54 protein-coding genes and 1 pseudogene (1 of these 55 running past the window's edge) are annotated in these 56,051 nt (G+C 60.6%); 33 read left to right on the top strand and 22 right to left on the bottom strand.

Annotated features, from left to right (window positions below):
• Positions 1-75: 75 nt before the first annotated feature.
• From ACEN8E_RS18065 to ACEN8E_RS18025, 9 genes are all read right to left on the bottom strand, one after another.
• Positions 76-426 (bottom strand): BON domain-containing protein, encoded by a 351-nt coding sequence (locus ACEN8E_RS18065; protein ID WP_495589279.1) that lies wholly within the window; start codon positions 424-426, stop codon positions 76-78.
• Positions 427-602: 176 nt separating this feature from the next.
• Positions 603-1,322, bottom strand: coding sequence for a hypothetical protein (locus ACEN8E_RS18060; RefSeq protein WP_495589278.1), 720 nt, complete (start codon positions 1,320-1,322; stop codon positions 603-605).
• A 181-nt stretch (positions 1,323-1,503) separates the two neighbouring features.
• Complete coding sequence (locus ACEN8E_RS18055; protein WP_495589277.1) at positions 1,504-1,950, bottom strand: OsmC family protein; 447 nt, start codon at positions 1,948-1,950, stop codon at positions 1,504-1,506.
• Positions 1,951-2,465: 515 nt separating this feature from the next.
• Positions 2,466-3,233: a phosphonate ABC transporter, permease protein PhnE gene (gene phnE, locus ACEN8E_RS18050; RefSeq protein WP_495589276.1), complete on the bottom strand. Its 768-nt coding sequence runs from the start codon at positions 3,231-3,233 to the stop codon at positions 2,466-2,468.
• Positions 3,230-4,057 carry a PhnE/PtxC family ABC transporter permease gene (locus ACEN8E_RS18045; RefSeq protein WP_495589275.1) on the bottom strand — a complete coding sequence of 276 codons (828 nt, stop codon included), beginning with the start codon at positions 4,055-4,057 and terminating at the stop codon, positions 3,230-3,232. Before ACEN8E_RS18045 ends, phnE begins: the two co-directional genes overlap by 4 nt.
• On the bottom strand, positions 4,051-4,848 hold the full coding sequence (locus ACEN8E_RS18040) for a phosphonate ABC transporter ATP-binding protein (protein ID WP_429372332.1): 798 nt from the start codon (positions 4,846-4,848) through the stop codon (positions 4,051-4,053). The genes ACEN8E_RS18045 and ACEN8E_RS18040 overlap by 7 nt, the downstream gene beginning before the upstream one ends.
• Positions 4,845-5,696, bottom strand: a complete 852-nt coding sequence (locus ACEN8E_RS18035) for a putative selenate ABC transporter substrate-binding protein (protein WP_495589274.1) — start codon at positions 5,694-5,696, stop codon at positions 4,845-4,847. Before ACEN8E_RS18035 ends, ACEN8E_RS18040 begins: the two co-directional genes overlap by 4 nt.
• 283 nt (positions 5,697-5,979) lie before the next feature.
• The gene (locus tag ACEN8E_RS18030; RefSeq protein WP_495589273.1) at positions 5,980-7,158 is read right to left on the bottom strand and encodes a trans-sulfuration enzyme family protein; all 1,179 of its coding nucleotides are present in this window, start codon (positions 7,156-7,158) and stop codon (positions 5,980-5,982) included.
• Positions 7,155-8,531: a pyridoxal-phosphate dependent enzyme gene (locus tag ACEN8E_RS18025; RefSeq protein ID WP_495589272.1), complete on the bottom strand. Its 1,377-nt coding sequence runs from the start codon at positions 8,529-8,531 to the stop codon at positions 7,155-7,157. Before ACEN8E_RS18025 ends, ACEN8E_RS18030 begins: the two co-directional genes overlap by 4 nt.
• Before the next feature lie 277 nt (positions 8,532-8,808).
• On the opposite strand from ACEN8E_RS18025, the gene ACEN8E_RS18020 reads away from it, so the two are divergent.
• The 17 genes from ACEN8E_RS18020 (at position 8,809) to ACEN8E_RS17940 (ending at position 26,494) form a co-directional block, all read left to right on the top strand.
• Positions 8,809-10,170: a flavin-containing monooxygenase gene (locus tag ACEN8E_RS18020; RefSeq protein ID WP_495589271.1), complete on the top strand. Its 1,362-nt coding sequence runs from the start codon at positions 8,809-8,811 to the stop codon at positions 10,168-10,170.
• Positions 10,170-10,580 carry a RidA family protein gene (locus ACEN8E_RS18015; protein ID WP_003201555.1) on the top strand — a complete coding sequence of 137 codons (411 nt, stop codon included), beginning with the start codon at positions 10,170-10,172 and terminating at the stop codon, positions 10,578-10,580. Before ACEN8E_RS18020 ends, ACEN8E_RS18015 begins: the two co-directional genes overlap by 1 nt.
• A 10-nt stretch (positions 10,581-10,590) precedes the next feature.
• A complete protein-coding gene (locus ACEN8E_RS18010) occupies positions 10,591-11,265 on the top strand; it encodes a DUF1028 domain-containing protein (RefSeq protein ID WP_495589270.1) in 675 nt (224 codons plus the stop codon).
• Complete coding sequence (argE, locus tag ACEN8E_RS18005; protein WP_495589269.1) at positions 11,258-12,427, top strand: acetylornithine deacetylase; 1,170 nt, start codon at positions 11,258-11,260, stop codon at positions 12,425-12,427. Before ACEN8E_RS18010 ends, argE begins: the two co-directional genes overlap by 8 nt.
• A gap of 35 nt (positions 12,428-12,462) precedes the next feature.
• On the top strand, positions 12,463-13,503 hold the full coding sequence (locus ACEN8E_RS18000; RefSeq protein WP_495589268.1) for an ABC transporter substrate-binding protein: 1,041 nt from the start codon (positions 12,463-12,465) through the stop codon (positions 13,501-13,503).
• Between the two features lie 344 nt (positions 13,504-13,847).
• On the top strand, positions 13,848-15,260 hold the full coding sequence (locus tag ACEN8E_RS17995) for a purine-cytosine permease family protein (RefSeq protein WP_495589267.1): 1,413 nt from the start codon (positions 13,848-13,850) through the stop codon (positions 15,258-15,260).
• 339 nt (positions 15,261-15,599) lie between these two features.
• Entirely contained in the window at positions 15,600-16,442 is an 843-nt protein-coding gene (locus tag ACEN8E_RS17990; RefSeq protein WP_495589266.1) for a transporter substrate-binding domain-containing protein, read from the top strand.
• A gap of 52 nt (positions 16,443-16,494) precedes the next feature.
• On the top strand, positions 16,495-17,316 hold the full coding sequence (locus ACEN8E_RS17985) for an amino acid ABC transporter ATP-binding protein (RefSeq protein ID WP_495589265.1): 822 nt from the start codon (positions 16,495-16,497) through the stop codon (positions 17,314-17,316).
• 11 nt (positions 17,317-17,327) lie between these two features.
• Positions 17,328-17,999, top strand: a complete 672-nt coding sequence (locus tag ACEN8E_RS17980; RefSeq protein WP_495589264.1) for an amino acid ABC transporter permease — start codon at positions 17,328-17,330, stop codon at positions 17,997-17,999.
• A 10-nt stretch (positions 18,000-18,009) separates the two neighbouring features.
• Positions 18,010-18,675, top strand: coding sequence for an amino acid ABC transporter permease (locus ACEN8E_RS17975; RefSeq protein ID WP_495589263.1), 666 nt, complete (start codon positions 18,010-18,012; stop codon positions 18,673-18,675).
• Positions 18,676-18,712: 37 nt separating this feature from the next.
• A complete protein-coding gene (locus ACEN8E_RS17970; RefSeq protein ID WP_495589262.1) occupies positions 18,713-19,594 on the top strand; it encodes a dihydrodipicolinate synthase family protein in 882 nt (293 codons plus the stop codon).
• A gap of 59 nt (positions 19,595-19,653) precedes the next feature.
• Positions 19,654-20,697 (top strand): 4-hydroxyproline epimerase, encoded by a 1,044-nt coding sequence (locus tag ACEN8E_RS17965; protein ID WP_495589261.1) that lies wholly within the window; start codon positions 19,654-19,656, stop codon positions 20,695-20,697.
• Complete coding sequence (locus ACEN8E_RS17960) at positions 20,694-21,992, top strand: NAD(P)/FAD-dependent oxidoreductase (protein WP_495589260.1); 1,299 nt, start codon at positions 20,694-20,696, stop codon at positions 21,990-21,992. Before ACEN8E_RS17965 ends, ACEN8E_RS17960 begins: the two co-directional genes overlap by 4 nt.
• Complete coding sequence (locus ACEN8E_RS17955) at positions 21,989-23,470, top strand: aldehyde dehydrogenase family protein (protein ID WP_495589259.1); 1,482 nt, start codon at positions 21,989-21,991, stop codon at positions 23,468-23,470. Before ACEN8E_RS17960 ends, ACEN8E_RS17955 begins: the two co-directional genes overlap by 4 nt.
• A gap of 10 nt (positions 23,471-23,480) precedes the next feature.
• A complete protein-coding gene (locus tag ACEN8E_RS17950; protein ID WP_495589258.1) occupies positions 23,481-24,503 on the top strand; it encodes a proline racemase family protein in 1,023 nt (340 codons plus the stop codon).
• Between the two features lie 71 nt (positions 24,504-24,574).
• On the top strand, positions 24,575-25,285 hold the full coding sequence (locus tag ACEN8E_RS17945) for a GntR family transcriptional regulator (RefSeq protein ID WP_495589257.1): 711 nt from the start codon (positions 24,575-24,577) through the stop codon (positions 25,283-25,285).
• A gap of 141 nt (positions 25,286-25,426) precedes the next feature.
• Positions 25,427-26,494, top strand: a complete 1,068-nt coding sequence (locus ACEN8E_RS17940) for a GGDEF domain-containing protein (RefSeq protein WP_495589256.1) — start codon at positions 25,427-25,429, stop codon at positions 26,492-26,494.
• 461 nt (positions 26,495-26,955) lie between these two features.
• Here ACEN8E_RS17940 and ACEN8E_RS17935 read toward each other — a convergent pair whose 3' ends face one another.
• Together ACEN8E_RS17935 and ACEN8E_RS17930 are read right to left on the bottom strand one after the other, a co-directional pair.
• A complete protein-coding gene (locus ACEN8E_RS17935; protein ID WP_495589255.1) occupies positions 26,956-27,915 on the bottom strand; it encodes an HlyD family secretion protein in 960 nt (319 codons plus the stop codon).
• Positions 27,916-27,918: 3 nt separating this feature from the next.
• On the bottom strand, positions 27,919-28,290 hold the full coding sequence (locus tag ACEN8E_RS17930) for a DUF3302 domain-containing protein (RefSeq protein WP_495589254.1): 372 nt from the start codon (positions 28,288-28,290) through the stop codon (positions 27,919-27,921).
• Between the two features lie 151 nt (positions 28,291-28,441).
• Between ACEN8E_RS17930 and ACEN8E_RS17925 the strand changes: the two genes are divergently transcribed.
• Both ACEN8E_RS17925 and ACEN8E_RS17920 read left to right on the top strand, forming a co-directional pair.
• Positions 28,442-29,104, top strand: coding sequence for a hypothetical protein (locus ACEN8E_RS17925; RefSeq protein WP_495589253.1), 663 nt, complete (start codon positions 28,442-28,444; stop codon positions 29,102-29,104).
• Positions 29,105-29,181: 77 nt separating this feature from the next.
• Entirely contained in the window at positions 29,182-30,264 is a 1,083-nt protein-coding gene (locus ACEN8E_RS17920; protein ID WP_495589252.1) for a sterol desaturase family protein, read from the top strand.
• Between the two features lie 152 nt (positions 30,265-30,416).
• Here ACEN8E_RS17920 and mug read toward each other — a convergent pair whose 3' ends face one another.
• Together mug and ACEN8E_RS17910 are read right to left on the bottom strand one after the other, a co-directional pair.
• Positions 30,417-30,938 carry a G/U mismatch-specific DNA glycosylase gene (gene mug, locus ACEN8E_RS17915; protein ID WP_495589251.1) on the bottom strand — a complete coding sequence of 174 codons (522 nt, stop codon included), beginning with the start codon at positions 30,936-30,938 and terminating at the stop codon, positions 30,417-30,419.
• Positions 30,931-31,557, bottom strand: a complete 627-nt coding sequence (locus tag ACEN8E_RS17910) for a TetR/AcrR family transcriptional regulator (RefSeq protein ID WP_495589250.1) — start codon at positions 31,555-31,557, stop codon at positions 30,931-30,933. Before ACEN8E_RS17910 ends, mug begins: the two co-directional genes overlap by 8 nt.
• Before the next feature lie 260 nt (positions 31,558-31,817).
• Here ACEN8E_RS17910 and ACEN8E_RS17905 point away from each other — a divergent pair, with 260 nt between their 5' ends.
• The 5 genes from ACEN8E_RS17905 to ACEN8E_RS17885 all read left to right on the top strand — a co-directional run bounded on the left by ACEN8E_RS17905 (position 31,818) and on the right by ACEN8E_RS17885 (position 37,920).
• A complete protein-coding gene (locus ACEN8E_RS17905) occupies positions 31,818-32,954 on the top strand; it encodes an HlyD family secretion protein (protein WP_495589249.1) in 1,137 nt (378 codons plus the stop codon).
• Positions 32,954-34,450, top strand: coding sequence for a DHA2 family efflux MFS transporter permease subunit (locus ACEN8E_RS17900; RefSeq protein ID WP_495589248.1), 1,497 nt, complete (start codon positions 32,954-32,956; stop codon positions 34,448-34,450). The genes ACEN8E_RS17905 and ACEN8E_RS17900 overlap by 1 nt, the downstream gene beginning before the upstream one ends.
• A gap of 19 nt (positions 34,451-34,469) precedes the next feature.
• Positions 34,470-35,948, top strand: a complete 1,479-nt coding sequence (locus tag ACEN8E_RS17895; RefSeq protein WP_495589247.1) for an efflux transporter outer membrane subunit — start codon at positions 34,470-34,472, stop codon at positions 35,946-35,948.
• A gap of 24 nt (positions 35,949-35,972) precedes the next feature.
• The gene (locus ACEN8E_RS17890) at positions 35,973-36,923 is read left to right on the top strand and encodes an aldo/keto reductase (RefSeq protein WP_495589246.1); all 951 of its coding nucleotides are present in this window, start codon (positions 35,973-35,975) and stop codon (positions 36,921-36,923) included.
• A 64-nt stretch (positions 36,924-36,987) separates the two neighbouring features.
• Entirely contained in the window at positions 36,988-37,920 is a 933-nt protein-coding gene (locus ACEN8E_RS17885) for a LysR family transcriptional regulator (protein ID WP_495589245.1), read from the top strand.
• Between the two features lie 56 nt (positions 37,921-37,976).
• Here the strand turns inward: ACEN8E_RS17885 and ACEN8E_RS17880 are convergent, their stop codons facing one another.
• Both ACEN8E_RS17880 and ACEN8E_RS17875 read right to left on the bottom strand, forming a co-directional pair.
• Positions 37,977-38,249: a DUF2790 domain-containing protein gene (locus tag ACEN8E_RS17880; protein WP_495589244.1), complete on the bottom strand. Its 273-nt coding sequence runs from the start codon at positions 38,247-38,249 to the stop codon at positions 37,977-37,979.
• Between the two features lie 234 nt (positions 38,250-38,483).
• The gene (locus tag ACEN8E_RS17875) at positions 38,484-39,488 is read right to left on the bottom strand and encodes an AraC family transcriptional regulator (protein ID WP_495589243.1); all 1,005 of its coding nucleotides are present in this window, start codon (positions 39,486-39,488) and stop codon (positions 38,484-38,486) included.
• Between the two features lie 155 nt (positions 39,489-39,643).
• On the opposite strand from ACEN8E_RS17875, the gene ACEN8E_RS17870 reads away from it, so the two are divergent.
• From ACEN8E_RS17870 to ACEN8E_RS17830, 9 genes are all read left to right on the top strand, one after another.
• Complete coding sequence (locus tag ACEN8E_RS17870) at positions 39,644-40,624, top strand: quinone oxidoreductase family protein (RefSeq protein ID WP_495589242.1); 981 nt, start codon at positions 39,644-39,646, stop codon at positions 40,622-40,624.
• A gap of 10 nt (positions 40,625-40,634) precedes the next feature.
• Positions 40,635-41,483: a TauD/TfdA dioxygenase family protein gene (locus ACEN8E_RS17865; protein ID WP_495589241.1), complete on the top strand. Its 849-nt coding sequence runs from the start codon at positions 40,635-40,637 to the stop codon at positions 41,481-41,483.
• Between the two features lie 57 nt (positions 41,484-41,540).
• Positions 41,541-42,596: a beta-keto acid cleavage family enzyme gene (locus ACEN8E_RS17860; protein WP_495589240.1), complete on the top strand. Its 1,056-nt coding sequence runs from the start codon at positions 41,541-41,543 to the stop codon at positions 42,594-42,596.
• Between the two features lie 162 nt (positions 42,597-42,758).
• A complete protein-coding gene (locus tag ACEN8E_RS17855; protein WP_495589239.1) occupies positions 42,759-44,060 on the top strand; it encodes an MFS transporter in 1,302 nt (433 codons plus the stop codon).
• A gap of 47 nt (positions 44,061-44,107) precedes the next feature.
• A complete protein-coding gene (locus tag ACEN8E_RS17850) occupies positions 44,108-44,839 on the top strand; it encodes an SDR family NAD(P)-dependent oxidoreductase (RefSeq protein ID WP_495589238.1) in 732 nt (243 codons plus the stop codon).
• 102 nt (positions 44,840-44,941) lie between these two features.
• A complete protein-coding gene (locus tag ACEN8E_RS17845; protein ID WP_495589237.1) occupies positions 44,942-45,544 on the top strand; it encodes an HD domain-containing protein in 603 nt (200 codons plus the stop codon).
• Positions 45,545-45,727: 183 nt separating this feature from the next.
• Complete coding sequence (locus ACEN8E_RS17840; RefSeq protein WP_495589236.1) at positions 45,728-46,606, top strand: SDR family NAD(P)-dependent oxidoreductase; 879 nt, start codon at positions 45,728-45,730, stop codon at positions 46,604-46,606.
• Between the two features lie 80 nt (positions 46,607-46,686).
• The gene (locus ACEN8E_RS17835; protein ID WP_495593349.1) at positions 46,687-47,538 is read left to right on the top strand and encodes a fumarylacetoacetate hydrolase family protein; all 852 of its coding nucleotides are present in this window, start codon (positions 46,687-46,689) and stop codon (positions 47,536-47,538) included.
• 324 nt (positions 47,539-47,862) lie between these two features.
• Complete coding sequence (locus ACEN8E_RS17830; RefSeq protein ID WP_495589235.1) at positions 47,863-49,221, top strand: DUF1329 domain-containing protein; 1,359 nt, start codon at positions 47,863-47,865, stop codon at positions 49,219-49,221.
• A gap of 17 nt (positions 49,222-49,238) precedes the next feature.
• Here the strand turns inward: ACEN8E_RS17830 and ACEN8E_RS17825 are convergent, their stop codons facing one another.
• From ACEN8E_RS17825 to ACEN8E_RS17795, 7 genes and pseudogenes are all read right to left on the bottom strand, one after another.
• Positions 49,239-49,892: a TetR/AcrR family transcriptional regulator gene (locus tag ACEN8E_RS17825; RefSeq protein ID WP_495589234.1), complete on the bottom strand. Its 654-nt coding sequence runs from the start codon at positions 49,890-49,892 to the stop codon at positions 49,239-49,241.
• 32 nt (positions 49,893-49,924) lie between these two features.
• Complete coding sequence (locus ACEN8E_RS17820; RefSeq protein WP_495593348.1) at positions 49,925-50,659, bottom strand: methyl-accepting chemotaxis protein; 735 nt, start codon at positions 50,657-50,659, stop codon at positions 49,925-49,927.
• 123 nt (positions 50,660-50,782) lie between these two features.
• Positions 50,783-51,463 (bottom strand): annotated as a pseudogene (locus tag ACEN8E_RS17815) (cache domain-containing protein); the annotation flags it as partial.
• Between the two features lie 154 nt (positions 51,464-51,617).
• On the bottom strand, positions 51,618-52,769 hold the full coding sequence (locus ACEN8E_RS17810; RefSeq protein WP_495589233.1) for an acyl-CoA dehydrogenase family protein: 1,152 nt from the start codon (positions 52,767-52,769) through the stop codon (positions 51,618-51,620).
• The gene (locus tag ACEN8E_RS17805; RefSeq protein WP_495589232.1) at positions 52,751-53,875 is read right to left on the bottom strand and encodes an enoyl-CoA hydratase/isomerase family protein; all 1,125 of its coding nucleotides are present in this window, start codon (positions 53,873-53,875) and stop codon (positions 52,751-52,753) included. The genes ACEN8E_RS17810 and ACEN8E_RS17805 overlap by 19 nt, the downstream gene beginning before the upstream one ends.
• Before the next feature lie 2 nt (positions 53,876-53,877).
• Positions 53,878-54,768, bottom strand: coding sequence for a 3-hydroxyisobutyrate dehydrogenase (gene mmsB / locus ACEN8E_RS17800; RefSeq protein WP_495589231.1), 891 nt, complete (start codon positions 54,766-54,768; stop codon positions 53,878-53,880).
• A 109-nt stretch (positions 54,769-54,877) separates the two neighbouring features.
• Positions 54,878-56,051, bottom strand: the 3' portion of a protein-coding gene (locus ACEN8E_RS17795) for a CoA-acylating methylmalonate-semialdehyde dehydrogenase (RefSeq protein ID WP_495589230.1). 335 nt of this gene lie beyond the right edge of the window; the window shows 1,174 of its 1,509 coding nt (coding positions 336-1,509); its start codon lies beyond the right edge, outside the window — the gene reads right to left on this strand; the stop codon is at positions 54,878-54,880.

Genomic DNA, 56,051 nt, shown 5'->3' with positions numbered 1-56,051 from the left:
GGCGCACACAGGTTTTCAGCTTCCCTCAGCCCTCGGTTCCCGACCGGGAGCGCGGCGCCTACACCGTTGCCATTATCATTTGTCGTCCATCTTTGTTGACGATTGTGGCCGGCGCTCAGTGTTCTCTTCGGCGTTGGGCGCCTCTGGAAAACTCCCTGGCGTGAACACGTGGGTCTGCAATTCGCTGGCATCGACTTCGGCGACACCCTGAACCGAACGGGCCAGATCAATGACCTGGTCACACTGTCTATGGGTGTTGACGCGGCCGCTCAACCCCACTTTGCCCGCATGGGTTTTGACATTGATATGCAGGCTCAGGGTCGGATCGGAAAAAGCCAGGGCCGACTTCACCTTGGCGGTAATCCATGCATCGTGAACGGCCATTTCCAGGCCATGAGAGTAATGCTGGAAGGAGTGGATTTTCATGGCTGAACCCTCTGTCACGTAATCAGACGTACTGTCATTCCATTTGCTGTACTGCCCTCTGCCTGTCAGGTGAACGCTATGGATACCTGTTTCGTTCTGGAGCGCTCGCCACGCAAACATTGGCAGTGATTAATTATAGTACGGCTGTTGCATCGACCGGATGGATAGCGGTTGGCTTAGCGCAACTCGAAATCGGACAGATCAATCCAGACCAAAGTGCGACTGCGATCCGGTTGCAAGTCAGCGCCACATGGGTGTACCCGCCTGCGACTCGGAAAGCGGATGCCCTGCACTTCAATAAAGTCATAAACATATTGAGCCGCCTCCAGGCCACCGGACACGTCCACCTGATAGTCGTGACGTCGCAGCAGGAAATCAGGCCCGAAGTAGAAATCCTGAACAGCACTGTGGGTAGCGATAGCCGGGGGGAACTTTGCGCGCAGAACCCGCCACATTTCACCGTTCTCGTACCAAGGTGCGACCTCTTGTACGGCAACCCCTGGCATGACAAGCAAGAATGGCGTCGACAGATAGGTCCACAGCGCATAGCCACTGAAATAGGCCCGGTGCAGTGGATCCCAGGGTGTGCGCGCGCCGTGCCCGTCAAACGCTGACCCTGGATTGTCGCGCTGCGCAATGGTCTCGCCCTGGCTGTTGCTGATCACGACCCGGTCCGGAACGAAAGTCATGACAAACCCCGGGGCTCCATAGGGCGTGAGGGTCACCCATTCTTCCTGTGTCTTCGTAGTGATACTGCGCGGGTTAGCATCCGTGACAATACCCTTGGTCGCCCAGAATTCACCGCCGGTAACGATTCTGGCACTTACCGTCCCGAAGGCATTCCAGCGCTCAAGTCCGCCATGGGCGGCAATCACTTGCTTCAGAAGATCATTCATAACACGCCTCCGTTAGTCGGCATGACATAGGCCGGCAGACCTGCGGCGAAAACGGCGACCCACCACCCAGCGGCTTTTGTCGCAGGCGAGAGCGTGGGCCGCTTCAGTAGTCGGACTGGCGATCGCCGTAACCGCTGGCCAGTGCGACGCAGGCTGGACTGGTCACCCAGCCGGCAGCTCATCAGGACGTAATAATGGTTTGCTCGAGATAAACGGTTTCGTGCACTGCCCTCGAATATGGGCACAGCAGATGCGCCGAGTGCACAATGGTTTCGGCGACATTCTGTACCAGGCCAGGCATGCGGACAGTGAACCGGGCATTGAAGAACCAGCCCGGCCCCGTCTGGCCCAGGTCGATCTGGATATCCACGGAATAGTCCGGTGGCAGCACGACATTTTTTTGCGCGGCCACGAGCCCCAGCGCAGTGATATAGCAGGCCGACCAGGCACCTGCAAACAACTGTTCGGCGGTCGGGTGCGGTTCGGCCGCGATTATTTCATGCCTGTCACCTCCAGGCGCAGACAGTCTGATGTCGACGACGCCGTAATCGCCACGCTGGGCGCTTGGGTCGCGGTTGACAGTGGTGTGGGTCGTACCCGAGTAAATGACTTTTTCGAGCTTGGTCATGACAGTTTCCTCAGTTTGAGTTCAGATCAGAACAACCTTCTGATTGGTGCGTTGATCATCGCGCCGGCGGCAATCGCAACGTGGCTTTTCACCTGTTGGCCAAGAACGCATTTGTAGTTAAAGAGTTCTATGTATCGTGCGTGTATCGCGTGAAGGCTGATTTTGTCGGAGCACGTATCTCTGCTGCGCACTGATACAGTGCAATACAAAGATCGATTGGGTCTGTCCCGAACGGGGCAAGACGCTGGTGTAGCGCAGGGGGCTATCCTGCTGTGAAGATCAGCGAGTTGCCTGATATTGGTCAGGCTTCGCTGGATTTCGTCCAGTGAGGGTTGGACTATCCCGGCTCAGATAGACATCCCTGATAAAATTCCGGACTCAACAGCGGCCCATTGCGACTGACCGCTTTTGGCTGTGGATTAACCGGTCATAGCCATAAGGCGCGGTAGTCAACCCCATACAAATGCCTGCCCGGCTCGAATGCAATCAGGTAAGCAAATCCATGCAATTGACCATCACGCCTTGACCCAGCGCTGGCGACTCCAGCTGCTCAAACCATCAACGGCAAACACCAGCAGCAACATCGCCAGGATCACCGTGCTGGCCTGGGCCTCCTGGAACAGGCTGAGGCTGACATAGAGCATCTGCCCCAAGCCGCCGGCACCGACAAAACCGAGCACGCTGGCCATGCGGATGTTGTTTTCCCAGCGGTACAGAATGTACGCCAGCAGCTGTGGAAACAGGTTGGGCAGGGTGCCGTAACAGAAGGCCCAGACGACGTTGCCGCCTTGCAGGCGGATGGCTTCGGCCGGTTGTGCCGGGGTGTTTTCCAGGGCTTCGGCGAACAGGCGGCCGAGTACGCCGGTGGTGTGCATGGCCAGCGCCAGGGTCCCGGCGTTCGGGCCGAGTCCGGCGGCCAGCACCATCAGCGCCGCCCACACCAGTTCCGGAATGGCGCGAAGGGCGTTGAGCACAAGGCGCGATGCGCTCTGCAACGGCCAACCGAAACGCCCGGCCGCCGGCAGTGCCAGGAGCATTCCGAACACGGCGGCGAGCAGGGTGCCGAGGGCCGACATGGCCATGGTTTCCACGGCGCCACGGCCGATGGCTTGCAGATGACCGGCGCTCAGGTCCGGGCTGAGAAAACGCAGCACGTAGGCGCCCATCTGCTTCAGGTTGCCGCTGCCGGTCAGCTCGCCGAGATCGATGCCCAGATAGCTGAACGAGGCGACGACCGCTGCGACGATGCCCAGGATCAGCAACAGGTTGACCAGGCGATTCATGCGAACCTCCAGCGCAGCAGGCGGCTGATCTGATCGGCGAAAAGCACCAACAGGAGAAAGGTCAGCAACATGCTCGCCACTTCACCGCCGGCGAACATGCGCAAGGACAAGTCGATCTGCTGGCCGAGCCCGCCAGCGCCGACAAAGCCCATGACCACGGAGGCGCGGATCGCGCATTCCCAGCGATACACGGTGTACGACAGCAACTCGGCCCCGACATTGGGCAGGATGCCGTAGCAGAAGGCCGCCAGCCGGCCACTGCCGGCTTGCAGCAATGAGTGGACGGGGCGCTGGTCGACCGACTCGAAGATCTCCGCGTAGACCTTGCCCAGCATGCCGCTGTAGGTAATGGCAATGGCCAGCACCCCGGCCGTCGGGCCAAGGCCGACGGCGCGCACGAACAGCAAGGCCCAGACGATTTCCGGCACGCTGCGCAGGAAAATCAGCAGCCCACGCACCGGCCAGCGCAACAGCCGGCCCAGGGCGCTCGGGCGACCGCTGCGCGAGGCGGCCGACAGCGACAGCGCCCGGCTGGCCAGCAGGCTGGCGGGCACGGCCAGCAATAAGGCCAAGGCCATGCCGGCGGTGGCGATGGCCAGTGTCTGCAGCGTGGCTTGCCACAGCAACTGGAGGAATTCTTCGCCATGGGCGGGTGGCCAGAAGGCCGAAACGAAACGGCCCATTTCACTCTGGCTGTCGGCTTGGAGCAGCACGCCCAGGTCCAGTTCGCTGAAATGGATGCCAGGCCACAGCAGGGCAAGCGCCAACAGACTGAGCAACAGCCGAGGCAGGGTGGCCGGGTCCCGCATATCACGCGTCAGCATCGGGGTATCTGCACACTCAAGGGCACCACCGGGACGGGCGGCGATTGCAGTTGCTCGTTGGCGTAGAGCTTGTCGAGCAGCGCGTGGTCGACGTCGCTGGCGGGCAGGTCGAACAGGACCTGGCCATCGCGCAGGCCGATGATGCGCGAGAAGTGCGTCAGGGCCAGCTCCACCGCATGCAGGCTGGCGACCAGCGTCACCTGGTGTTCCCGGGCATGGCGGCAGAGGATCGACAGGGTGTGCCCGGCCAGTACCGGGTCCATCGCTGACACCGGCTCGTCGGCCAGCAGCACCTCGGGCGCCTGGTACAGCACGCGGGCAATGCCCACGCGCTGCAGTTGGCCGCCGGACAATTGCTGGCACTGGGCGAACAGCTTGTCACTGAGGTCCAGCTTGAGCAGTGCCGCCCGCGCTCCCGGAACGTCCACCGGATGCAACAGGCTCAACAGGCTTTTGGCGAACCCCCATTGCCCCAGTTTTCCGGCCAGCACCGCCGTGACCACCCGTTGCCGCGGTGGCAGAGGCGGTGCCTGATGGACCAGGCCGATGCGTGCGCGCAAGCGCTGGCGCTGGCGGGCGCCGAGCTGCCAGGCGTGCTCGCCGAGCACTTCGACCGTGCCGCTGCCGGGGCGCAGGGCGGTCGCCAGCAGGTTGAGCAGGCTCGACTTGCCGGCACCGGACGGCCCGATGATTGCGACCTGCTCACCGGCAGCGATGTGCAGGTCGACCTCATGCAGCGCACGCACGCCATTGCCGTGGGTGAGGCTGACCCGGTTCAGGTGCAATGTCATTTCAGCAGGTCGGCAGCGCGCGCGGCTTCCTCGATGCCCTTGTAGTTCTCAGGCTTGGTCTCGATGAAGCGGCTGGCGGCCTGCAGGTCCAGAATGGCTTTTTGCTCCGGCTTGGCCGGGTCGAGCGCGAGCAAGGCTACCTTGATCTTGTCGGCGAGGGCCGGGTCGAGGGTGCCGCGCACGGTCCAGTTGTAATCGAAATAGGCTGGCGTGGTGGCGAAGACCTTGACCTTGTCGGTATCGACCTTGCCGGCCTTGACCAGTTTTTCCCAGACGCTGGCATTGAGTACACCGGCGTCCACTTTGCCTGCCTGAACCCAGGCGACCGTGGCGTCGTGGGCGCCGGAGTAGCCGACGCGGCTGAAGTAGGTTTCCGGCTTGATGCCGTCCTTGAGCATGAAATAACGCGGCATCAGGCTGCCGGAAGTGGAAGACACCGAACCGAAGGCAAACGACTTGCCCTTGAGGTCGGCCAGCGACTTGACGTTCGGATCGGCGGTGATGAACTTGCTGGTGAACTGGGCATCCTGCTCACGCTGTACCAGTGGAATGGCATTGCCCGTTTTCAGTCGCGCCTGCACGAACGTGAAGCCACCCAGCCAGGCCATGTCGATGCGGTCAGTGGCCAGCGCCTCGACCACCGCCGGGTAGTCGGACACCGGCACGAACTCGACTTTCATGCCCAGTTGTTGCTCGAGATAAGCGCCCAGAGGCGTGAACTTGCGCAGCAATTCGGTCGGGGCTTCGTCGGGAATGGCGCTGACCTTGAGGGTGTCGGCAGCCTGTGCCAGCAGGGCGGAAAAGGATAGGGTCAGGCCGACGGCCAATGCCAGGGTACGTTTGAGCATGGAAGTTCTCCGGTTCAATAGCGGAAAAATGTCGATGCGCCCCGCACAAGCTGATTGCTGCACGACGCTTCGTGAGGGTAGACGAAAACGCCGCGATTATAGGGACTCTTGTTTGCTTGACCAGCCTGCAATATGGGTGACGGCGCAAAAAACTGTGGGAGCGAGCCTGCTCGCGAATGTGGTGTGTCATTCAATATCGATGTTGAATGAACTGACGCTTTCGCGAGCAGACTCGCTCCCACAGGGGTACGGTGCTCAGGACTTGGCTGATGTTTGGGACAACTTACATCCTTGCCAACGCCTGCGCCAGATCGGCCCGCAAGTCCTCGACATCTTCGACCCCCACCGACAACCGCACCAACCCGTCACCGATGCCCAGTTCTGCGCGGGTGTCGGCGGGAATGGTGGCGTGGGTCATGATCGCCGGGTGTTCGATCAGGCTTTCCACGCCGCCCAGGCTCTCGGCCAGGGCGAAGATCCGCACGTTCTCGAGGAAGCGTTTGGCGCCGGCCAGGTCGCTGTTGAGATCGAGGGAAATCATCCCGCCGTAAGCGCGCATTTGCTGGCGTGCCAGCGCGTGCTGCGGGTGTGACGGCAGGCCGGGGTAATACACCCGCGACACTTGCGGTTGGCGTTCCAGCCACTGCGCCAGGTCCAGCGCATTACTGCAATGACGTTCCATGCGCAGCGCCAGGGTTTTTACGCCGCGCAGGGTGAGGAACGCATCGAACGGGCCGGCAATGGCGCCGACGGCGTTTTGCAGGAAGCCCAGGCGTTCGGCCAGTTCGGCGTTCTGCCCGACCACGGCGATGCCGCCGATCACGTCGGAGTGGCCGTTCAGGTATTTGGTGGTCGAGTGCAGCACGATGTCGAAACCCAGTTCCAGCGGGCGCTGGATCCACGGGCTGGCGAAGGTGTTGTCGGCCACGCAGATGATGCCGCGCGCGCGGCAGGTGCGGGCGATGGCGGCAAGGTCGGTGAGGCGCAGCAGCGGATTGCTCGGGGTCTCGACCATGACCATCCGGGTGTCGTCCTGCAGGGACGCCTCGAACGCCGCCAGGTCGGTCAGGTCGACGAAGCTGAAGCGGTGCCCGGCGCTGCGCTGGCGCACCTTGTCGAACAGGCGGAAGGTGCCGCCGTAAAGGTCGTTGCCGGAGACGATGTGCGAGCCGGCGTCGAGCAGTTCCAGCACGGTGGAAATGGTCGCCAGGCCCGAGGCGAACGCAAAGGCCCGGGTGCCGCCTTCGAGGTCGGCCACGCAGCGTTCCAGCGCCCAGCGCGTCGGGTTGTGCGAGCGCCCGTAGTCGAGGCCTTTGTGCACCCCGGGGCTCTGCTGCAGGTAGGTGGAGTTGGCATAGATCGGCGGCATCAGCGCCCCGGTCGACGGGTCCGGCGTTTGCCCGGCATGGATCACGCGGGTGGCGAAGCCCCGTGGCGGGGCGTTTTCATCGTGCTGACTCATGGCAGGGATCTCCGCAGGTGGTTGAGCATGTCGGTTCGGGTAATCAGGCCGTGGAAACCCGAGGCGTCCTTGATGATCGCCACCAGTCCACGGCCCAGCTCTGCCTCCAGTTCAGCCAGCGTGGCGTCGGGGGACAGGGTTTGCAGCTTGTCGGTCATGGCACTGGCCACGGCTTTACGGAAGTGCGCAACGTCTTCATGCACCCCCAGCAGGATGTCGGACTCGTCGATCACGCCGACCAGTTGTTTGCCGTTCACCAGCACCGGCAGTTGCGACACATCCGCCAGGCGCATGCGCTGGAAGGCGGTGAGCAGGGTGTCGTCGGGGCCGACGCTGATCACCCGGCCGTCCTCGAAGCGCCGCGCGATCAGGTCGCGCAGGTCACCGTATTGCTTGCGTTGCAGCAGGCCCTGATCGTTCATCCACTGGTCGTTGTAGATCTTCGACAGGTAGCGCGTACCGGTGTCGCAGACGAAGCTCACCACCCGTTTCGGCGTGGTCTGTTCGCGGCAGTAACGCAATGCGGCGGCCAGCAGGGTGCCGGTCGAGGAACCGCCGAGAATGCCTTCGGCGCGCAGCAACTGGCGGGCGTGGTCGAAGCTTTCTTCATCGCTGATCGAATAGGCGTGGCGCACGCTGGACAGGTCGGCAATCGACGGAATGAAGTCTTCGCCGATGCCTTCCACCGCCCACGAACCGGGGGTGGGCAGGGTGCCGCTGCGGCTGTACTCGGCCATCACCGAACCGACCGGGTCGGCCAGGACCATTTCCAGCTCCGGCTGCACGCGTTGGAAAAAGCGCGTCAGCCCGGTCAGGGTCCCGGCGGAACCGACGCCGACGACGATGGCGTCCAGATCATGCTGGGTCTGCGCCCAGATCTCCGGCGCGGTGCTGTATTCGTGGGCCAGCGGGTTGGCCGGGTTGTTGAACTGGTCGGCGAAGAACGCATCGGGAATTTCCGCGGCCAGCCGCGCAGCGACATCCTGGTAGTACTCGGGATGGCCCTTGCCGACATCGGAGCGGGTGATGTGCACCTCGGCGCCCATGGCCTTGAGGTGCAGGACCTTCTCGGTGGACATCTTGTCCGGCACCACCAGCACCACCCGGTAACCCTTGGCGCGACCGACCAGGGCCAGGCCCAGGCCGGTGTTGCCGGCGGTGGCTTCGACAATGGTGCCGCCGGGGCGCAGGCGGCCGTCGCGTTCGGCGGCATCGATCATCGCCAGACCGATGCGGTCCTTGATCGAACCGCCGGGGTTCTGCGATTCGAGTTTGAGAAACAGTGTGCACGGGCCGGTATCGAACCGGCTGACCCGTACCAGAGGTGTATTGCCGATCAGTTCGAGTACGGCAGGGCGGGAGTTGTCAGGCATGTCGTCACTTCCTTGCGCAAATACCCACTGGGTGGACAGTGGCCTGCGATGTGCCATCAGGCCTCGATCGCAGGCATTGCATCGCTAGGACCATAGGCCGGGATCGGGCCTGCCGCAACCTCATGCGGCCAGCCGGTTGCCTCGACGCTTTTTCCTCGCCAGCGACCACAAAAAACATAATTTCGCTATTTCCCGGCTCCGAACAGAATGCGGCCAACACCCTGACACCGATAGCCGCAGCAGAAGAACAACAGTGATCAGAATCGAGGCGGCAGCCATGACCGACCTGAATCAAACCACCTTTCAGAAGTGCACAGCCATGACAGTTGATAGAACCGAAATTGATACGCTTGTTATTGGCGCCGGCCAGGCCGGCGTGGCCATGAGTGAACACCTGAGCAAACTCGGAGTGCCCCACCTCGTGCTGGAGCGCAACCGTATCGCCGAAGCCTGGCGCACCGGCCGCTGGGATTCGCTGGTGGCCAATGGTCCTGCCTGGCACGACCGCTTCCCGGGCCTGGAATTCGACGGCCTGGACCCGGATGCCTTCGCCGGGAAAGAGCAGGTGGCTGAGTACTTCGAAGCCTACGCCCGCAAGTTCAACGCACCGATCCGCACCGGCGTTGACGTGAAGAAAGTAGAGCGCAATGCCGATCGTCCGGGTTTCACCGTTGAAACCTCCGATGGCGTGATCGAGGCCCGCCACGTGGTGGTCGCCACCGGCCCGTTCCAGCGTCCGGCCATTCCGCCCATTGCTCCTGAAATCGCTGGCATCAGCCAAATTCACTCCGCCCAATACTACAACCCGCAGCAATTGGCTGAAGGCGCGGTATTGGTGGTGGGCGCCGGTTCCTCGGGCGTGCAGATCGCCGATGAACTGCAACGTTCCGGCAAGCAGGTCTACCTGTCGGTCGGCGCCCACGATCGTCCGCCGCGTGCCTATCGCAACCGCGATTTCTGCTGGTGGCTGGGGGTGCTTGGCGAGTGGGATGCCGAGGCCATGCAGCCGGGCAAGGAGCACGTGACCATCGCCGTGAGCGGTGCCCGCGGCGGTCACACCGTGGACTTCCGCCGGCTGGCTCATCAGGGCATGACCCTGGTCGGTCTGACCCAGGCGTTCAACGGCGCGCTGGTGAGTTTCGAAGACAACCTCGCCGACAACATCCGGCGCGGCGATGAAAACTACCTCGCGCTGCTCGACAAGGCTGACGCCTATATCGAACGCAACGGCCTGGACCTGCCGCTGGAACCCGAAGCCCGCGCGATGCTGGCCGATCCGGACTGTGTGATCCAGCCGATTCTTGAGCTCGACCTGGTCAAGGCCGGCGTGACCACGATCATCTGGGCCACCGGTTACTCCACCGATTACAGCTGGCTGAAGGTCGATGCCTTCAAGGACAACGGCAAGCCGCAGCACCAACGCGGCGTGTCGGCCGAGCCGGGCGTGTATTTCGTCGGCTTGCCTTGGCAGTCCCGTCGTGGCTCCGCGTTCATCTGGGGCGTTTGGCACGACGCCAAGCACATCGCCGATCACATCGTTAAACAGCGCACCTATTTCAACTATCGGGATGCGACCCAGCGTCAAGCGGACGCCGCCCGTGCACCTCTTCAGAAAGCCAGCCTCATGGGAGTTCGTTAATGCCTACTCATACCCGCATCCGCATGTTCAACACCAAAGACACCTACCCGAACCAGACGCTCGACAACGACCTGTGCCAGGCCGTGCGCGCCGGCAACACCGTGTATGTCCGTGGCCAGGTCGGTACCGATTTCAACGGCCAACTGGTGGGCCTCGGTGATCCGCGCGCCCAGGCCGAACAGGCCATGCGCAACGTCAAGCAACTGCTCGAAGAGGCCGGCAGCGACCTGAGCCACATCGTCAAGACCACCACTTACCTGATCGACCCGCGCTATCGCGAGCCGGTGTACCAGGAAGTCGGCAAGTGGCTCAAGGGTGTGTTCCCGATTTCCACGGGCCTGGTGGTCAGCGCCCTCGGCCAGCCGCAGTGGCTGATGGAAATCGATGTGATCGCTGTCATCCCTGAATAAGGAATTCGCCATGACCTTTTCCATCGTTGGTCGCTGCGCCGAGACCGGCCAGCTGGGCATTGCCATCAGCTCTTCGAGCATTGCCGTCGGCGCGCGTTGCCCCTGGCTGCGGGCCGGTGTCGGCGCGGTGTCGAGCCAGAACATCACGCTGCCGGCCCTCGGCCCGCAGATCCTCGATGAACTGGCCAACGGCTCGGCGCCGCCCCAGGCACTGGACCGCTCATTGACCCGCAATGGCTACAGCCAGTACCGCCAGGTGGCGGTGGTCGACGCCCAGGGACGCACGGCGGTGTTCAGCGGCAACCATGCGCTGGGCATCAACAACGCCCTGGCCGGCGACCAATGTGTGGCGGCCGGCAACCTGCTGGCCAACAGTGGGGTGATCGAGGCGATGGTCGCGGCGTTCGAAAACAGCGAAGGCTGCCTCGCCACCCGACTGATGAGCGCGTTGCAGGCCGGGCAGGATGCCGGGGGCGAAGCCGGCGCGGTGCACTCGGCGGCGTTGTCGGTGGTCGGTGACCTGACCTGGCCGATTGTCGACCTGCGAGTGGATTGGGCCGATGAAAACCCGATCGGCGAGCTGGGCAAACTGTGGTCTGCCTACGAGCCGCAACTGCAGGACTACCTGACCCGTGCCCTCAATCCGACCCTGGCTCCGAGCTATGGAGTGCCCGGCGATGAGTGAGTTGCGCAGCCGCGCCATGCTCGCGCGAATGATCGGGTTCGCCACGGTCAGCCGCGATTCGAACCTGGCGCTGATCGAGTTCGTGCGTGACTACCTGCACGGACTGGGCGTGGATTGCGAACTGATCTACAACGCCGAGCGGACCAAGGCCAATCTGTTGGCCTCGGTCGGCCCGCGCGTGGCCGGCGGCATCGTGCTGTCCGGGCATACCGATGTGGTGCCGGTGGACGGTCAGGCGTGGACGGTCGAGCCGTTCTGCCTGAGCGAGGCACACGGCAAGCTTTACGGACGCGGCACCGCGGACATGAAGGGCTATCTGGCTTCTGTGTTGGCGGCCGTGCCGATGTTTCTGCAAAGTCCTTTGAAGCGCCCGGTGCACCTGGCGTTCTCCTATGACGAGGAGGTCGGTTGCCTTGGCGTCCGCGGGTTGCTGGAAGTGCTGCCGCAACGCATCCCGGCACCGGCGTTGTGCCTGATCGGCGAGCCGACCGAACTCAAGCCGGTGCTCGGCCACAAGGGCAAGTTGGCGATGCGTTGCCACGTGCGCGGCGCCGCCTGTCATTCGGCTTACGCGCCTTATGGGGTCAACGCCATCGAGCAGGCTGCCCGCCTGATCGGTCGGCTGGGTGACATCGGCACGCGCCTGGCTGAACCGCAACATCACGACGAGCGTTTCGACCCGGCGTATTCGACGGTGCAGGTAGGTGTGATTTCCGGCGGGACGGCGTTGAACATCGTGCCGCAGAACTGCCGTTTTGATTTCGAAGTGCGCGCCTTGCCGGGCTTTGCACCGGAAGCAGTCGCCGATGAGCTGCAAAACTACGCCGAGCAAACCTTGCTGCCGGCGATGCAGGCGGTGAAGGCCGACACATCCATTCGCTTTGAAAAAATCTCGGCCTATCCCGGCCTGGCGACACCTGCCGACAGCGCGGCGGCGCGGCTGATTGCCCAGCTGTGCGGCAGCGATGATTTCAGCACCGTGGCCTTTGGCACCGAAGGCGGGCTGTTCGATCAGGCCGGCATACCGTCGGTGGTCTGCGGTCCCGGCAGCATGGATCAGGGGCACAAGCCCGATGAATTTGTCAGCGTCGAACAGATGGCGGCCTGTGACCGCCTGATGGATCGCCTGGCGGCTTACTTGAGTGAATCCGAACACCCATAACAACAACGGGCCATTCAGGCCCGAGGAAGCGATCCATGTCCAGATCCTTGCGTTGCAGTGTTCCGTTTGCCCTGGCGTTGTTGAGTGCCAGTGTGTGGGCGGCCCCCCAGGACCTCACCGTGATTTCCTTCGGTGGCGCTACCAAGCAGGCCCAGGATAAAGCCTATTTCCAGCCCTTCAACGCCAGCGGCGCGGGCAACATCATCGCCGGGGAGTACAACGGCGAGCTGTCGAAAATCAAGGCCATGGTCTCGGCCGGGCACACCAGTTGGGACGTGGTGGAAGTCGAAAGCCCCGAGTTGCTGCGCGGCTGCGAGGAGGGTTTGTTCGAGAAGCTCGATGCCGGACGCTTCGGTGATTCGGCGAACTTCGTGCCGGGTGCGCTGACCGAATGCGGGGTGGCCACTTATGTCTGGTCGATGGTCATGGCTTATGACCAGAGCAAGCAGGCCAGGGCGCCGCAATCCTGGGCGGACTTCTGGAACGTCGCCGACTTCCCGGGCAAGCGCGGCCTGCGCAAGAGCGCCAAGTACACCCTGGAAATCGCCTTGCTCGCCGACGGCGTCAAGGCGGACGATGTGTACAAGGTGTTGAACACCCCGCAAGGCGTGACTCGGGCCTTTGCCAAGCTCGACCAGATCAAGCCGAACATCCAGTGGTGGGAGGCGGGCGCCCAACCGGCGCAATGGCTGGTGGCCGGGGACGTGGTGATGAGCGCGGCCTACAACGGCCGGATTGCCTCGGCGCAGAAGGAAGGCATGAAACTGAGCATCGTCTGGCCGCAAAGCCTTTACGACCCGGAATACTGGGCGGTGGTCAAGGGCACGCCGAACAAGGCGTTGGCGGAAAACTTCATTGCATTTGCCAGCCAGCCGCAGACGCAAAAAGTCTTCTCGGAAAACATCCCTTACGGGCCAGTGCATCGCCAGACCCTGCCGTTGCTGCCCAAGGACGTGCAAGAGCAGTTGCCGACCGCCGAGGCCAACCTGGCCGGTGCGCGGGCAGTGGATGCCGAGTTCTGGGTCGACCATGGCGAGGAGCTTGAGCAGCGCTTCAACGCCTGGGCTGCGCGGTAACACAGGCACCAAAGCCCCCCTGTAGGAGCGAGCCTGCTCGCGATGGCGGTGCATCAGTCAACAGAGATGTTGAAGCTGATGGCCTCATCGCGAGCAGGCTCGCTCCTACAGGGATTTCTTCGTTCCGGTTGTCACGGTGTGCTGATCAATATTTTGATTTTTATTGGTTTTTTCTGCCGACCAATCCATAAAACTGCGCAATCTTTTTTAACGTTTAAAGGCACAAATTAACTAATTTTCCTCCCGCCGCTCTTTGTCCATGATCGCTCCCAACAAGAAATGCGCCGTTGCGTTGGCGCACACCGAAGTACGAACACGTACTCATCCTTGCCTTGGAGTTCGTCATGTCCACCACCGCTTCATCCGCCCCGCTCATCGAGAAACACACGATCGGGTACGTCCCCCCTGAGGATCGCCACGGAAAGGTCAAAGATCTGTTCACCCTGTGGTTCGGCGGCAATATCGCGCCGTTGCCCATCGTCACCGGCGCGCTCGGCGTGCAGTTGTTCCACCTGAACCTGGTCTGGGGCATTGTCGCCATCATCGTTGGCCATCTGGTCGGCGGTGTGCTGATGGCGTTGCACTCGGCGCAAGGCCCGCAAATGGGCATTCCGCAGATGATCCAGAGTCGCGCACAGTTCGGTTCATTGGGCGCGTTGCTGGTGGTGGTGATTGCCGGCGTGATGTACATCGGTTTCTTCGCCTCCAACATCGTCCTGGCCGGCAAGTCGCTGCATGGCGTGGTCGAGAGTGTGCCGGTATCGGTCGGCATCGTCCTCGGCGGCCTCGGTTCGGGGATCATCGGCATCATCGGCTACCGCTTCATCCATGTGCTCAACCGCATCGGCACCTGGGTGCTGGGGCTGGGCATCGTGCTGGGCTTCGGCTACATCCTGACCCACGTGCAGACCGATGACTTCCTGACCCGCGGCAGTTTCAACATCTCCGGCTGGCTGGCCACGGTGTCGCTGGCAGCGCTCTGGCAGATCGCGTTCGCGCCTTACGTGTCCGACTACTCGCGTTACCTGCCCAAGGACGTGAAAGTCAGCTCGACCTTCTGGGCGACCTACCTCGGCTCGTCGCTGGGCTCGATCCTGTCGTTCGTGTTCGGCGCCGTTGCCGTGCTGGCAACGCCAGTGGGCATGGACACCATGGACGCCGTGAAGCTTGCAACCGGTGCCATCGGCCCGTTGATGCTTGTGCTGTTCCTGCTCAGCGTAATCAGCCATAACGCCCTGAACCTGTATGGCGCCGTGCTGTCGGTGATCACCTTGCTGCAAACCTTCGCCCATCGCTGGATTCCGACGGCGCAAAGCCGGGCGGTGCTGTCGCTGATCATCCTGGCTGGTTGCTGCGTGGCGGCCATCGGCGCCTCGGCGGACTTCATCGGGCACTTCGTCGACCTGGTACTGGCGTTGCTGGTGGTGCTGGTGCCCTGGACCGCGATCAACCTCATCGACTTCTACGCGATCCACAAGGGTGACTACGACATCGCCTCGATCTTCCGCGTCGACGGCGGTATCTATGGCCGCTTCAATCCGCAGGCGCTGCTGGCCTACGCCATCGGCATCGTGGTGCAGATTCCGTTCATGAACACGCCGATCTACACCGGGCCCGTGGCGGTGCATATCGACGGTGCGGATCTGTCCTGGCTGGTTGGTCTGGTGGTCACCACGCCGCTGTACTACTGGCTGGCCAACCGTGACACGGCTTATCGTCGGCGCCAGACCATGGCCGGGTTGATGCCTGCCCGTTAATTCCTTACACCACCGAACGCTCTACCCGCAGGAGCTGCCGCTGGCTGCGATCTTTTGACTTCAAAGGATCAATGCCCCGGCAGCTTTTTGCATTCATGGCATGCCTGACAGTCGTTCCAGCCATGGCCCGCGATCCTTTCCCCGCTGCTCTCTCATTCACCTTCCTCCAAAGTCGTTGTGCGACCGCTCAGTCATCTTTTTGAAAAAATTTTCTGACGCGTGTTGACAGTTCAATTCGTTCAAAACTACTCTGCATACATCGCTGCACACATGACGGCGTACATGGTTGTAGATTTGTACCTTCCTGCCTACAAGAACGAAATTATCGGAGAGGTCAAAATGTCTCGGTTCCTTCCTCGCACCATCCGCAACATGCTCGTTTGTGCTTCCGCTATTGGCGCGCTGCTCACTCAGGTCCCAGCCCAGGCGGCTGAAGTTTCACTCTGGAAAGACATTCAGAAAGCAGGCGTCCTGCGTTGTGGAGCAGCCGTCGCCGCGCCTTACGTCATGCGCGATGCTCGCTCTGGTGAATACAGCGGTTACTTCGTGGATCTGTGCCGCGACTTCGGTGAGAAGGTGTTGAAGGTCAAAGTCGAGTTTGTCGACACCAACTGGGACAACCTCGTTGCGGGCCTGCAAGGTGGTAAATGGGACATGGCCATGGCACTCAACCAGACGCCTGAACGCGCTTTGGCTGTCAGCTTTTCGGTGCCGGCGACGGACTATCAGGTCTCGTTGGTGATCAACAAGGACAACTCGAAACTGGCCAGTGCTGGCAATACCCTCGGCGATTTCGACAAGCCTGACGTGACCTTTGCCGTAATGTCCGGCACCGCTCAGGACAAAGCCATTTCGGCAGTGATCAAGCAAGGCAAGATCATGCGCCTGCCCGGCATGGACGAGGTGCGGCTGGCCGTGATGTCCAAACGCGCTGACGTGCTGGTCGATGCCAGCGACACCAACCATCTGTTCGCTGTGGCCAACCCTGGCTGGACCAGGGAAGTGCTGCCAAAACCTGCGCTGGCCAAGCAAGGCGTGGCGTTCGGTGTGCGCCGGGATGTGAGTGCAGCCGACTTGCAGACGTTGAACATCTACCTTTCTCAGCGCCGTGAGACAGGTGAAATCGACGCCCTGGTCGACAAAGCCTCGCAATTGGCCAACGCCGAAAAAACCCCTCAGTAAACCCCGCCGATGCCGAGCGCGCAGCGGGCTGCGCGCTCCCGGAGAATGTTCGATGAAAGCTTCCAATCTGGCGGCGGTGCCGTCACGGCCTCCTCATGCCTGCGAAACGAAGAGCAGTGAGTTCATCCAACTGCGCGATGTCTACAAAACCTACGGCGAAAACCTGGTGGTGATGGATCACTTTGACCTGGACATGCGGGCCGACGACCGACTGGTCATCATCGGGCCCAGCGGTAGCGGCAAGAGCTCTTTGCTGCGGGTCCTGATGGGACTCGAAAGCATTCAGGGCGGGACCATCCGTTTTCAGGGCAAGCCATACATCGACGGCAATGTCCGGGGCAAAGGCAAGCCGATGGACTGCTCGCTGCAAACCCAGGTGGGCATGGTGTTCCAGCATTACACCTTGTTTCCGCACCTTTCGGTGTTGGGCAATCTGATCCTGGCACCGATGAAAGTGCATGGCCTGTCTCGCATGCAGGCAACCGAAAAGGCTCGAGTACTGCTGGCCCGACTCGGCCTGGAAAGCAAACTCAACGTTTATCCCAGCCAATTGTCTGGCGGCCAGAAACAGCGGGTGGCGATTGCCCGGGCTCTGATGTTGGAACCCAAACTGATGCTGTTCGACGAAGTCACTTCCGCGCTCGATCCCGAGATGGTCATCGAAGTGCAGAACGTGATGCTGCAACTGGCCGAACAGAAGATGGCGATGATCATCGTCACCCACGACATGCACTTCGCCCGTCACATCGCCACCCGTGTGGTTTTCTGCGCCAACGGCAAAGTGGTCGAGCAAGGCCATCCCGACCAGTTGTTCACTCAACCAAGGGAACCCCGCACCCGCGAGTTCCTGGAAAAAGTGCTGCACCTGGATTGAGGATCCGGACCATGAACTATCAATTTGATTTCAGCTTTCTCCAGGGCAATTTCGGCCTGCTATGGGACGGATTGAAGGTCACCTTGCAACTGGCGCTGGTGTCTAACATCGTTGGGCTGGTGATGGGTTTTGGCTTGTGCCTGTTGACCTTGAGTCGATGGTTTTTCCTGCGCTGGCCGGCGCAGCTTTTCATCGAATTCTTCCGTTGTACGCCGGTGCTGTTGCAGATCGTCTGGTTTTTCTACTGCGTGCCAATGCTGTTCGACGTGTTCATCGACCCCATCACCATGGGCGTGTTGGCCCTGGGGCTGAACCTCACCGCGTTCAATGCCGAGGCCTACCGGGCGGGGGTGCAGGCGGTGCCCCATGAACATCTGGATGCCAGCATTGCATTAGGTCTGCGCCCATGGCAACGCACGCTCTACGTGATTCTTCCGCAAGCACTACGCAGTGCCGTTCCGGTGTTGATGACCAATGGCATCTCGATCCTTCAGCAAAGTGCGCTGGTGGCAATCGTCGCAGTGGGCGACCTGATGTACGTCGGCAAGAGTATCGCCACCGAAGCCTACCGCCCGCTGGAAACGTATTCGCTGATCGCGCTCATCTACTTCGTCCTGTCATTACCCATCGCTCAGTTCGTGCAATGGCTGGAACGCCGTCAGGACACTGCGCTCGCGCGCTGAGGAGGCTGTCATGAATCTTGATTTTTCGGTGGTGTTTTCTTATTGGCAAGCCTTGCTGCAAGGGCTGGCGCTGACCCTGGTGTTCACCGTGGGGTGCGCGATCCTGGGTAGCTTGTGCGGTTTTCTCTTGAGCCTGTTGCGCGCTTCTCGGAGTCGCTGGCTGAGCATTCCGGCCGGCCTTTATGTGGAACTGTTCCGTGGCACACCACTGCTGATCCAGTTGTTCTGGGTGTTCTTCTGTTTTCCGGTGGTGTTCGGCATCGACATCCCGCCCTACGTGTCGGTGTTGTTGGCGCTGACCCTGTACATGACGGCGATCACCAGTGAGACCTTCCGCGGCGCGCTCAAATCCATTGCAGGCGAACAGCATGACGCTTGCGTTGCGCTGGGTCTGGCCTCGTGGAACAAAACGATTTTCGTGGTGTTCCCCCAGGCTTTGCTCCGGGGTATTCCGCCGCTGCTTTCCAACGTGGTTTCACTGTTCAAGGAAAGCGCACTGATTTCCTCTGTGGGCATCGCCGATCTGATGTTCGTCGGCCAAAACATTTCCAACAGCACCGCACGGCCTGTTGAGTTTCTCTCTGCGGTGGCGGTCATCTATTTCCTCGTGGCGTTCCCGTTGACCCGGCTGGTTGGCGTGGTCGAGACGCGGATGCTGCGTCGTTATGCGTACTAACCCAAACCCTCGTATCCAAATCCGTGGAGCGTCTGCAATGACTCAACTCAAAGGCATCCTGCCTGCTCTGGTCACACCGTTCGACAAGGCCGGCAAGGTCAATTACGACATGCTCGGCAACATCATCGAGTATCAACTCAAGGCTGGCGTCACAGGCTTCGTGCCACTGGGCTCCACCGGTGAGTACTACGCGCTGACCAATGAAGAGCGCCGGCAGATTCTGGCCACCGTGCGTGAAGTAGTAGGAGATCGTGGCGTACTGATTGCCGGTGCCAATGGCTCCTGCACCCGCGAGGTCATCGAGCAGGTCAAGCAGACCCGTGATGCGGGCTACACCAACCTGTTGATCGCGCCGCCTTACTACGCTCTGCCGTCCCAGGAAGAGCTGGTTGGTCACTACCAGGCCATTCTTGATGCCGTGCCCGATATCGACCTGGTGTTATACAACTACCCGGTGCGTACCAACGTTGAGGTTGGCTTCGGTGTGCTGGATGCATTCAAGGACAACAAGCGCGTAATTGCGATCAAGGAAAGCAGCGGCAACCTGCTGCGTGCCATCGAAATCGGCAACACCTACAAAGATAGCTATCAGTTGTCCTGCGGTTCCGATGACCAGGCGCTGGACTTCTTCCTATGGGGCGCGAGCAGCTGGATCTGCGGCCCGGCCAACTGCCTGACGCAACAGGTCTGTGATTTTTACACCAAGTACACCAGTGGCGACCTGAGCGGTGCCCAGGCCATCGTGCGTTCGCTGTTCCCGGTGCTGGCGGATATGGAGTCCGGCAAGTTTATCCAGAAGGTCAAGTACGGCTGTGAGCTGGCAGGCTTCGATGCTGGCGCCGCGCGCATGCCGCTGCAACCCTTGACGGACGACGAAAAAGCCAGCTTCCGCAAGGCTTTCGAGCTGGCCCAAGGCTGATGTTGCCTGCCACATCAGTCGCCACGACCGGCTGATGTGGCTTGACAGGAGAGAGTGAGATGCCCCGACACGTTTTCAGCAGTATTGAAGGCCATACCGAAGGCATGCCGGTGCGAATGGTGATTGCCGGAGCGCCAACGCTCGAGGGCCGAACCATGAGCGAGCGGCGTGAGTATTTCGTGGCCAACTTCGACTGGATTCGCCGTAGCCTGATGCTCGAGCCCCGTGGCCATTCGCACATGTCAGGTACGATTTTCTACCCGCCGATGCGCTCTGACAGTGACTTCAGCCTGTTGTTTGTCGAGACTTCCGGCTGCCTGCCGATGTGCGGTCATGCCACCTTGGGCTCAATTACCTTTGCGCTGGAGGCCGGCTTGATCGAGCCAAAAGTCCCCGGCACCGTGGTGGTGGATGTTCCAGCTGGGCAGATCCACGCGACTTATGTACGCGATGGCGACAAAGTCACTTCGGTATGCTTCACCAATGTGCCGTCGTTCTTGTTGTACCGTGACCTGACGATCGACTTCCCGCCGTTGGGGCAGTTGAAGATCGACATCGCCTACGGCGGCAACTTTTATCCGATTATCGAAGTGCAGCCCAACTACCCGGGTTGTGAGCATTTCAGCGCGCAGCAGTTGCTGGAAATGGGCCGGCAGATGCAGGAACTGGTCAACCGGTCTGTGGATGTGGTCCACCCGGAAAATCCGGCCATCCGGGGCGTCAAGCATTGCATGTGGACCGGTGCGCCATTGTCATCCGAATCCCAGGGTCGGGCCGTGGTGATTGCAGGTGACAGCCTGATTGACCGTTCGCCATGCGGCACCGGCAGCTCGGCCCGGGTCGCCCAGCGTTTTTCCCGGGGGTGGTTGGCCGAAGATGGCGCTTATCGCCATGAAAGCCTGATCGGCAGTTTTTTCGTCGGTCGTGTAGCCCGGACGCTGCAATTGGAAGACGGCAGTGCCGCGATTCGCCCCAGCATTGAAGGAAGGGCATGGATCACCGGGCGTGCCGAGTTTATTGTCGACGATACCCAACCCTGGTGGGACGGCTTCAGTCTGGAAGATTATGCCGCTCCAGCCTCTGCTCAAGAGACTTCCCTATGACACCTGCACAGCCCGTTGCACAAGCACCCTTTCCCGGAGAGAAGGCTGTCGTGGTCGGCGGTGGTATCGTCGGCGTCTGTTGTGCCCTTTACCTGCAGCGCGAAGGCTATGCAGTGACCCTGATCGACCCGGCCGCCGCGGGCGACAGCACTGCTAAATGGAGCTGTGGGCAAATGGCGGTCAGTGAAGTGATTCCGCTATCCAAGCCCGGCATCCTGAAAAAAATCCCCGGCTGGCTGCTCGACCAGAAGGGGCCGCTGGCGCTCAGGCCCGGCGCCTTGCCCGGTATCCTGCCGTGGTTCCTGCGGTTTCTGGCCTGTGCCCGGCATGCGAAAATTGTCGAAATCTCCGAAGATATGGCGACCCTGACGCACCATGTCTACGAGGACTATGCGCCTTTGTTGGAGGCTTGCCCGGACAAGACCCTGATGGGGCAACGGCCGATCATCGAGGTGTTCGATACTCCGGCGGGCATCGAACACGAACGTGAGCATCTGGCGCTGCGTCAGGCACTGGGTTTCAAGTCCGAAGTGCTGGACGCGATTGCCATCTCGGATCTCGAACCGTCATTGGCTGGCAAGTTCAGCCATGGCCTGCTGTTTTCAGACTGGCGCGCGGTCAGCGATACCAAAGGCTTTATTGCCGCATTGACGCAAAGCTTTCTCGATCAGGGCGGCGTTCGCATACGCGGCCAGGTCAAACGGATTGATGAGGTGGCCGACCGTGCCAGCGGCGTCACCCTCGGCGATGGTCAACGCTACGCAGCGGATCATGTGGTGATTGCCGCCGGCACTGGCTCGCGACATTTTTTCGAGCAGATTGGAACGCAGGTACCACTGGCCGGAATCGCTGGTTATCAGGTTTTGCTGCCCACCCCGGGCGTGGAGATTCGTCACTCGGTGATTTATGCCGACGGCGGATTCTGCTTCAGCCCGATGTCCCGTGGTTTACAGATTGGCGGCACCATCGAGTTTGCAGGCCCGAACGCCGAGCCGAACTTCAAGCGCGCCGACATCATTCTTGAGAAAGCGCGAAAAATTCTTCCCCGGTTACAACTGGACAACGTCGAGTACGGAGTCGGCTATCGCCCGTTTTTGCCCGACACCAAACCGGTCATTGATCGCAGCACCCGACTGTCGAATGTGTTCCTGGCGTTCGGTCATGGTCAGCTCGGCCTGACGTTGGGTGCCACCACGGGACGACTGATTACCGACCTGGTTGCCGGACGAAAGCCTGCTCAGGACCTGACCCCTTTTAGCGCCCAGCGCTTTGCCCTTGTTGGAGGCCACGCATGAAATCCTATGACCAGCTCTATATCGACGGCCAGTGGGTACGCCCCAAGAATGGCGGCACCTTTGACACACTCGATCCAAGCGATGAGTCAGTGATCACCCAGGTCGCTGCAGCCACTGCAGACGATATCGACCTGGCCGTCAGTTCCGCGCGCCGTGCTTTTGACGAAGGTCCATGGCCGCAAATGACCGGGGCCGAACGTGCGACGATTTTGCGAGCTATCGCCAATGGCATCCGTGAGCGTCAGGACAAACTGGCAGAGCTTGAGGTGCGAGACAACGGCAAACCGTTGCCCGAAGCCCAGTGGGACATTGCCGATACCGCAGGCTGCTTTGATTTTTATGCCGATCTGGCCGATGACCTTGATGGCCATCGTGAGCAGAACATTTCCCTCGCCGATGAGCGCTTCACGTCTATCGCGCGCAAGGAACCGGTGGGTGTCGCCGGGGCGATCATTCCCTGGAACTTCCCGATGCTGATGGCCGCCTGGAAAGTCGCGCCGGCATTGGCCACCGGCTGCTGCATGGTGCTCAAACCGTCGGAACTGACCCCGTTGACCGCCCTGGAGCTGGCCGATATTGCCCATCAGGCAGGTTTGCCTGCTGGCGTACTTAATGTCGTGACCGGCCTTGGCCCGGATGCCGGCGCACCACTGAGCGAACATCCCGGTATTGACAAACTGGCATTCACCGGCAGCGTGCCAACCGGTACGCGGATCATGCAGGCCGCCGCCCGCGACATCAAAAACATCAGCCTGGAGTTGGGGGGCAAGTCGCCGTTCATCATCTTTTGCGACAGCGATATAGAAGCCGCGGTTGAGTGGATCATGTTCGGGATCTTCTGGAACCAGGGGCAAGTGTGTTCGGCGACTTCAAGGGTGCTGGTGCAGCGTGATCTGTACGAGCCACTGCTCAAGCGACTGGTGGAGCAGACCCAACGGGTCAGCATAGGCAATGGCATGGACGATGGCGTACTGCTTGGTCCGCTGGTCAATCGTGGCCAGTATGACAAAGTGCTGGCGGCCATCGCCCGTGGCCGGGAGGAGGGTGCGACTCTGCTTGCCGGTGGTACCCGTCCGGCGAATTGCGAGAAAGGCTACTTCCTGACTCCGGCGATTTTTGCCGACGTGCCGGAGGACAGCTGGATCTGGAAAGAGGAAATCTTCGGCCCCGTGGTGTGCGTACGGCCATTCGATGACGAAGCCGATGCATTGCGCAGCGCCAACGACTCGCGCTTCGGGCTCGCTGCTGCTGTGATGTCCCATGATCTTGCACGTGCCGAGCGTGTTGCCCGCCGACTGCGAGCGGGTATCGTCTGGATCAATTGCTCCCAACCGACTTTCACCGAAGCCCCTTGGGGCGGCTACAAGCAAAGCGGTATCGGGCGTGAGTTAGGTGAGTGGGGCTTGAACAATTACCTGGAAACCAAGCAGATCACTCGCTATGACAGCGAGCAGCCCTGGGGTTGGTACATCAAGTAAAGGAGCTGTCATGCGCTGGAAGAAGACGCTGCAAATGGCCGATGTGCATTGTGAAGGCGAGATCGGCAAGGTCATCACTGGCGGAGTCATTGATATCCCCGGCAAGACCATGCTGGACAAGATGAACTACATCAACGAAGTCGACGACAGCTTGAGGCGCCTGGTGATCCTGGAGCCGCGCGGTTGTCTGCAAATGTCGGTGAACCTGCTGCTGCCACCGACCCGACCCGAAGCACACGCTGGCTTTATCGTGCTGCAGGCGGATAAGGCTCACCCTATGTCCGGCAGCAACTGCATTTGTGTGGTCACCGCACTGCTGGAGCTCGGGATGCTGGAGATGGTCGAGCCAGTGACGACGGTTTTGCTGGACACCCCGGCGGGTCTGGTGACCGCCCGAGCCCAGTGCTCGGACGGGCGTTGCCAGAGCGTTTCGCTGGATATGGTGCCGTCTTTTGTCGAACAGCTGGATGCACCGATCGAGACCGCAGACTTTGGCTTGATCAAAGCAGATATTGCGTTTGGTGGAGTCTATTACGCGCTGGTGGACGTAGATCAGGTCGGCTTGACCATCGCCCCGGAGAACGCCCGTCAACTGGCGACTCAAGGTGTTCGTCTGAAAGCCCTGATCAATGAGCAAGTGAAGGTGTGTCACCCGTTGTTCAAGGAACTCAACGAGGTAGCGTATGTGATGTTCCGTAACCGTGTGGACCGGCTCACCTACCAGACCTGCACCACACTGCCGCCCGGAAGGGTCGACCGTTCGCCATGCGGCACGGGCAGCTCGGCGAACCTGGCAACTTTGCGTGCACGAAATCTGGTTGAAGTGGGGGATAAGCTCGTCTCGCGCTCGACCATTGGCGGCGAGTTTCAGGTTGAGTTGCTGGGGCTGACGGAAGTGGCCGGAAAACCGGCGGTTTTGCCCAGGGTCACTGGACGAGCGTGGATCTATGGGCTGCATCAGATCGGGGTCGATCCGGACGACCCATTGACAGCCGGTTTTATGCTGAGCGATACCTGGGGGGAGGGTTTTTAACTATCCCCGGCCGGATGTTAAAGTTGCAGGCTGGCCGGATGACTGGCCTGCACTGCCGAGAGCATGACCCTATGAGCAAAGAAACGCCTGAAGCTACCAGTGGTACCAAACGCCATGGCGGTCGCTATATCTACGAAGAGTTGCGCAAGCAGATCCTGACGCTGAAACTCAAGCCCGGCACGCCTCTGGACGAAGTGTCTCTGGCCGCACAGTTTGGTCTTTCCCGCTCTCCAGTGCGTGACGCGCTTGCCCGTTTGATCAGCGAGGGCCTGGTCACCATATTGCCTAACCGCACGCTGTTGGTGACTCCGTTCGAAATCGAAGAATTCCCCAACTATATTTCGGCCCTGGACCTGATTCAGCGAGCCGTGACCCGTCTCGCGGCACTGCAGCGCTCGGACGACGATCTGGCGCGCATACGTGCTGCCGATGCCGCTTACCTCGAAGCGGTCAGTACGGGCGATTTTCAGGCCATGTCCGAAACCAACAAAGCCCTGCACATGGCAATTGCCGAAGCCGGGAAGAATCCGTACTTCATCAACTACTATGAAAAACTCTTGGGCGAAGGCCAGCGCCTGCTGCATTTGCACTTCGACTACATCATCAGTGCGGCCAGCAGCTCCACGGCAATCGGACGCGATCACGATGACATCGTCAATGCCATTGCCGAACGCAAGCCCGATGAGGCCGAACGGGCGGCGCATGAGCATACAATGCTGTTCCAGCGGCGTTTCCTGGCTTACATGCAGCAGAACCTGACTGAAAAAATGTCGGTGGTTTGAGCCCGGCTCAGGCTTCGACCGAGTACTGGCGTCCAATAAATAATGTGCGTTGTGTCGCAAGTCATGATGGCCGATTTTCGGGCGTATGGTTATGCTCAGCGAGTTTGCCAATCGCCAAATAAAAACAACCACAGTGAAGCCATGAGCCAATCAGACACACGTGCGACTGTTCTAGCGCTGTATCCAGAAGACTCCCGCGAGGCAGCGGCATTGCTCAAGCAGGCAGTGCCACTGATGGTTCGTCACAACATTCCGCCCAATCCGGTGCATTACGCGCTCTGGTACACCTACAGCAAAGGCCAGGAGCCGGAACTCAATCGGCACCTGGACCGGGTCGTCAACGATTTCGACTACTTTCCTGCGGAGTCCGCCGCCAAATTGTTTCGCGAGTACATCATCCGTGATGAGCTGGCGGACGCCCGCTCCGGGCAACAGGAAGCGATCAATCTGGTTGATGATATGGAGCGCGATGTTTCGCGCAGCGTGAAGGGCAATCGGAATTTCCAGGCCAGCCTCGGCCAATACCTGCAAATGCTTGAAGAGCCGACCAGCGAGCGCTTGCCGGGGATCCTGACCCAGCTGCAAAAGAGCACCCAGCTCATGCAGAGTCAGCAGGAGCATTTCCTCGCCCAGTTGCAGTCCGCACAGCACGAAATCAAGAGCCTGCGGGACAAGCTGGAGCGCGCCCAATTGGCAGCGACCCTCGATGGCCTGACCGAACTGCTCAACCGTGCCACCTTCAACCGCAAGCTGGAACAGGCAATGAGCAACGCGGCGCCTGGCGTGGCGCTGGTGATGCTGGATATCGACCACTTCAAGCAATTCAACGACCAGTACGGCCATCCCTTGGGCGACCGGGTGCTTCAGCATGTCGCCCAGGTGTTGCGCGATTCGCTGCCGGCCGAGGCCTTTGCCGCGCGTTATGGCGGTGAAGAATTCTGTGTGGTGCTCAAGGATTGCCCGGATCTGGCGGCTGCCGACGCTTTTGCCGAGCGCCTGCGCCTGAAAATCCAGGCGCTGCGGGTCAAGGCCCGCGGCACCGACACCGTGCTGGACACCGTCACTGCGTCGTTCGGCGTGGCCCATGCACAACCCGGCGACACCCCGGAAAGCCTGGTGACCCGCGCCGACGACGCGCTGTACCAGGCCAAGCGCAACGGGCGCAATCAGGTACGCCGGCAGCCTGACGTGGCAGTCGAGGCCCGTTAGCCGAGGATGAAGTAGACGTCATGTTTTCCTGATTTGTACGCCGATGGAACTGAAAACCGTTCTTGCAATCGTAACTTTCACGGGCGTCCCAAGGGTTGCACATTCGCATTGAACGCCCGGCATGGCTATCAAGGCGGGAGGGTGGCATGGAAAAGGACTCGACATTCAGGTTCGTTGCGGGCTACCTGTTCGTGTGCGCCCTGTTGGCATGGGGGGTGGCCCAGGCGTCTCCGTGGATTGCCTCTCATCTGCTGCTTGGCTGGATACTCTAGCGCCGAACCTCGTTGCCACACTCAACAACTCCCGATACCGAAAGCACCGCGACCTGTAGGAGCGAGCTCGCTCGCGATGGTCGTCAACGATGCCGCGTGTTTACTGAATAAACGCGGCGCTCTTGAGTCCATCGCGAGCAAGCTCGCTCCTGCAAATTCAAGGATTGAACCAGTGCCGGTGCTGCCGGGTTAGTGGAACGGAAAGATGTAGTTCATCCATGCCGCCATGCGCAGAAGGATCTTGCGCATCATCGCGATGTGATGGAAATGCTGACTGTACAACGCCGCCTGGCCATAAGACCCGCCGGGCATCAGGCTGCTGTACTGGGCATAGTCGGGGTCGGTGATTTCAATGATCACCGGGACCCGGCCGGCCGGTGGTGAACCGGTGAAGCCGATCAGCGTGCCCGAAGGTTGAACCTGGCCTTCGGCGATGACCGAAACCACGGTTTTGACCTTGCCTTCGAACACTCGCCCGGGAATGCCGTCGAAGGCGACTTCGGCTTCGTCGCCCTCGGTCAGGCGCAACAGGCTGTTCTGGCGCATCCACGCGGCGAAGTAGTGCCCTTCGTCAGGAATGAAGACCATCGAGGGGCGCAGCGGCAACTTGGTCGCCATCATGCCCGGACGCAGCGAAACATGGGTGACGAAGCCTTTGCTCGGCGCACGGACCGTGGTGTTGTCGAGTTCGTACTGCGCGTTGTCCAGTTGTGCCTTCAGGTCATCACTGCGAGCGACCACGACGTCCAGTTCCCGTTGGGTGCCGAAGTTGCGCTTCATCAACTCGGTGATCCGCGCGCGATCGGCCTGGGCGGAAATCAGTTGTGCCTTGAGGGATCTGACCCGGTATTCGAAAGGCGCGGGATCGATGGTAAACAGCACATCGCCTTTTTCCAGGGGCTGGTTGGATTTCACCGGCACGTCGATCACCTGGCCGCTGACCACGGGTATCACCGGCACCGATACGAAATAGGTACGCGCCACCTCGGAGTAGGGGTGATTGTAGTTCATGGTGAAAATCAGCGCGCCGATGATCACGATCCCGCCCAGTACCGCCGTGGGTACCGTCCATTTGTTCAGGGGGATGCGGAAGATCTTGAAGATGGCAACGCAGAGTGCGGCATACGTCAGAATGAGTAAAAGATCCATGGCTCAGAGGCCCTCGCCTTGATTGTCCGTTGGCAGCCTGGTCTGTGCCGTGCCCGTTGTCGCCTCGAGGCGCTCGATCCGCCCTTGCAGTTCGGCGACCTGTTGTTCGAGGTGCACCACATGGCTTTTTGCTGAGTGTCCGTCACTGAAACCCCAGCCCCGGTCCTCTCGATAGGCCATCGCCCAGATCCACAGGAACGGCCAGAGCGCATGCAGGGTGAACAGGCTGACCCAGCCGGTGGCGTGGATCGCATCCTGGTGAGGGTGGTTGCGGTGAACGGAAATTTCATAGGGGATGTCATGGAGCACGATGATCCCGTAGAACAAGACGAGCCCGACAAATATCAGTATGCCCAGCGCGAAGTAATCAAGCATGAATCGCTCCTTTTGAAACAGGTGACGTGTGCGCATGAGTGTAGCCGTTCAATCTACACTTGACGGAAACGCGGCTATCCAACTTGAACACTCGGTGCCTGGACGCAGCGTTGACCGATATCGTGCCGACAGATCCTGGCGAGGTGAATTCATGCAAACCAATGGTCAATTCGAAAGGGCGCCTGTACTTGACCCTGTCGAGCGCATTACCGAGGTGATCTTCGGCCTGCTGATGGCCATGACGTTCACCGGTACCATCAGCGTGTCCACGGCAGACCAGGCGGCCGAACGCACGATGATGATTGCCGCGCTCGGATGCAATCTCGCCTGGGGACTGGCCGATGCGATCATGTATCTGTTGCGCGCACTGGTCGAGCGCACGCGCCGGATCAAGCTGTACCTCGACCTGCGCAATGGCACGGACGCCGAGGCCGGTCAGGCACTCGTTGCGCAAGTGTTGCCGATGCAATTCGCGACGGCGGCCGGTAGCGAGGGCCTGGAATTGTTGCGTCGTCGGCTGCTCGAGCAGCCCCCCTTGCCGATCAGGGCCGGTCTTGGCTGGAACGACTTCAAGGGGGCTCTCGGTGTTTTCCTGTTGGTGGTGTGCTCGACATTTCCGCTGGTGGTGCCGTTCATACTGCTCGACCAGACTGCACTCGCCATTCGCCTGTCCAACCTGATCGGGCTCGTGGTGCTGTTCATCGCAGGCTGGATGCTCGCCAGATACGCAGGCGCCACGCAATGGCAGGGCGGGGTGATCATGGCCGCCACGGGGGCCGTGCTGATCCTTGCAATCATTGCGCTGGGTGGATAACCGCTGGGCATAATTCAACACACTAAAGACTCATTCTCATTTACTATTGCCCTTCCATTTTTGTCGGGCAGTCTGGTATGGATGTTCTTGCCACTATCCATCTTCATATACTCAAGTGGGTGATCGAACCGGTCACCGGGCAGTTCCTGGGCATTTTCGACTTCAACGGTCGGCTCGGTCTATCCTTTCTCTGCATGTCTTACGGCGTCGCTTATGGCCTGTTTCGCTGGCGCAAATCCCGGGGCCTGACCGACGCGCGCTCATTCGGGCAGTTCATCGGCGGCTGCCGTGTGTATCTGCATCGCTCGGCGCTGCTCGACTACCGCTACTACTTTGTTCTCGCCGTCCTCAAGGTTGTCCTGGTGCTGCCCATCGTCGGCCTGGTCGACCCGTACGTCTTGCGTTCAGCGGACTACATCGCGTTCTTCACCAACCTGTGGGGTGCGCGCACGCAAGTGGAGGAGAACCTGGCGCTGACCCTGCTTTATGGGCTGGGCGTTTTCCTGGTCAAGGATTTCAGCCATTACTGGGGCCATCGCGCTTTTCATTCGCGCTATCTGTGGGCTTTCCACAAAGTCCATCATTCGGCGCCCGTGCTGGTGCCGGCGACGGCCAGCCGGGTGCACTTTCTGGAAGAGGTGGTGGAAAAGCTCACCGACATCGTCTGTGTAAGCGCGTTTGCCGGAGTCTTCTGGTACGCCTGCGGCGGGGAGATCAGCCGCTATACGCTATTTGGCGTGACGTACATGGTGTTCATCTTCAATAGCCTGGCGGCCAACCTGCGCCACAGCCATGTCTGGTTTTCCTTCGGGCCGGTGCTTGAGCGGGTGCTGAGCAGCCCGGCGCAACACCAGATTCATCACAGTGATGCGCCGCGACACTTCAACAAGAACTTCGGCATCAACCTGTCGCTGTGGGACTGGATGTTCGGCACGCTCTACGTCACGCAGTCCAGGCCCGAGACCCTTCACTTCGGCACCGGTGAGCAGGATCACGAGCGTTACCTGACGATGCAGGGTCTGATCGTCACGCCGTTTGTGGACGTCGCCCGTAAACTCTTCCCGGCAAAACGCCCGGAAATACAACCTGAAAGCGAATCTGATCCGTATTTTTCAGGGCGATCTGCCTCTGTAACGAATACAGCCGCCAGCCCACAATAAGTCTTCGGTACGCCGTTGGGGCAGCGCAAGACGCCCCTGTACCGCCAATTCATAGTGTGGGAGGCCCTATGGCCAAGATGACGATTTTTCTCGGCGGCTTTTTGCTGTTGACCATTCTGATCGGTGTGCTCGCGACGATTCCACCGGGGTGATTACCCCGGCCGGTTTTCGTCGACGGCCAGGCGCAGTTCGCGGTACGCCGTGACCAGTTGCTCCAGGCTGAACCCACGATTTCTGCCGCTGGGGTTGGGCAGGATCCAGACTGAAGCGTTGCCGAAGGTTTTCGGTTGCAGGCCCCAGGCAATGTCCCGCCGACCGGACAGTGCGCAATAGGCCGCCTTGCCCAGAAACGCGACGAAACGCGGCGCATGACGTGCGATTTTCTGTTCGAAGCCTGCTGCGATGGCGCTGAACTCGTGCAACGACAACTGATCCGCACTGGCCGTCGGCCGTTCGACCACTGCGGTCAATCCGCATTGGTACTGCAAGATCGTCCGATCGTTTTCCGGCCGCACTTGCTCGGGGGTAAACCCGGCGAGATGCAGCGTGCGCCAGAAGCGATTGCCGCGCCCGGCAAAATGATGCCCCTGGGCGGCGGCAGTCATTCCGGGATTGATGCCGCAGAAGATCACGGCCAACTGCCCGGCGAGGATATCTTCGAGTTTTTCACCCACCGCAGATCACTCTGATCGCCTGGCGCGTCAGTTCCGTCAGCTCGGCTCGGGATTTCCCGGCGCGGGCACGTATCGAAATGCTGTGCAGCAGAGACGAGGCGAGCACGGCAAGGGCCGCAGGGTCGGCATCGCCTTGCAACTCGCCAGCATTTTTCGCCGCTTGCAGGCGAACTTCCAGATCGGCATCCAGCCGGCTCAAGCGGTCGGACAGCACCTCGCGAATCTCCGGGTCCTCGACGGCTTCGGTGGTTGCCGTGCCTATGGCGAAGCAGCCACGGGGCTGGCCATCGCCCGAAAAATAAATCGATAACTGCCCCTCGTAGAAACGCTGCAAGGCCTCGGCCAACGGCAGCTCCAGGTCCGTCAGCGCCTCGTGCATGGACGCCGCGGCAAATTCCCAATATTGCTCCAGCGCTCTGATATAGAGCGCGTGCTTGTCGCCGAATGCCGCATAGAGGCTGGGGCGATTCATGCCGGCGGCGGTGGCGATGCTGTCGAGCGACGCGCCGGAATAGCCAGTGTTCCAGAACACCCCGAGTGCTTGCTGCAACGCTGTCTGCGGGTCGTATGCCCGAGGGCGGCCACGGCCTTTGCCCTCTGTCGATTTATTTTGTGCCATGTCGTACAAAATCCTTGTGGGGAGGTGGGTCGAGGGATATTCTTACACCATCGCACAAAATTAAGGAATCAGAAATTCCTTGAGCCAGGGTTTGTTGTAGCCGAGCGCAAACTGAGTGTTGCGGCGACGAAACCGACGCGGCGGGAGCGATCCTCCTGGCCGCGCACGGGCTTGCTTGTTTCCAGCATTTATTGACTTGCGGGCCGTCGGCGCTTGCTGCCGACGCCTGCCCGATTACCCGGCCAAAGGCGTACCCGACCATGACCAAAGCGTTCGATATCCCGGCTTCACAGACCTTCGGACAGCCTGGCCCCAACCCGGCCGGCGTGCCCACCCAGAAACCGCTGAAACAGAAATTACGTCCCTGGCTGATGGTGGGTGTTCCCGTTCTCTTCGTGGCGCTGGGCTATGCCCATTACGTGTCGGGGCAGGCTTATGTTTCGACCGATAACGCTTACGCCCGGGTGGCGAAGGCGTCAATCAATGCGCGGATCTCCGGGCAAGTGGTGGACATCGCCGTCGAAGACAACCAGCAGGTGCACAAGGGCCAGGTGCTGTTCCGGATCGACCCGAAACCGTTCCAGATCGCCGTCGACCGCGCACAGGCACAACTGAGCGTGGCGCGGCTGCGTATCGACGGGCTCAAGGCCAGCTATCAGCAGCAACAGGCGGAACTGCAGTCGGCGAAAGCGTCGGCCGATTTCGACCAAAAGGATTTTGCCCGCAAGAAAGCACTGGTCGCGTCCGAGTTCGTTTCGAAATCGATTTACGAACGTGCCGACACCGACGTGAAAGTGGCGCGGCAACGGATCGCGTCCATCGAACAACAGATCGCCAGCACCGTGGTGGCCTTGAACGGCAATCCGGACATCGATGCCGATAGCCATCCGACGGTTCGCGAGGCCAGGGCGCAGCTCGACGAGGCGCAGTTGTACCTCTCGTACACCACGGTGTATGCGCCGCAGGATGGCACCGTGGCCAAGGTCGACGACCTGCAGGTGGGCAACTACGTGAACAACGGCGCGCCGGCCTTTGTCTTGTTGTCCGGTCACGAGATCTGGATCGAGGCGAACTTCCGCGAAACCGACGTGACCCACATGCGCCCGGGCCAGGAAGCCACCATCCGCATCGACACCTACCCGGATCGTGTGTTCAAGGCCCACGTCACCAGCATGAGCCCGGGGGCCGGGTCGGACTTCGCGCTGCTGCCACCGGAGAATGCCACCGGCAACTGGGTCAAGGTGACGCAGCGGGTGCCGGTGCGGCTTGAGCTCGACGAAGTGGACCCGGCGCTGCCGCTGTTCTCCGGGACCAGCGCCACGGTGCGGATCGACACCCGGTTTCGCAGCCCGTGGTGGCATCCGCTCAAGGCATTGCTGACCGCAGGTAACTTCTGATGAACACCCAACCGATGGTAAGCCCCGGAGGGGAGGGTGCGCGTTCGCTCAGGTTCGCCGCCTTGCTGGCGACTTATATGCAGTCGGCAAACCTGCCGCTGCCGAACGCGGCACTCAGGTTGATCCAGGGCAGCCTGTCGATGAGCGACGATCAGGCCGGGTGGATTTTCACTTCGTACCTGGCTGCGAGTGCAATCAGCATGCCGCTCGCGCAGTGGCTGGCCGCACGCTTTGGCTTGAAGCGGGTGTATCAGGCGGCGTTGGTGTTGTTCGTCCTTGGCTTGTTGCTCGCCACGGCAGCGACGACGCCGCTGGAGTTCGTGGGGGCGCGCATCATTCAAGGCATTGCCAGTGGCCTGTTGGCACCGCTGTCGATGGCGATTGCCACGGAAACCCTGGCGCAGGACAAGCGGGCAAAATTTGCCGCGAGCTGGACCGCCATCGTGCTGTTCGGCATCGTCAGTGGCCCGAGTATCGGTGGCTGGATCGCCGAACATTTTGGCTGGCGGCCGATGTTCTATCTCAGCGTGCCACTGTCGGCGTTCATTTTCCTGGTGGCGGCACTGTTGTTGACCGAGAAGAAAGCCGAGAAAGCTCCAGCGTTCGATTTCTTCGGCTTCGGCACCTTCACCCTCGGCTTGATCAGCCTGCAAATGCTGCTCGACCGCGGTGAGCGGCTGGACTGGTTCGCCGCGCCTGAAATCTGGCTCGAAGCCGTGGCGTCGGCACTGGGGATCTACCTGTTCGTGGTGCATGTGCTGACCTCGAACGTGCACTTCCTCAACAAGCGCCTGCTCAAGGACCGCAACTTCGTGTTGTCGACGGTGATCTTTTTCGCCCTCGGTTTCGTGCTGTTGTCGACCATGGCCCTGACCTCGCCGATGCTCGACGAAATTCTCGGTTACCCGCCGGACATCACTGGCGCCCTGACGATTCCACGTGGCATCGGCCTGGTCGGCGCCTTTGTGCTGATGGGGCGGTTGCCCGAGCGCTTCGACCGGCGCCTGTTCGTGGCGGCCGGTGTCGCCCTGGCGATTTATGCCAACTGGCTGATGCTCGGTTATTCGCCGCTGATGGACGAGTGGCCGGTGGCGGTCGCCGGTGCGATCCAGGGCGCGGGGCTGGGCATCCTGATGCCGGCGGTGAGCAAGGTCGCGTTCAGCACGCTCGACCCCACGCTGCGCCCCGAAGGCACTGGCCTGTTCAATCTGGCCCGTGTCTACGGCAGCACGTTGGGGGTGGCGATCGTGCAGCTGTTCTTCTTCAACAACACCCAGGCGATGCACATGGCGCTGGCCAGCAACCTGACGCCGTACCGCGCCGCTGCGCATTCGCTGGCTTCGGCGCCGTTGCAGTTGCTGGGCGGGCTCAATGAAATGATCACCGGCCAGGCCGCGTTCATCGCCGTGATCGACCAGTTCAAGATCCTGATGGTGGTGATGCTGGTGGTGAGCCCGCTGGTGTTGTTTCTTCGCAAGCCCGTTGCGGCCAATTAGTTTTCGTGGAGTCTGCCAAATGAAATCCTGTGCGCTGGTCATCAACCGCTACTGGATACAAACGAAGCTCGCGGCGTTGTCGGTGCTGGTATTGCTGACGGCCTGCACCGTTGGCCCGGACCATGAAGTACCGGCGGCGAGTACATCGCAGCACTATGACCCACAAGCCGAGCAACGTCTGGCCCAGGGTGCCGCCCCACGGATCGACCTCGGCAGGAAGGTCAGCGGCGATTGGTGGTCTGCCTTTCGCTCGCCGAAGCTCGATCACGTGGTTCGTCGCGCCATCGACGGCAACCTGGACCTGGTGGCGGCCGATGCCACGATCCGGCAAGCCGCTTCTTCTGTCGCGGCGGCGCAGGGTGCGCTCTATCCGCAGGTCGATTTCGGCGCCGTGGCCGGCCGTCAGCGGGTACACAACGCCAAGGAGCCCTCGGTCTCCAACTTCTATGCGATTGGACCCCGGGTGGGTTTCGACCTTGATGTGTTCGGCGGCAACCAGCGATTGGTCGAGCAGCAGCAGGCGTTTGCCGAGCTGCAAGAACACCGGTACGAAGCGGCCTACCTGACCCTGACCGGCAACGTCGCCAGCCAGGCGTTGCTGGTGGCCTCCGCCAATGCGCAGATCCAGGCCGTGGAAAAGCTGCTGGCCAATGACACGAGGAACCTTGAGCTGGTGCGCATGGCCCACCTCAATGGCAGCACCACGCAGATCGATGTATCGCTGGCCGAGACACGGCTGGCACAGGACCGCACGTTGCTGCCGCCCCTCGCTCAACAGCGTGACGCCGCACGTCATGCGCTGTCGATTCTGACGGGTAAGGGGCCGGCGGACTGGACCGCTCCCGACTTCGACCTCGGCGAGTTTGTCCTGCCGTCGAACATGCCGGTGAGCCTGCCTTCGGAAATGGCCCACGACCGGCCGGATGTGCTGCAAGCCGAAGCGCAACTGCACATGGCCAGCGCAGCAGTGGGGGTGGCGACGGCGAACCTCTATCCCCACGTCACGCTGTCGGCGTCCTTGGCTCAGGCGGCTTCCGGCAATGGCGGCGCGGCACTCTGGGGGTTCGCTGCCGGGCTGGCCGGACCGCTCTTCGATGGCGGAACGCTCAAGGCGCAACGGCAGGCAGCCGTCGACGGTTACAAGGCGACGCTCGCCGGTTACCAGCAGACGGTCATTACCTCGTTCGGGCAGGTCGCCGACACCTTGCAGGCGATCAACCATGACGCCGAGGAAAACCTCGCCCAGGCCGATGCCTTGCGTGCGGCCGAAACCAGTGTGCAGTTGAACCAGCAGGCCTTTGCCCAAGGCGAAAACAGCATTCTCCAAGTCCTCGAAGCGGAGCGTGCCTATGAACAGGCACTGCTGGGACAGATCCGCGTGAAAACCGCGCAGTACCTCGACACCGTGCAGTTGTTCATTGCGCTGGGCGGCAATTCGGTCGGTGCCTTCGAGCAACGCGTTGCCTCTGGCGACGGGCAGAAACCTTCGTATCAATAATGGCTGCGGCCTGGAGTAAACCACATGACCTATGAAGCCTTTCACGACGGCCTGCGCGATACCCGGTTTGCGCTCAACCACGGGACGGTCGAGATGCCGGCGGTTGGATTCGGTACCTTGTTCCGCGATCTCGCCACCACGACCGAAGCGGTGAAGGAAGCGCTGGCCGCCGGTTTCCGCCATTTCGATTGTGCCGAGCGCTATCGCAACGAAGCGCAGGTTGGTGTAGCGCTGAAGGAGATGCAGGAGGCCGGCAAAGTCCGGCGCGAGGAACTGTTCATCACCACCAAACTGTGGAATACCAACCACCGTCCCGAGCGCGTCAAACCTGCGTTCGAAGCCAGTTGCCAACGCCTGCAAGTGGACTACATCGACTGCTACCTGATCCACACGCCGTTTGCTTTTCAACCCGGCGAAAACCAGGACCCGAGGGACGGGCAGGGCAACGTCATCTACGACAACGGCGTGACATTGATCGAGACGTGGCGGGCGCTTGAGCGTCTGGTGGATGAGGGGCGGGCACGGTCCATCGGCCTGTCCGATATCACACTGGACGCGCTGAAGGCGATTGTCGCCGTCGCCCGGATAAAACCTGCCGTGGTGCAGGTCGAGTCCCATCCTTATCTGCCGGAGTGGGAGTTGCTCGAGTTTTGCAAAGAGCACGGGATTATCGTGCTGGCGTTTGCCCCACTGGGGCATGGCATGCAGCCGAATGTATTGCAGGACCCGGTGATCACCGGCATCGCCCGGCGCCTGCAGAAAACACCGGCGCAGGTGGCACTGGCCTGGTCGGTACAACGTGGGGTGGCGTTCCTGACCACTTCGGCAACGCCGAGTCATATCCGGGAAAATATCGATATCTCGACCTTGCCGCACAGGGCCATGATCGAGATTCAACAAGACATCACCACCCGTATACGCTTCAATTCGGTGGTTGAAACCGGTGTCCCCGGGTTCATTGCGCGCAAGCCGTAGTGCCTGACGCCGGGGCGGTCCGTCACGGGGCCGTCCTGTTGGCTTTTTCCTTGAGGTGAAAACGATGGATGTTTTCCAGACCCTGCGGTGTTTCGTGGCAGTCGCCCAAAGCGGCAGCTTCACCGCGGCGGCCGCGATGCTGGACACCACCACGACCAACGTTTCCAAAGCCGTTTCCAGCCTGGAGGCCAGGCTGCAGACGCGGCTGATCAACCGGACGACCAGACGCCTGGCATTGACCGAAGCCGGTGTGCGTTATTTGCAGCGCTGCGAGCGAATTCTGCAGGAAGTACGCGAGGCCGATGCAGAGGCGGGCACGGCTCAGGTCATGCCCGCCGGCCGGCTGAAAATCCATGCCATGTCGGCCATTGGCAACCATTACGTGATCGGCGCCATTGCCCGCTACCGGGAAACCTATCCTTCGGTGCTGTTTGACCTGACCGTGACCAATCGGCTGCCGGACCTGCTGGAGGAGGGCTATGACATGTCGATCGTGTTGGCGCGGGACCTGCCCGATTCCGGGTTTGTCGCCCAGCGGTTGGGCATTACCTACAGCATTCTCTGCGCTTCGCCGGGGTACCTGAGCGAACGCGGGATTCCCGGGTCGCCGAGTGAACTCGACGGCCATGATTGCCTGCGCATCGTCAACACGGTCATGCCGGCCGAGAACTGGGTATTTGAAGGCCCGCTTGGGGCGGAAACGTTCAGCACGCCTGTGTCTCCCTTTCACGTCAACACGGCTGACGCCATGACATTCGCGATCAAGAACGGGATGGGGATTGGCATTCAGCCGATTGCTACAGCCGTCGAGGGCCTGCGGGCGGGGACTTTGGTGCGCGTATTGCCGGAGTATCGGCTTGAAGAGTTGAACCTGTTTGCGATCTACCCGTCACGCAAGTTCGTGGATGCAAAGATCAAAACCTGGGTGGAATTCCTGAAGCATTCCATTCCGGGGTTACTGGCGTCTGATGAAAAAATTGTGGGTGCATCTGTGTAGCGATGTGGCTGGCGCTGCAGGCATGGAGTGTCGACCCTCCATCGTCCATACAGTGCTCAACCGTTCGAGCATCCGCTGCCCATCACCTGGTATTCAAGGGTGTGGCGCTGGCCTTGGGAATCTTCATAGGTCATGCGCGCCGGGACCGGAGCACATTCATTGGCGATTTCCGACACTTCGATGACGCGCTTGATATCAAGGTTTGTGCCGTATGTGTAGGTTTCAACCGGTGATTGGCCGGTGGCGGCAGTCGAGTGGCTGTCGTCTGCAAAGGCCTGGGTGCCGGCGGTGCCAAGCGTTAGCAAGAGTGCGATTTTCAGCAGTTTCATGAAGTTCACCTCGTGGTTGAAGCGTTGTCGTGCAAAGGTTTTTACCGCGTGAGGAAGCTGTGCCCGACTGGGTTTGCTCACTTGGGTAGAGCCGATATTAGGCGTTTGGTGGGGGCGCAAATATCGGTCGGCGGGATAAACACTGTTGCCGGATTGCTCATGAATCGAGGGGGATTCGTTGAGACGATCGGTCAATCCACCGGGTGCTGCCTCTGGTTTTGAAGACGCACCGGACTACGATCGTTGCTTCTCGCGACGCCATGTCGACACGCTGCAACCAAAGCGACCCGAGAACCATCTCGAAAAGGCACTCAAGGAAGAGAAGCCCAGGAGAATCGCTATTTCTGAAAGCGATCGCTCGCGGTTCACGACATAGCGGTTCACCAGATCGATCCGCACGTCATCGACAATGGATGAGTAACTCTGGTCGTGGTGGGCGAGATGGCGATACATGGTCTTGCGGTCCACACCAAGCTGCTGGGCCACTTTTTCGGCTACGCACTCGCCCGTGGGCAACAGCGCGAAGATCAGTTTCCTGACCTTGTCGGGCATCGTGACGTCAGACTGTGCCAGTTTTGCATCGAGAAATTCCCGTGCGTGCCGCGCAATCAATGGGTCATACGACTGGATCGTTGTATCCAGATCGGCGGTGGCCAAGACAATGCCGTCGAATTCATGATTGAACCGCACCGATGTACCAAACACATGGCGGTGCTTCGCCTGGTTGGCTGGCGCAGGGTGCGTGAAACAGACACTCAGAGGCGTCCAGGCAGGACCCAGCAGCTGTTTCATTGTCCGGAAAATCACGCAGGTGACGAGCTCTGTCCCCTGGCGCACGGAGCCCCCCATATTGTCCGTGACTTCTTGCCTGAAAATCGCCACGCCGTTCGCTTCTTCAATGCGCAGGACCATTGATCCGTTAGTCAGCCCGAGGCGACGCGTCAGCGATTGCCAGGCTTTGCGCAGCGTCTGCTCCTCACGCAGGGCAATGGCCAGGGGACCGAGGTTTTCCAACTGACGGGTTTCGCCCATGCGCAGGCCAAAGTCTTCGATCCCTGCGGCAAGTGCCGAGTCTTCCAGCAAATGCATGATCGATTTCGCCGGGACCATGATGCTCGGGTCCATCAAGGCCGAATAGCTGATACCTGCCTTGCGCAATTGCCGATAGGGATCGAGTCCGGCGGCCAGAGCAACCTCGATAAAATTCGTCAGGCTTGAACTTCTAAGAAAACTCGGCATAAGGGCTCCATTTTTTGTGCCACGAAATGTAAAAAAAACACCCCAGAATGTCAAATTCGCCAACGGACGTTCACGGATACTTTTTCTACGAGTGGAGCTAACCACACTGATAGCTGGCGCCACCGATCACACTTTCGTGTTCAAGGAGAATCAAATTGGCACATGTTATTCGTATGAATGAAACAGGTGGTCCGGAAGTTCTTCGTTGGGAAGAAATGGACGTTGGCGATCCTGGTCCCGGGCAAGTTCGATTGCGTCATGAAGCCGTGGGTCTGAACTTTGCCGACACTTATTTCCGCTCGGGGTTGTACCCGATGCCGCTTCCCGCCGGCATGGGCGTGGAGGGCGCAGGCGTAGTCCAGGCCGTCGGCGAAGGCGTGAGCAATGTTGCGGTCGGCGACCGTGTGACCTATACCGGCTTTCTCAACACCTTGGGTGCCTATAGCACCGAGCGCCTGATACCCGCGGCACCCTTGATCAAGCTGCCCGATGCCATTTCGTGTGAAACGGCAGCGGGGATGACCATGCGCGGGCTGACGTCGTCCTATCTGATGCGTCGCATCCATGACTTCAAGCCGGGCGACACCCTCCTTATGCATGCTGCGGCTGGCGGTGTCGGACTGATCGTGTCGCAGTGGGCCAAGCTACTGGGCGTGACTGTTATCGGCACCGTATCGAGCGAGGCCAAGGCCGAGGTTGCGCGGGCCCATGGCTGCGACCATACGATCAACTACAGCCACGAAGATGTGGCCGCGCGGGTCCGCGAATTGACCGATGGCGTTGGCGTAAACGTGGTGCTCGACAGTGTGGGTAAAGACACCTTCGAGGCCTCTTTGAATTCGGTCAAGCGGCGCGGGCTGATCGTTTGCCTGGGCTTCGCTTCCGGCCCGGTGTCAGGCTTTGATCCGCAGATCCTTGCCACCAAGGGTTCCCCGTTCCTGACCCGTCCGGCACTGGCCGATTACATCATCGACCCGGTTGAAAAGGCGGCACTCGCTGCGGAACTCTTCGGCCATGTTGCAGCCGGTCGCATCAACATTCCGATCAATCAGCGTTACGCGCTACAGGATGCTGTGCAGGCCCATCGGGATCTGGAAGCGCGCAAAACCACGGGCTCCTCGATTTTTGTGATTTGAGGAGGTCGTCATGCGAGTTGAACCACTGACCTGTTCCATCGGCGCCGAGCTCACCGGTGTCAATGTCGCCGACGCCATCCACGACGATGGCTTGTTCAGGCTTATCCGCGAGGCGTTGATCAGGCATCGGGTGCTGTTTGTGCGTGACCAGGACATAACGAGGGCTGAGCATGCGGGCTTTGCCCGCCGCTTTGGTGAGCTGGAGGACCACCCCGTAGCGCCAACCGACCCCGAGGCGCCCGGTCTGGTGCAGATCTACAAACGCCCGGACGTCCCGCTCGATCGCTATGAAAACACCTGGCATACCGACGCGACCTGGCGCGAGGCGCCACCCATGGGGGGCGTGCTGCGCTGCGTGGAGTGCCCGCCAGTCGGCGGTGACACGGTGTGGGCCAACATGGTTTTGGCGTACGACAACCTGCCGGATCAGGTCAAGACGCAGATCACCGAGCTGATTGCCAGCCATAGCATCCAGTCGAGTTTCGGCGCTGCGATGCCGCGTGAAAAGCGCCATGCGTTGAAGGCGCAGTTTCCGGACGCGGAGCATCCGGTCGTGCGCACCCACCCTGAAACCGGCGAAAAGGTCCTGTTCGTCAATGCCTTCGCGACGCACTTCGTGAACTACCACACCAAGGAACGCGTGCGCTTCGGACAGGACTGCAACCAGGCCGGTGGCGACCTGCTGCAGTACCTGATCAGCCAGGCATACATACCTGAATATCAAGTGCGCTGGCGCTGGAAGAAAAACAGCATGGCCATCTGGGACAACCGCAGCACCCAGCATTACGCCGTGATGGATTACCCGCCGTGCCATCGCAGGATGGACCGCGCCACGATCATCGGTGACCGGCCTTATTGAGCGGGAAAGCGCAGCCTTTTTCCAATCCGATCCAACTAGCTGACAGTGAGAGAAAGAATGCAATTTCTAGACGATTCGCTGCACCCGGAAAACCAGGAAAAAGTTGTTATTACCGTCGCTCCATACGGTCCCGAGTGGATGCCTGAGGACTTCCCGGAAGACATCCCCGTCACCATGGAACAACACATCGAAAAGGCCGTGGAGTGTTACGACGCTGGCGCCACCGTGCTGCACCTGCATGTACGTGAACTGGATGGCAAGGGATCAAAACGGCTGTCCAAATTCAATGAGCTGATCGCCGGTGTGCGCGAGGCTGTTCCGGACATGATCATCCAGGTCGGCGGTTCGATTTCATTCGCTCCGGAAGACGACGGCCAGGCCGCCAAGTGGCTGTCCGATGACACGCGCCATATGCTGGCAGACCTTGATCCGAAACCCGATCAAGTGACAGTGGCGATCAACACCACGCAAATGAACATCATGGAGTTGCTCTACCCCGAATACATCGAGGGGACTTCACTGGGTAATCCGGCACTCGGCGCTGCCTATAGCGAGATGACGGTGCCCGCAGGACCCGCCTGGGTAGCGGAGCATCTGCGCCGCCTGCAGGCATCCGGGATTCAGCCACACTTTCAGCTGACGGGTATCCACGCGCTCGAAACCCTCCAGCGCCTGGTCCGTAAAGGCCTCTACACCGGGCCATTGAACATGACGTGGATCGGGGTGGCCGGTGGGTTCGAAGGTCCAAACCCGTTCAACTTCATGAACTTCGTCCAGCGTGTGCCGCAAGCTTGCACGTTGACCGCCGAGTCTCTGCTCAAGAATGTGCTGCCGTTCAACATGATGGCCTTGGCCATGGGCCTGCACCCGCGCTGCGGCAACGAAGACACCATCATCGGCCAGCATGGTCAGCGCTTTGGCTCTGTGGATCAGGTCAGGCAAACCGTGCGTGTGGCCAAGGAACTGGGCCGCGAGATTGCGACCGGCAAAGAGGCGCGCCAGATCTACCGCATCGGTACCTGGTACAAGGATGCCGACGAAACGCTCGCTGCAAACGGCATGTTGCCCAATCGCACTACCGGCCCGATCGTCCCTTCAATGCACGTTCGATAGTTGGCCTATCAGTACGTCTACGCACGACCTGAAACGTTGATAGCACGAGCACGAAGGCGGTAGAGCCTTCCTGCCCGGTTGTACCGGTGCGGTCGTGCGCAATTCGCTTGAATGGCGTGGCATAAAAATAATGGGGGCAGTATGCAGGCAGAGCAGTTTTCCATGTCGGTTGCCACGAACCCGCCGCGTGAGGTTTCACGCCCGCGAGCCTATTCCTGGCTGGTATTTATCATTATCTATGCATTGATGCTGTCCGATTACATGTCGCGTCAGGCACTCAATGCAGTCTTTCCACAGCTCAAGGCCGAGTGGGTCTTGAGCGATGCGCAACTTGGCCTGCTCAGTGGCATCGTGGGGCTTGCAGTCGGCTTGCTGGCTGTTCCGGCCGCATTGGCGGCTGACCGCTGGGGGCGTGTCAAAAGCGTCGTGATCATGGCGCTGTTCTGGAGCCTGAGCACCTTGGCGTGCGGGCTTGCAGAACACTACAACCAGTTGCTGCTCGCCCGATTGTTTGTCGGTGTTGGCGAGGCCGGCTACGGCAGCGTCGGGCTTGCAATCATTTTGAGTGTATTCCCGCCTTCCATGCGGGCCACGCTGACCGGGGCCTTTACCTCCTCCGGCATGTTCGGCTCGGTACTGGGCATGGCCTCCGGCGGCGTGATAGCGACTCACTTTGGCTGGCGCGCCGCATTGATTGCCATGGCGGCGTTCGGATTCCTGCTGATCCTGTTCTTTGCATTCACCATTTCCGAAGCTCGCCTGGCGCGGCACATGCCCCTGCAGTTGGCCGAATCGCCGGCAGAGGGCCAGCGTGTCAGGAAAATTCAGTGGCGCTCACTGTTCAAGGCCCTGTTCGGCGCGCCTACGCTGGTGTTCACCTATGTGGGCAGCGGGCTTCAGCTCTTTACCGCCTACACCATCATTGCCTGGATGCCCAGCTACCTTAACCGTTACTACGATTTACCCGCGGACAAGTCGGCACTGGCGGCGGCAGTGCTGCTGATCGCCAGCGGGATTGGCATGGGTTTGTGTGGCTTGTTCACTGACTGGATGGGACGCAAGTCGGGCAGGAATAAAGCGTCGATCGCAATCATCTACTGCCTGGTCTCATGCGTGCTGCTGATGACCAGCCTGCGCTTGCCACCCGGAACCGCGCAGTTTGCGGTGATCATCGCCGGCGTCTTTTTTGCGGCGGGCACTTATGGCTCAGCGGGCGCCATGGTCACCGACCTGGTGCACGTCTCTCTTCATGGAACCGCCATTGCCACCCTGGCGCTGGCTGGCAATTTGCTGGGTGGTGCGCCGGGGCCCTACCTGACGGGGCTGCTTGCCGACAAAGTCGGCCTGCTCGGTGCATTGCAGTGGGTCCCGTTAGCCTCAATTGGCGCAGCGCTGGCGTTTGCCTTTGCGAGGGCCAATTACCTGCGCGACCTGCACCGCCATGAGTCTTCAGGCTGCCAATGATCGCTTTGAAAAAACCAGCTCTCACATCCCATCAGGAAATGCAGACGATGAATCACACCCACTCAAAACCGCTCAAGGGTAAAGTCGCCGTGATCACCGGTGCCGGTCGTGGCATTGGTCGCGCCATTGCACTCGCTTATGCGCAGGCCGGCGCCGCTGTGGTTTGCAGCGCACGCAGCGCAGCAGAAATAGCCGAGACTGTCCGCCTGATTATCGAAGCAGACGGCCAGGCTGTCGCTCAAACAGCCGACGTTGGTGACTACAACGCAGTCGTTGCGCTGTACCAGCGCGCCAGCGATGAATTCGGCGGTGTCGATATTGTGGTCGCCAACGCCGGCGTCGCGACCGAGCAACGGCGGATCGAGGACAGTTGCCCGGCACAGTGGCGCGCGACCATCGACATCAACCTGACCGGTGCATACCACACCGCCCATGCCGCCATCCCCCACCTGCGGCGGCGCGGTGCCGGGAAAATCATCATGATCGGTTCCGGTCAGCGCAACCGTGCCACCCCAGGCTTTTCGGCCTACTCCTGCTCCAAGAGCGGCATGTGGATGCTCACCCAGTCACTCGCGGTGGAACTGCTTGAATACAACATCAGTGTCAACGAACTCATCCCCGGGCCTGTACAGACCGAGATGACGCGCAGCGCGGCGATCCCCCCGGGTGAGTGGTTCAAGACCCCGGAAGACGTGGTGCCCCTGGCCCTGTTCCTGGCGGACATGGCCGATGCAGGACCTACCGCCCAGAGTTACAGCCTGATGCGCCGTGCGAGCTGAGATACCGTCGCGACGTATGCCTTTCATGTAACAAGGCCATTTCGAATGGGCACAGGAGAATGGCCGATTGAATATATATAAGATCATGATGAGAAGAATAAAATGAGCGAAAGTGCACTGTTTACCCGGATGGACCAAAGCACCCAAAAAGACTGGGATATCATATCCGCCGAATTTAAAAACTTTGCCGCCGCTCTGCCTGATCGAATACTCGCGCACATGAATCTGCTCGCGGGTGATTTTTCCGGCTTTCCAATCGATCGCCTGAGCCACTGCCTGCAAACCGCTACACGCGCCTACCGTGATGGTCGCGATGAAGAATATGTGGTTTGCGCGTTACTGCATGACATCGGCGATACGTTAGGTGCCTACAATCACTCTGAAGTGGCGGCCGTCATCCTCAAACCCTTTGTCAGCGAAGAAAATCACTGGATGATCCAGAACCACGGGATTTTTCAGGGGTATAACTTTTTTCACCGCATCGGAATGGATCGCAACATGCGCGACATGTTCAAAGAGCATTCGAACTATGTGCGGACTGCAGAGTTTATCGAGTTATATGACAGTCCTGCCTTCGACCCTGAAGGTGAAACTTTACCCATGAGTTTCTTTGAGCCGATGTTGCGGCGCGTTTTTGCCAAACCCAAGTCTTCACTCTATGGGCTCATGTTTGAGCGCAGCAACCAGGAGGACTCTGTAACCTGATACGGCCTGAACCAGCTGCCCCAAAATGTAAAATTATTACCCCAAATCGTCAAAGCCGAATTTATTTTTCCGCCGATAGTTGTCTTGCGCCTTCCGACGCGGGGCCAGCAGCTCAAAGCTGTTAACCGATGCCCCGCGACTGATCCCGGCGTGTGCCACTTCATCCAGATATCGGAGACATTTATGCAATTGGACGAGCAGGTTGAACACGCGCCATTCGGGATGGCGCAAGCAGGCGCGCGAAACTTTGCCGGTCGTGTCGTATTGATCACCGGCGCGGGCCGTGGCCTGGGGGGAACCATTGCCCTGCATTTCGCAAGGGCCGGTGCGGATGTCGTCATCTGCGATATCGATATGCCTGCCCTGGAAGAAACCCGAAAGGCTGTCGAAGCGGCGGGTGCCAACTGTCTGGCCTTGCACTGCGACATCTCCTCGAGCAGCCAGGTCGTCGACCTGTTCGCCAGCATTGTCGAACGCTTTGGCACTTTGCATATTCTGGTGAATAACGCGGCGCGGGCTCCCACGGCGGCGGCTGACGAGGTGCGACGCAACAAGCACTACGCGTACATCACTACACCGCAGCCGAGGCAGTCACTGGGTTTCACCAGTGAAATCACGGACGAAGAGTGGCACCGGTACTGGGATGTCAACGTGCACGGCATGTTCTATTGCACGCGCGAAGCGCTCAAGCTGATGCAGGAGCAACGCTATGGTCGTATCGTGAACCTTGCGTCGATCGCCGGGATCTCGGCAATCAGTGCGCACAGCCCGCACTACAGCGCATCGAAGGGCGCCGTTATTGCCTTCACGAAGTCCGTCGCGGCGGAAGTTGCCGGGGGCAATATCCTGGTCAACGCGCTGGCACCGGGCGGGGTGTCGACCGCCTTCTTTGAAGAATATCTTGACTCCATTGGCGAGGAAGCCCGGCGCAGGTTCTGGCAAGTCATACCGGCCGGACGGTTCGGGACAACTGACGAATATGCGTCCGTGGCGACGTTCCTTGCAGGCGATCACTATTTTGTGGGTCAGGTGATCAGTCCCAACGGGGGCGCAGTCCTTTGAACAGCGCCGCGCGGTTCCTGTAAAGCCGCGCGGCCTTTGCTGTTTAGCACATGACCCAACTGGCACATCTGGACGAAATCATGCGACTGGTAAGATTCGGAGAAAAAGGTAAAGAGAGACCTGGCCTGCTCGATAGCCAAGGCATCCTCAGAGACCTGAGCAGTATTCTCGGCGACATCGATGCAAGCACCGTCACGCCGGCATCTCTCGACAAACTACGAAAAATCGACCCATTGACGCTCCCAGCCGTGGAGGGGAGCCCAAGGCTGGGGCCGCCACTGCGGGTAACCGGCAAGTTCCTCGCGATCGGGTTGAATTACCGGGATCATGCGCAGGAGGCAAATCTGCCGATCCCCGCAGAACCTATCGTTTTCATGAAGGCCAACTCCTGTGTCACCGGCCCCGATGATGAAATCATCATTCCACGCGGTAGCCAGAAAACCGATTGGGAAGTCGAACTTGGAATCGTCATTGGCAGCGAGGGTGCCTACCTCGAAAAGGAGGAAGCACTCGCGCATGTAGCCGGGTATGTCCTGATTAATGATGTCTCGGAAAGATCATATCAATTGGAGCGTGGAGGCACTTGGGATAAAGGAAAAAGTTGCGATAGCTTTGGTCCGATTGGCCCATGGTTAATCTCCAGGGATGAGATCGAGGACGTACAGAACTTATCCATGTGGCTGGATGTGAATGGTGTTCGCAGACAGACAGGGAATACGTCTACGATGATCTTTGATGTGCCAACCATCGTGGCTTATATCAGCCAGTTCATGCGGCTTTACCCTGGAGACATTATTACAACGGGTACACCTCCTGGTGTAGGGATGGGTATCAAGCCGACACCTGTATTCCTTGAAGAAGGAGATATTGTCACCTTGGGTATTGAACGCCTAGGCCAGCAACGCCAGACGTGCGTTCGCTATAAAGGTTGATTTCAAGAAAGAGCATGGAGCGATGATCTATATATTCCAGGCTATTGCAATGGACTGCAGAACCTGAGAACAAAATAATCCGTAGTTTGCCGGGCACCTGATGTTGTTTGAATAAAAATAAAAACAAGCGGAGGCAAATCAATGCATGAGCATAGAGTTTGTGATGCGCGCCCGTTGCGGCGAAGTCTGTTGGCCGGGGCGGGCAACAATACCGGTTCAAACGCCAACCCGTTATACAACGCAAGACCGCAGTGCGATGTACCTGACCTTTAAACCACTTTCCAAAATTCGCATTGTCCGGTTTCCGGGCAGGAGTTCTACGAAATGATGTTCGTGAAAAGTTTGATGGCGACTTCGCTTGCAGTGGTTTTCACAGGTGCGGCGCACGCCGCGGTTTCCCCTGTCGATGTGGCCAGGCTGGGTACCAGCCTGACCCTGGTGGGGGCCGAAAAGGCCGGTAATGCCGATGGCTCCATTCCAGCCTATGGCGGTGGCCTGACCACCGCTCCGGCCGGCTTCAAGGCGGGTGACACTTTGCGCCCGGATCCCTTCACCAGCGAGAAAACCTTGCTGGTGATCGATGGCAAGAACGTCGATCAGTACAAGGGCCTGCTCACCGCCACCACGGTGGAACTGGCCAAGCGTTACCCGACTTACCATGTCGACGTTTACCCGACCCACCGTACCGTTTCGCTGCCCCAGACCATTCTGGACAACGGCGTGAAGAACGCCACCGGCGCCAAGTCCCTGGAAGGCGGGTTGGCCATCGACAACATCCTGCCGGGCGTGCCGTTTCCGATTCCGCAATCGGGCGCCGAAGCGATGTGGAACTTCCTGCTGCGTTACCAGGGCGTCAGCATCACTGCCAAATATGACTCGTGGAACGTCGACTCGGCCGGTGTGCCAAGCCTGGCCACCACCGCCCAGGCGTTCATTACCTACCCGATCTACGAGAACCTGTCGCAGCTGGTCACCAGCTCCGACGTGTACTACCAGATCAAGCTGTATTACACCGGCCCTGCGCGCCGTGCCGGTGAAGCCATCATGCTCAAGGACTCTGCCAACGCAGTCGAGCAGCCGCGCCGCGCCTGGCAGTACCTGCCGGGCCAGCGTCGAGTCAAGCTGGCCCCGAGCCTGGCCTACGACACGCCTAACCCGGGCACGGCCGGCGCCGGTACCTACGACGACGTGTTCGTGTTCAACGGCGCGCTGGATCGTTATGACTGGAAGTTGGTGGGCAAGCGGGAAATGTTCGTGCCCTACAACACCTACAAGCTGACCTACGCCCAGGATCCGAAGTCACTGACCACCGCGAATCATCTGGCACCGGATATGGTGCGCTGGGAGAAACACCGCGTCTGGGTCGTGGAAGGCAACCTGAAGTCCGGCGCACGTCACGTGTACCAGAAACGCCGCTTCTACCTTGACGAAGACAGCTGGGTCGCTCTGGCATCTGACGAGTACGACGCCCGTGGCCAGCTCTACCGTGGATCCTTCGCTTTCCTGAGCCAGAGCTATGACAAGCAGGTTCCCGACGCCACGCCGTACATGATCTACGACCTGGTCGGCGGCTCCTACAACATCAACGGCGTAGTCGGCCCGTATGGCGGCATCCACTACATCAATTCGCTGTCCAAGGCGCAGTGGTCGCCTGAGTCGCTGGCAGGGGCTGGTATTCGCTGAACACTCTTTGACAAGGCTCAGGCATGAGTCGCCTGCAACGCACCCTGCAGGGTGCTCATGACAATGTCATGCAGCAGCTTGCGGCGTGCCCCCTTGCTTGCCTGGGACTCTCCAACCCAGGCCGGCAATTGGTTGAGCAGGGAAACGATGCCGCTCAAGGTCGCGCGACGGGTAACGCTCACCGGCATGCCGGTGAGCTGCTCTATGGTGTGCACCAGGTGTTCTTCGTAGCGCCGGCGCAGGCCCCGTATCAAGTCATGCTGCTCGCTGTTCAGACAATGAAGGTCATATTCGGCCAGGCGGAAATGCGCGCCCATGCGCTCATGCAGCAAGAGGTGCGCCTCAAGCAGGCCATGCAGTCGTACGGCGGGTGTGGATTTGCGACGGTTCACCAGGCTGGCGCCATGCAGCAACTGTTCGTAGAGTTCCTCGATCAGTTCGAACAGCAGTGCCTCCTTGCTTTCGATGTGGTTGTAAATGGAGCCGGCCTTGATGCCCAGACAAGCCGCCAGGTCGCGCATGCTTACCCGGCTGAAACCGCATCGGGCGAATAGCTCGAGCGCCTTGTGGCGAGTTTCCAGATAGCGCGAGTGGTGCACTTGTTCGATGGACTCCACCAAAAGAGCGTTCTGGCTGGCGAAGCGGGGCGTGACTGGCTGGGGGTTAGTCATGGAATCAATACCTCCATCGTTGCTCATCCACCTCATACGCGAAACTGCCCCAACAGCCGATTGAGCTCGCCCGCCAGTTGGCCCAATTCCAGGCTGGCCTCGTTGGACCGGTCTGCTGCCAGGGCATTCTCTTGCGCCAGCGAGGCTGCGCGGGTGACATTCTGGCTGATGTCCTCGACCACGTGGGACTGTTCCAGGTTGGCACTGGCGATCGAGGCGTTCAGCTCGGTAAGGTTACGCAGTGCAGTGATGACCTGGTGCAGGCTTTCACCGGTTTCGCGGGCCTGCGCCACGGTTTCCTGAGCGGCCTGGCTGCTGACATTGATGACCTTCACTGCCGCTTCCGAATTGCTCTGCAGACGCTCGATCATGCCCTGGATCTGCGCGGTGGACTGCTGGGTGCGCTGGGCCAACAGGCGTACTTCGTCTGCTACCACGGCGAAGCCGCGACCCTGTTCGCCAGCGCGTGCCGCCTCGATTGCAGCGTTCAGCGCCAGCAGGTTGGTCTGCTCGGCGATGGCGCGGATCACTTCCAGCACGGTGCCGATCTGGGAGCTTTCCTGGGCCAGGCTCTGGATCACTTCGACAGCCTGGCCGATGGTCGCGGACAACTGGTCGATCTGCTGCAGGCTGCTATCGATGTTGTGCTGGCCCTTGCAGGCTTGCTCATCGGCCTGGCGAACTTCGTTGGCGGCGTGTTCGGCGTTCTTCGCCACCTCCTGCACCGCGTAGGAGACTTCGTGAATGGCGGCGGCCACCAGTTCCATCTGCTGTGACTGCTGCTGGCTGTGGCGTTGGCTATCGCTGGCAATCTCACCGAGCGATTGCGAGGCCTTGTCCAGGCTGCCGGCGCTCTGCATGGACTGGCCGATCACAGTGCGCAGCTTGCTGGTGAACGCGTTGAAGTGGCCGCTCAGAGCGGTCAGTTCATCGCGCCAGCGACTGTCCAGGTTGTGCGTCAGGTCGGCATCGCCGCTGGCGATGTTCTCCATTGCATTGACCACCTGCGCCAGTGGCGAGGCTATGCTGCGGGCAATCAGCAAGATCAGCGCGCTCAGCAGCAGGGCGATCGTCAGCAGAATGACGAAGGTTTGTAGCAACTGGCGGCGGAACTCGACTTGCACGTCGTCGATGTAGATGCCCGAACCGACAATCCAGCCCCAGGGCTTGAACAGTTCGACGTAGGAAACTTTCTCCACTGGTGCGTCGGAGCCCGGTTTAGGCCAGCGGTAGTGCACCAGGCCGGAGCCGTCGCGCGTTGCCACGGTCACCATCTCGTCGAACAGTGCCTTGCCATCAGGGTCGCGGGTACCGGCCATGCGCTTGCCCTCGAGCTTGGCATTGGGGTGCATGACCATGCGCGTGTCGAGGTCTTCGATCCAGAAGTAGTCCTCGCGGTCGTAGCGCAGGTCGCGCATGACCGCGCGGGCCTGTTGTTGCGCTTGTTCACGATCGAGACCCTGGCTTTCCAGGTTCTGGAAGTGGCGCAGGATGCCGCTGGCCGTTTCTACCACATGACGGGTTTTCAGCGCCTTGGCCGCGTAGAGGTCGTCATGGTTCTGCTTGAGCATCAGGCCGGCGAGAATCAGCAGCATCAGGATGGACGTCAGCAGGATCAACCATAGGCGGCGGCTGATGGGAATATTGCGCAGGCCGGGCATCGGCAGCTCCAGAAGGGGGCGGAAGAAGGGGCAGCCGGACGCAGCAGGGCGTCCGGCCAACGGCTCAGAGCGCGTAGTGGGCCAGTTCGCGGGCGATCAGCAGGCGCTGGACCTCGCTGGTGCCTTCGTAGATCTGGGTGATGCGCGCATCGCGGTAATAGCGCTCTACCGGGTAGTCCTCCAGATAGCCATAGCCACCATGAATCTGCAGGGCGCTGGAGCACACGCGCTCAGCCATTTCCGAGGCGAACAGCTTGGCCTGGGACGCTTCTGACAGGCACGGTTGCCCGGCGCTTTTCAGGCGCGCGGCATGCAGCACCAGCAGGCGGGTAGCATTGAGGCGGGTGTGCATATCCGCGAGCAGGTTGGACACGCTCTGGTGCTCGATGATCGGCTTGCCGAACTGCACGCGTTCGCGGGCATACCCCAGCGCGGCCTCGAAGGCGGCGCGAGCGATGCCCAAGGCCTGGGCGGCGATGCCGATGCGACCGCCTTCGAGGTTGGACAAGGCAATGGCCAGGCCCTTGCCGCGCTCGCCCAGCAGATTGGCCTCGGGGATCGTGCAGTTATTCAGGGTCACCGCACAGGTATCGGAGGCCTTGATGCCCATCTTGTGTTCGCTGCGGTCGACCACAAATCCGGGGTTGTCGGTTGGCACCAGGAAGGCCGACAGACCCTTCTTGCCCAGCTCCGGATCGGTGACGGCGAAGACAATCGCAAGCTTGGCGCGCTTGCCGTTACTGACGAACTGCTTGGCACCGTTGAGTACCCACTGGCCGTCGCGCAGTTCGGCGCGGGTGCGCAGGTTGTGTGCTTCGGTGCCGGCCTGTGGCTCGGTCAGGCAGAAGCAGCCGATCGCCTGACCACTGGCCAGAAGCGGCAGCCAGCTGTCTTGCTGGGACGGGCTGCCATATTTCAGCAGGGGGCCGCAGCCCACTGAATTGTGGATGCTCATCAATGCGCCGAGGGCACCGTCGCCGGCCGAGATTTCCTCCACGGCCAGGGCATAGGCCACATAGTCGGTGTAGCTGCCGCCCCAAGTGTCCGGCACGACCATGCCCAGCAGGCCCAGTTCACCCATCTGCACTACCACGGCGTCATCGATCCAGCCTGCCTTCTCCCAGGCTTGGGCCTGCGGTGCGACTTCGCTGCGGGCGAAGTCGCGTGCCATGTCGCGGATCATGCGTTGTTCTTCGGTCAATTCGATATCGTGCATTGCGTTGTCTCCTGCTGATCAGGCGATGCGAAGGGAGGGCGGGAGGCTGGCCGGAAGCCGCTGAAAAAGGCTTGCACCCGTGGTGGTGCCAGCTCTGCCAGGGTTGGCGGATTCCAGCGGGGGCTTTTGTCCTTGTCGATGATCAGGGCGCGTATGCCCTCCATCAGGTCGCCCTTGTCGAACCACTGGTCATCCAGGTGCAGCTCCAGAGCGAAGCAGTCGGCCAGGCTCAGGTAACGGCCGCGGCGCAACAGCTCCAGGGTCACGGCCATCGCCAGTGGTGAGCGGCTGTCGAGCAGTTTGACCGTCTGCTCGGCCCAGTCGCGCAGTTCCGGACGCTGCTCGCGCTGCAGGGCGGTGCGAATGGCCGGTACATCAGGCAGGGCGAAGTATTCGTCGATTACCTGGCGATAGGCCTTGAGTTCCGACCCCGCTATGCGCTCGGTGGCCAGGCCGTCGAGCAAATCCTGCAGGTCTTCTTCGGGCGTACTGGTCCAACTCATGTAATCCAGGACGGCATCCAGTTCGGCCAACTGCCCGCTGGACAGGCAGTAGTCGGCCAGATCGGCATAGAGGGCATCGGCGGCACGAATCTGGCAACCTGTGACCCCCAGATAGATACCCAGCTCACCCGGAAGGCGTGGCAGGAAGTAGCTGCCGCCGACGTCGGGGAAAAAGCCGATGCCGACTTCCGGCATGCCCATGCGGGTGCGCTCGGTGATCACCCGCAGCGAGGCGGCCTGGGCCAGGCCCATGCCGCCACCGAGGACAAAACCATCGAGCAGCGCCAGCACCGGTTTGCAATAGCCATGCAGGTACTGGTCGAGGGCGTACTCTTGCTTGAGGAAGCGCTCGTGCAGGTTGTCGCCGGACTTGTGGCTGTCATACAGCATGCGGATGTCGCCACCGGCACAGAAGGCCTTCTCGCCGGCGCCGCGGATGGTCACGGCGACGATCTCCGGATCCCGTTCCCAGGCCGACAGATGCCGGTACAGCTGCGTCACCATGGTCAGGTCCAGGGTGTTCAATGCGCTCGGTCGATTCAGTGTCAGGTGGCCGACGCGGTTGCGCACGCTGGCCAGCACCGGGGCTTGCTGCTCGCTCATGCTCAGGCTTCCCCGCGGAACAGTTTGATGATCGCGGAGAAGTCCAGGCCGCCATTACCTTGCAGGCTGAAGGTCTGGTATAGCTGCTGAGCGGCAGCACCGAGCACCACTGGCTGACGCGCATGCCTGGCTGCTTCGGTGGCCAGGCCGAGGTCCTTGAGCATCAGGTCGGTACCAAAGCCGCCAGTGTAACCGCGCGAGGCCGGAGCATTTTCCAGCACGCCCGGGAACGGATTGTTGATCTCCGAGCTCCAGCAGCGTCCGGTGGAAGTACCGATGACACCGGCCAGAACTTTGGCATCCATGCCCAGGGCCACACCCAGGGCCATGGCCTCGGCAACGCCGACCATCGAGATGCCGAGCAGCATATTGTTGGCGATCTTGGCCACCTGGCCGTTGCCTGTTGCGCCGCAGTGCACGATGTTCCTGCCCATGGCCGAGAGAATCGGCAGGGCCTGGTCGTACACACTGACCGGGCCGCCGACCATGAACGTCAGGGTGCCTGCCGTCGCGCCGCCGGTGCCGCCGGAGACCGGCGCGTCGAGCATCGGGTTGCCTTGGGCAAGGGCGAATTTGGCCACCTCGCGGGCACTGAGTGGGTCGATGGTCGAACTGTCGATCAACAGCACGCCTTGGCCAATATTGGCCAGCAGGCCATCCTTGCCGCGATAGACCTGCTTCACGTGCTCGGCGGTTGGCAGCATGGTGATAATCACCTCGACCCTGGCTTTGGCCACACCGGCAGGCGAGTCAGCGGCGCTGGCGCCGGCCTCGACCAGGGCGGCGACGGCCTGCGGGAAAGGATCGAAGACGGTCAGGCTGTGGCCTGCCTTGAGCAGGTTGCGGGCCATTGGGCCGCCCATGTTGCCCAGGCCGAGAAAACCGATATGCATGATGACTACCTTTTGCGAGTGGGGAGCGCTACTGCGCATCGATCCGTTATGTGGGGTATTGCACCGTTCAGCTCCGGTCCGGCCGACGCTTTGCGCCGGCCGGCAGAGATCATTTCAGGGTGATGGTGGTGTTCACCGAACCGCCGGTGTCATCCTCGTCGAACCAGCGCTGGGTGACCGTCTTGGTCTGGGTGTAGAAGGTCACCACTTGCTTGCCGTAGGGGCCCAGGTCGCCGAGCTTGGAGGCGCGGGAGCCGGAGAAGGAGAACAGCGGCACCGGTACCGGGATCGGCACGTTGATGCCCACCTGGCCGACGTCGATTTCTTCCTGGAAGTGACGGGCAGCCGCGCCGGAGCGGGTGAACAGGGCGGTGCCGTTGCCATTCGGGTTGGCGTTGATGATCTCGATCGCCTCGTTCAGGCTGGCTGCGTGCATGACGCACAGCACCGGGCCGAAAATTTCTTCGCGGTACACCGACATTTGTGGAGTGACGCCGGAGAAGATGGTCGGGCCGACGAAGTTGCCGTCCTGGTAACCAGGCACGCTCGGGTTGCGTCCATCCAGCTCGAGCTTGGCGCCTTCTGTGACGCCGCTGGCGATCAGGCTGTTGACGCGATCCAGGGCCGCGCAGGAGATCACCGGACCGATGTCGGTACCCGGTTCGGTGCCGCCATTGATCTTGAGGGTTTTGGTCCGCTCGATCAGGTCCGGCAGCCAGGCCTGCGCTTCACCCACCAGGATCACCACCGGCAGGGCCATGCAGCGCTGGCCGGCGGCGCCGAAGGAGGCGCCCAGCAGGTTGTTCAGCGTCTGCTGCTTGTTGGCATCGGGCAGGACGATGGCGTGGTTTTTCGCGCCCATCATGCACTGTGCGCGCTTGCCGTTCTGGGTGGCGCGGTTGTAGACATGGGTACCGACCTTGGTCGAGCCCACGAAGGACACGGCCTTGATGTCCGGGTGATCACAAATCAGGTTCACCGCATCGACGCCACCGTGGATGACGTTGAGCACGCCCTTGGGCACACCTGCCTCCACAGCCAGTTCCACCAGGCGCATGGTCACCAGCGGGTCTTGTTCGGACGGCTTGAGGATGAAGGTGTTGCCGGTGGCGATGGCCATCGGGAACATCCACAGCGGGATCATCGCCGGGAAGTTGAACGGAGTGATGCCGGCGCACACGCCCAGCGGCTGCATCAAGGTGTAGGTGTCGACACCGTTGGCGACGTTGTTGGCCAACTCGCCCATCTGCAGGTTGCCAATGGCGGTGGCGTGCTCGACCACT

It is taken from the genome of Pseudomonas sp. Pseusp9, from assembly GCF_059491265.1.
The sequence above is the reverse complement of the archived record's forward strand: the minus strand, read 5'-3'. Positions and strand labels throughout refer to the sequence as shown.

Bases quoted from the DNA above. Each gene is read 5' to 3' on its own strand.
- ACEN8E_RS17855 (WP_495589239.1), top strand. From the start codon at position 42,759: ATGTCGGTTGCCACGAACCCGCCGCGTGAGGTTTCACGCCCGCGAGCC.
- phnE (WP_495589276.1), bottom strand. From the start codon at position 3,233: ATGAATCGCCTGGTCAACCTGTTGCTGATCCTGGGCATCGTCGCAGCG.
- ACEN8E_RS17920 (WP_495589252.1), top strand. From the start codon at position 29,182: ATGGATGTTCTTGCCACTATCCATCTTCATATACTCAAGTGGGTGATC.
- ACEN8E_RS17985 (WP_495589265.1), top strand. From the start codon at position 16,495: ATGAAAGCTTCCAATCTGGCGGCGGTGCCGTCACGGCCTCCTCATGCC.
- ACEN8E_RS17970 (WP_495589262.1), top strand. From the start codon at position 18,713: ATGACTCAACTCAAAGGCATCCTGCCTGCTCTGGTCACACCGTTCGAC.
- ACEN8E_RS17845 (WP_495589237.1), top strand. From the start codon at position 44,942: ATGAGCGAAAGTGCACTGTTTACCCGGATGGACCAAAGCACCCAAAAA.
- ACEN8E_RS18055 (WP_495589277.1), bottom strand. From the start codon at position 1,950: ATGACCAAGCTCGAAAAAGTCATTTACTCGGGTACGACCCACACCACT.
- ACEN8E_RS17960 (WP_495589260.1), top strand. From the start codon at position 20,694: ATGACACCTGCACAGCCCGTTGCACAAGCACCCTTTCCCGGAGAGAAG.
- ACEN8E_RS17890 (WP_495589246.1), top strand. From the start codon at position 35,973: ATGACCTATGAAGCCTTTCACGACGGCCTGCGCGATACCCGGTTTGCG.
- ACEN8E_RS18020 (WP_495589271.1), top strand. From the start codon at position 8,809: ATGACCGACCTGAATCAAACCACCTTTCAGAAGTGCACAGCCATGACA.
- ACEN8E_RS18015 (WP_003201555.1), top strand. From the start codon at position 10,170: ATGCCTACTCATACCCGCATCCGCATGTTCAACACCAAAGACACCTAC.
- ACEN8E_RS17945 (WP_495589257.1), top strand. From the start codon at position 24,575: ATGAGCAAAGAAACGCCTGAAGCTACCAGTGGTACCAAACGCCATGGC.
- ACEN8E_RS17865 (WP_495589241.1), top strand. From the start codon at position 40,635: ATGCGAGTTGAACCACTGACCTGTTCCATCGGCGCCGAGCTCACCGGT.
- ACEN8E_RS18030 (WP_495589273.1), bottom strand. From the start codon at position 7,158: ATGAGTCAGCACGATGAAAACGCCCCGCCACGGGGCTTCGCCACCCGC.
- ACEN8E_RS17905 (WP_495589249.1), top strand. From the start codon at position 31,818: ATGACCAAAGCGTTCGATATCCCGGCTTCACAGACCTTCGGACAGCCT.
- ACEN8E_RS18025 (WP_495589272.1), bottom strand. From the start codon at position 8,531: ATGCCTGACAACTCCCGCCCTGCCGTACTCGAACTGATCGGCAATACA.
- ACEN8E_RS17835 (WP_495593349.1), top strand. From the start codon at position 46,687: ATGCGACTGGTAAGATTCGGAGAAAAAGGTAAAGAGAGACCTGGCCTG.
- ACEN8E_RS17910 (WP_495589250.1), bottom strand. From the start codon at position 31,557: ATGGCACAAAATAAATCGACAGAGGGCAAAGGCCGTGGCCGCCCTCGG.
- ACEN8E_RS17975 (WP_495589263.1), top strand. From the start codon at position 18,010: ATGAATCTTGATTTTTCGGTGGTGTTTTCTTATTGGCAAGCCTTGCTG.
- ACEN8E_RS18010 (WP_495589270.1), top strand. From the start codon at position 10,591: ATGACCTTTTCCATCGTTGGTCGCTGCGCCGAGACCGGCCAGCTGGGC.
- ACEN8E_RS17895 (WP_495589247.1), top strand. From the start codon at position 34,470: ATGAAATCCTGTGCGCTGGTCATCAACCGCTACTGGATACAAACGAAG.
- ACEN8E_RS17935 (WP_495589255.1), bottom strand. From the start codon at position 27,915: ATGGATCTTTTACTCATTCTGACGTATGCCGCACTCTGCGTTGCCATC.
- ACEN8E_RS17880 (WP_495589244.1), bottom strand. From the start codon at position 38,249: ATGAAACTGCTGAAAATCGCACTCTTGCTAACGCTTGGCACCGCCGGC.
- ACEN8E_RS17820 (WP_495593348.1), bottom strand. From the start codon at position 50,659: ATGGAACTGGTGGCCGCCGCCATTCACGAAGTCTCCTACGCGGTGCAG.
- ACEN8E_RS17900 (WP_495589248.1), top strand. From the start codon at position 32,954: ATGAACACCCAACCGATGGTAAGCCCCGGAGGGGAGGGTGCGCGTTCG.
- ACEN8E_RS17875 (WP_495589243.1), bottom strand. From the start codon at position 39,488: ATGCCGAGTTTTCTTAGAAGTTCAAGCCTGACGAATTTTATCGAGGTT.
- ACEN8E_RS17825 (WP_495589234.1), bottom strand. From the start codon at position 49,892: ATGACTAACCCCCAGCCAGTCACGCCCCGCTTCGCCAGCCAGAACGCT.
- ACEN8E_RS17885 (WP_495589245.1), top strand. From the start codon at position 36,988: ATGGATGTTTTCCAGACCCTGCGGTGTTTCGTGGCAGTCGCCCAAAGC.
- ACEN8E_RS17965 (WP_495589261.1), top strand. From the start codon at position 19,654: ATGCCCCGACACGTTTTCAGCAGTATTGAAGGCCATACCGAAGGCATG.
- ACEN8E_RS17940 (WP_495589256.1), top strand. From the start codon at position 25,427: ATGAGCCAATCAGACACACGTGCGACTGTTCTAGCGCTGTATCCAGAA.
- ACEN8E_RS17955 (WP_495589259.1), top strand. From the start codon at position 21,989: ATGAAATCCTATGACCAGCTCTATATCGACGGCCAGTGGGTACGCCCC.
- ACEN8E_RS18035 (WP_495589274.1), bottom strand. From the start codon at position 5,696: ATGCTCAAACGTACCCTGGCATTGGCCGTCGGCCTGACCCTATCCTTT.
- ACEN8E_RS17830 (WP_495589235.1), top strand. From the start codon at position 47,863: ATGATGTTCGTGAAAAGTTTGATGGCGACTTCGCTTGCAGTGGTTTTC.
- ACEN8E_RS18065 (WP_495589279.1), bottom strand. From the start codon at position 426: ATGAAAATCCACTCCTTCCAGCATTACTCTCATGGCCTGGAAATGGCC.
- ACEN8E_RS17840 (WP_495589236.1), top strand. From the start codon at position 45,728: ATGCAATTGGACGAGCAGGTTGAACACGCGCCATTCGGGATGGCGCAA.
- argE (WP_495589269.1), top strand. From the start codon at position 11,258: ATGAGTGAGTTGCGCAGCCGCGCCATGCTCGCGCGAATGATCGGGTTC.
- ACEN8E_RS17805 (WP_495589232.1), bottom strand. From the start codon at position 53,875: ATGAGCGAGCAGCAAGCCCCGGTGCTGGCCAGCGTGCGCAACCGCGTC.
- ACEN8E_RS18000 (WP_495589268.1), top strand. From the start codon at position 12,463: ATGTCCAGATCCTTGCGTTGCAGTGTTCCGTTTGCCCTGGCGTTGTTG.
- mmsB (WP_495589231.1), bottom strand. From the start codon at position 54,768: ATGCATATCGGTTTTCTCGGCCTGGGCAACATGGGCGGCCCAATGGCC.
- ACEN8E_RS17980 (WP_495589264.1), top strand. From the start codon at position 17,328: ATGAACTATCAATTTGATTTCAGCTTTCTCCAGGGCAATTTCGGCCTG.
- ACEN8E_RS17860 (WP_495589240.1), top strand. From the start codon at position 41,541: ATGCAATTTCTAGACGATTCGCTGCACCCGGAAAACCAGGAAAAAGTT.
- ACEN8E_RS18040 (WP_429372332.1), bottom strand. From the start codon at position 4,848: ATGACATTGCACCTGAACCGGGTCAGCCTCACCCACGGCAATGGCGTG.
- ACEN8E_RS17990 (WP_495589266.1), top strand. From the start codon at position 15,600: ATGTCTCGGTTCCTTCCTCGCACCATCCGCAACATGCTCGTTTGTGCT.
- ACEN8E_RS18060 (WP_495589278.1), bottom strand. From the start codon at position 1,322: ATGAATGATCTTCTGAAGCAAGTGATTGCCGCCCATGGCGGACTTGAG.
- ACEN8E_RS17930 (WP_495589254.1), bottom strand. From the start codon at position 28,290: ATGCTTGATTACTTCGCGCTGGGCATACTGATATTTGTCGGGCTCGTC.
- ACEN8E_RS17850 (WP_495589238.1), top strand. From the start codon at position 44,108: ATGAATCACACCCACTCAAAACCGCTCAAGGGTAAAGTCGCCGTGATC.
- ACEN8E_RS17995 (WP_495589267.1), top strand. From the start codon at position 13,848: ATGTCCACCACCGCTTCATCCGCCCCGCTCATCGAGAAACACACGATC.
- ACEN8E_RS18045 (WP_495589275.1), bottom strand. From the start codon at position 4,057: ATGCTGACGCGTGATATGCGGGACCCGGCCACCCTGCCTCGGCTGTTG.
- ACEN8E_RS17950 (WP_495589258.1), top strand. From the start codon at position 23,481: ATGCGCTGGAAGAAGACGCTGCAAATGGCCGATGTGCATTGTGAAGGC.
- ACEN8E_RS17925 (WP_495589253.1), top strand. From the start codon at position 28,442: ATGCAAACCAATGGTCAATTCGAAAGGGCGCCTGTACTTGACCCTGTC.
- ACEN8E_RS17810 (WP_495589233.1), bottom strand. From the start codon at position 52,769: ATGCACGATATCGAATTGACCGAAGAACAACGCATGATCCGCGACATG.